This is a genomic window from Bradyrhizobium sp. USDA 4449, assembly GCF_054056275.1.
In genome coordinates, this window is sequence record NZ_JBSRYD010000001.1 from 1 (window position 1) to 56,002 (window position 56,002).

Annotated in this window: 58 protein-coding genes and 1 pseudogene (1 of these 59 cut by a window edge); 20 read left to right on the forward strand and 39 right to left on the reverse strand. The window is 60.5% G+C overall.

The features are described from left to right. Positions 1-395, reverse strand: a 395-nt coding sequence (locus ACVIIW_RS00005; protein WP_456698852.1) for an ACT domain-containing protein, incomplete at its 3' end; no start/stop codon positions are given. A 671-nt stretch (positions 396-1,066) separates the two neighbouring features. Between ACVIIW_RS00005 and ACVIIW_RS00010 the strand changes: the two genes are divergently transcribed. The 3 genes from ACVIIW_RS00010 (at position 1,067) to ACVIIW_RS00020 (ending at position 3,555) form a co-directional block, all read left to right on the forward strand. Then, positions 1,067-1,795: a helix-turn-helix transcriptional regulator gene (locus tag ACVIIW_RS00010; RefSeq protein WP_456705045.1), complete on the forward strand. Its 729-nt coding sequence runs from the start codon at positions 1,067-1,069 to the stop codon at positions 1,793-1,795. A gap of 84 nt (positions 1,796-1,879) precedes the next feature. Next, complete coding sequence (locus ACVIIW_RS00015; protein WP_456698853.1) at positions 1,880-2,512, forward strand: acyl-homoserine-lactone synthase; 633 nt, start codon at positions 1,880-1,882, stop codon at positions 2,510-2,512. An 83-nt stretch (positions 2,513-2,595) separates the two neighbouring features. After that, positions 2,596-3,555: a LysR family transcriptional regulator gene (locus tag ACVIIW_RS00020; RefSeq protein WP_456698854.1), complete on the forward strand. Its 960-nt coding sequence runs from the start codon at positions 2,596-2,598 to the stop codon at positions 3,553-3,555. Here the strand turns inward: ACVIIW_RS00020 and ACVIIW_RS00025 are convergent. From ACVIIW_RS00025 to ACVIIW_RS00135, 23 genes are all read right to left on the reverse strand, one after another. Then, positions 3,522-3,767, reverse strand: a complete 246-nt coding sequence (locus tag ACVIIW_RS00025) for a DUF2274 domain-containing protein (RefSeq protein WP_456698855.1) — start codon at positions 3,765-3,767, stop codon at positions 3,522-3,524. The genes ACVIIW_RS00020 and ACVIIW_RS00025 overlap by 34 nt on opposite strands. A gap of 4 nt (positions 3,768-3,771) precedes the next feature. Further along, positions 3,772-4,983: a TrbI/VirB10 family protein gene (locus ACVIIW_RS00030; protein ID WP_456698856.1), complete on the reverse strand. Its 1,212-nt coding sequence runs from the start codon at positions 4,981-4,983 to the stop codon at positions 3,772-3,774. Beyond that, positions 4,980-6,005: a P-type conjugative transfer protein TrbG gene (gene trbG / locus ACVIIW_RS00035; protein ID WP_456698857.1), complete on the reverse strand. Its 1,026-nt coding sequence runs from the start codon at positions 6,003-6,005 to the stop codon at positions 4,980-4,982. Before trbG ends, ACVIIW_RS00030 begins: the two co-directional genes overlap by 4 nt. After that, positions 6,002-6,685 carry a conjugal transfer protein TrbF gene (trbF, locus tag ACVIIW_RS00040; RefSeq protein ID WP_456698858.1) on the reverse strand — a complete coding sequence of 228 codons (684 nt, stop codon included), beginning with the start codon at positions 6,683-6,685 and terminating at the stop codon, positions 6,002-6,004. Before trbF ends, trbG begins: the two co-directional genes overlap by 4 nt. A 99-nt stretch (positions 6,686-6,784) precedes the next feature. Beyond that, positions 6,785-8,014: a P-type conjugative transfer protein TrbL gene (gene trbL / locus ACVIIW_RS00045; protein WP_456698859.1), complete on the reverse strand. Its 1,230-nt coding sequence runs from the start codon at positions 8,012-8,014 to the stop codon at positions 6,785-6,787. Beyond that, complete coding sequence (gene trbK-alt, locus ACVIIW_RS00050; RefSeq protein ID WP_456698860.1) at positions 8,011-8,379, reverse strand: putative entry exclusion protein TrbK-alt; 369 nt, start codon at positions 8,377-8,379, stop codon at positions 8,011-8,013. Before trbK-alt ends, trbL begins: the two co-directional genes overlap by 4 nt. Then, on the reverse strand, positions 8,379-9,107 hold the full coding sequence (trbJ, locus tag ACVIIW_RS00055; RefSeq protein WP_456698861.1) for a P-type conjugative transfer protein TrbJ: 729 nt from the start codon (positions 9,105-9,107) through the stop codon (positions 8,379-8,381). Before trbJ ends, trbK-alt begins: the two co-directional genes overlap by 1 nt. Next, entirely contained in the window at positions 9,104-11,545 is a 2,442-nt protein-coding gene (trbE, locus tag ACVIIW_RS00060) for a conjugal transfer protein TrbE (protein WP_456698862.1), read from the reverse strand. Before trbE ends, trbJ begins: the two co-directional genes overlap by 4 nt. A 10-nt stretch (positions 11,546-11,555) precedes the next feature. Beyond that, entirely contained in the window at positions 11,556-11,819 is a 264-nt protein-coding gene (locus tag ACVIIW_RS00065; protein ID WP_456698863.1) for a VirB3 family type IV secretion system protein, read from the reverse strand. Continuing rightward, positions 11,819-12,142: a TrbC/VirB2 family protein gene (locus ACVIIW_RS00070; RefSeq protein ID WP_456698864.1), complete on the reverse strand. Its 324-nt coding sequence runs from the start codon at positions 12,140-12,142 to the stop codon at positions 11,819-11,821. The genes ACVIIW_RS00065 and ACVIIW_RS00070 overlap by 1 nt, the downstream gene beginning before the upstream one ends. 1 nt (position 12,143) lies before the next feature. Next, positions 12,144-13,058 carry a P-type conjugative transfer ATPase TrbB gene (trbB, locus tag ACVIIW_RS00075; protein WP_456705046.1) on the reverse strand — a complete coding sequence of 305 codons (915 nt, stop codon included), beginning with the start codon at positions 13,056-13,058 and terminating at the stop codon, positions 12,144-12,146. Between the two features lie 229 nt (positions 13,059-13,287). After that, entirely contained in the window at positions 13,288-14,616 is a 1,329-nt protein-coding gene (locus ACVIIW_RS00080; RefSeq protein WP_456698865.1) for an MFS transporter, read from the reverse strand. Positions 14,617-14,747: 131 nt separating this feature from the next. After that, positions 14,748-15,173 carry a ribbon-helix-helix domain-containing protein gene (locus tag ACVIIW_RS00085; RefSeq protein WP_212426642.1) on the reverse strand — a complete coding sequence of 142 codons (426 nt, stop codon included), beginning with the start codon at positions 15,171-15,173 and terminating at the stop codon, positions 14,748-14,750. 6 nt (positions 15,174-15,179) lie between these two features. Then, positions 15,180-17,168, reverse strand: a complete 1,989-nt coding sequence (locus tag ACVIIW_RS00090) for a conjugal transfer protein TraG (RefSeq protein WP_456698866.1) — start codon at positions 17,166-17,168, stop codon at positions 15,180-15,182. Between the two features lie 36 nt (positions 17,169-17,204). After that, positions 17,205-18,968, reverse strand: a complete 1,764-nt coding sequence (locus ACVIIW_RS00095) for a relaxase/mobilization nuclease domain-containing protein (RefSeq protein ID WP_456698867.1) — start codon at positions 18,966-18,968, stop codon at positions 17,205-17,207. 418 nt (positions 18,969-19,386) lie between these two features. Next, positions 19,387-20,217 carry a lytic transglycosylase domain-containing protein gene (locus ACVIIW_RS00100; protein ID WP_456705047.1) on the reverse strand — a complete coding sequence of 277 codons (831 nt, stop codon included), beginning with the start codon at positions 20,215-20,217 and terminating at the stop codon, positions 19,387-19,389. 2 nt (positions 20,218-20,219) lie between these two features. After that, entirely contained in the window at positions 20,220-20,732 is a 513-nt protein-coding gene (locus tag ACVIIW_RS00105; RefSeq protein ID WP_456698868.1) for a S26 family signal peptidase, read from the reverse strand. Continuing rightward, a complete protein-coding gene (locus ACVIIW_RS00110) occupies positions 20,729-21,193 on the reverse strand; it encodes a DUF2840 domain-containing protein (RefSeq protein WP_456698869.1) in 465 nt (154 codons plus the stop codon). The genes ACVIIW_RS00105 and ACVIIW_RS00110 overlap by 4 nt, the downstream gene beginning before the upstream one ends. Positions 21,194-21,860: 667 nt before the next feature. After that, positions 21,861-22,742, reverse strand: a complete 882-nt coding sequence (locus ACVIIW_RS00115; protein WP_456698870.1) for a replication initiator protein A — start codon at positions 22,740-22,742, stop codon at positions 21,861-21,863. 22 nt (positions 22,743-22,764) lie between these two features. Beyond that, a complete protein-coding gene (locus tag ACVIIW_RS00120; RefSeq protein WP_456698871.1) occupies positions 22,765-23,046 on the reverse strand; it encodes a helix-turn-helix transcriptional regulator in 282 nt (93 codons plus the stop codon). 133 nt (positions 23,047-23,179) lie between these two features. Further along, entirely contained in the window at positions 23,180-23,677 is a 498-nt protein-coding gene (locus ACVIIW_RS00125; protein WP_456698872.1) for a DUF2285 domain-containing protein, read from the reverse strand. 79 nt (positions 23,678-23,756) lie between these two features. Beyond that, positions 23,757-23,951 (reverse strand): transcriptional regulator domain-containing protein, encoded by a 195-nt coding sequence (locus ACVIIW_RS00130; protein WP_456698873.1) that lies wholly within the window; start codon positions 23,949-23,951, stop codon positions 23,757-23,759. A 165-nt stretch (positions 23,952-24,116) separates the two neighbouring features. Next, on the reverse strand, positions 24,117-24,389 hold the full coding sequence (locus ACVIIW_RS00135; RefSeq protein ID WP_456698874.1) for a DUF2285 domain-containing protein: 273 nt from the start codon (positions 24,387-24,389) through the stop codon (positions 24,117-24,119). Positions 24,390-24,599: 210 nt separating this feature from the next. Between ACVIIW_RS00135 and ACVIIW_RS00140 the strand changes: the two genes are divergently transcribed. Then, positions 24,600-24,824 (forward strand): helix-turn-helix domain-containing protein, encoded by a 225-nt coding sequence (locus ACVIIW_RS00140; protein WP_456698875.1) that lies wholly within the window; start codon positions 24,600-24,602, stop codon positions 24,822-24,824. A 67-nt stretch (positions 24,825-24,891) separates the two neighbouring features. On the opposite strand, the gene ACVIIW_RS00145 is transcribed toward ACVIIW_RS00140, so the two are convergent. The 8 genes from ACVIIW_RS00145 to ACVIIW_RS00180 form a co-directional block, all read right to left on the reverse strand. Beyond that, the gene (locus tag ACVIIW_RS00145; RefSeq protein WP_456698876.1) at positions 24,892-25,212 is read right to left on the reverse strand and encodes a DUF736 domain-containing protein; all 321 of its coding nucleotides are present in this window, start codon (positions 25,210-25,212) and stop codon (positions 24,892-24,894) included. 569 nt (positions 25,213-25,781) lie between these two features. Beyond that, complete coding sequence (locus ACVIIW_RS00150) at positions 25,782-26,336, reverse strand: hypothetical protein (protein WP_456698877.1); 555 nt, start codon at positions 26,334-26,336, stop codon at positions 25,782-25,784. A 36-nt stretch (positions 26,337-26,372) separates the two neighbouring features. Then, positions 26,373-27,296 carry a DUF2493 domain-containing protein gene (locus tag ACVIIW_RS00155; RefSeq protein WP_456698878.1) on the reverse strand — a complete coding sequence of 308 codons (924 nt, stop codon included), beginning with the start codon at positions 27,294-27,296 and terminating at the stop codon, positions 26,373-26,375. A gap of 334 nt (positions 27,297-27,630) precedes the next feature. Further along, positions 27,631-28,692, reverse strand: coding sequence for a DUF7146 domain-containing protein (locus tag ACVIIW_RS00160; protein WP_456698879.1), 1,062 nt, complete (start codon positions 28,690-28,692; stop codon positions 27,631-27,633). Then, a complete protein-coding gene (locus ACVIIW_RS00165) occupies positions 28,692-33,011 on the reverse strand; it encodes a strawberry notch-like NTP hydrolase domain-containing protein (RefSeq protein WP_456698880.1) in 4,320 nt (1,439 codons plus the stop codon). The genes ACVIIW_RS00160 and ACVIIW_RS00165 overlap by 1 nt, the downstream gene beginning before the upstream one ends. A gap of 184 nt (positions 33,012-33,195) precedes the next feature. Continuing rightward, positions 33,196-35,313, reverse strand: a complete 2,118-nt coding sequence (locus ACVIIW_RS00170; RefSeq protein ID WP_456705048.1) for a ParB/RepB/Spo0J family partition protein — start codon at positions 35,311-35,313, stop codon at positions 33,196-33,198. A gap of 103 nt (positions 35,314-35,416) precedes the next feature. Next, entirely contained in the window at positions 35,417-36,379 is a 963-nt protein-coding gene (locus ACVIIW_RS00175) for an ArdC family protein (RefSeq protein ID WP_456698881.1), read from the reverse strand. Positions 36,380-37,029: 650 nt separating this feature from the next. Then, a complete protein-coding gene (locus ACVIIW_RS00180) occupies positions 37,030-38,070 on the reverse strand; it encodes an IS110 family RNA-guided transposase (protein WP_456698882.1) in 1,041 nt (346 codons plus the stop codon). A gap of 292 nt (positions 38,071-38,362) precedes the next feature. On the opposite strand from ACVIIW_RS00180, the gene ACVIIW_RS00185 reads away from it, so the two are divergent. Next, the gene (locus ACVIIW_RS00185; RefSeq protein ID WP_456698883.1) at positions 38,363-38,641 is read left to right on the forward strand and encodes a hypothetical protein; all 279 of its coding nucleotides are present in this window, start codon (positions 38,363-38,365) and stop codon (positions 38,639-38,641) included. 34 nt (positions 38,642-38,675) lie between these two features. On the opposite strand, the gene ku is transcribed toward ACVIIW_RS00185, so the two are convergent. After that, positions 38,676-39,608, reverse strand: a complete 933-nt coding sequence (ku, locus tag ACVIIW_RS00190) for a non-homologous end joining protein Ku (RefSeq protein WP_456698884.1) — start codon at positions 39,606-39,608, stop codon at positions 38,676-38,678. 147 nt (positions 39,609-39,755) lie between these two features. Between ku and ACVIIW_RS00195 the strand changes: the two genes are divergently transcribed. The 10 genes and pseudogenes from ACVIIW_RS00195 to ACVIIW_RS00240 all read left to right on the forward strand — a co-directional run bounded on the left by ACVIIW_RS00195 (position 39,756) and on the right by ACVIIW_RS00240 (position 48,394). Then, positions 39,756-40,151 carry a hypothetical protein gene (locus tag ACVIIW_RS00195; RefSeq protein ID WP_456698885.1) on the forward strand — a complete coding sequence of 132 codons (396 nt, stop codon included), beginning with the start codon at positions 39,756-39,758 and terminating at the stop codon, positions 40,149-40,151. Positions 40,152-40,160: 9 nt separating this feature from the next. Then, positions 40,161-40,346 (forward strand): annotated as a pseudogene (locus ACVIIW_RS00200) (hypothetical protein); the annotation flags it as partial. Between the two features lie 176 nt (positions 40,347-40,522). After that, positions 40,523-40,804 carry a His-Xaa-Ser repeat protein HxsA2 gene (gene hxsA2, locus ACVIIW_RS00205; protein WP_456698886.1) on the forward strand — a complete coding sequence of 94 codons (282 nt, stop codon included), beginning with the start codon at positions 40,523-40,525 and terminating at the stop codon, positions 40,802-40,804. Between the two features lie 25 nt (positions 40,805-40,829). Further along, positions 40,830-41,138: a hypothetical protein gene (locus tag ACVIIW_RS00210; protein ID WP_456698887.1), complete on the forward strand. Its 309-nt coding sequence runs from the start codon at positions 40,830-40,832 to the stop codon at positions 41,136-41,138. A gap of 15 nt (positions 41,139-41,153) precedes the next feature. After that, complete coding sequence (gene hxsB / locus ACVIIW_RS00215) at positions 41,154-42,602, forward strand: His-Xaa-Ser system radical SAM maturase HxsB (protein ID WP_456698888.1); 1,449 nt, start codon at positions 41,154-41,156, stop codon at positions 42,600-42,602. Next, positions 42,599-43,804, forward strand: coding sequence for a His-Xaa-Ser system radical SAM maturase HxsC (gene hxsC, locus ACVIIW_RS00220; RefSeq protein WP_456698889.1), 1,206 nt, complete (start codon positions 42,599-42,601; stop codon positions 43,802-43,804). The genes hxsB and hxsC overlap by 4 nt, the downstream gene beginning before the upstream one ends. Positions 43,805-43,821: 17 nt before the next feature. Further along, positions 43,822-44,829, forward strand: a complete 1,008-nt coding sequence (locus tag ACVIIW_RS00225; RefSeq protein WP_456698890.1) for a hypothetical protein — start codon at positions 43,822-43,824, stop codon at positions 44,827-44,829. A gap of 37 nt (positions 44,830-44,866) precedes the next feature. Next, the gene (locus ACVIIW_RS00230) at positions 44,867-45,211 is read left to right on the forward strand and encodes a KTSC domain-containing protein (RefSeq protein WP_456698891.1); all 345 of its coding nucleotides are present in this window, start codon (positions 44,867-44,869) and stop codon (positions 45,209-45,211) included. 52 nt (positions 45,212-45,263) lie between these two features. Then, a complete protein-coding gene (locus ACVIIW_RS00235; protein ID WP_456698892.1) occupies positions 45,264-46,307 on the forward strand; it encodes a hypothetical protein in 1,044 nt (347 codons plus the stop codon). A gap of 425 nt (positions 46,308-46,732) precedes the next feature. Continuing rightward, positions 46,733-48,394, forward strand: a complete 1,662-nt coding sequence (locus ACVIIW_RS00240; protein ID WP_456698893.1) for a recombinase family protein — start codon at positions 46,733-46,735, stop codon at positions 48,392-48,394. Positions 48,395-48,709: 315 nt separating this feature from the next. Here the strand turns inward: ACVIIW_RS00240 and ACVIIW_RS00245 are convergent, their stop codons facing one another. The 4 genes from ACVIIW_RS00245 to ACVIIW_RS00260 form a co-directional block, all read right to left on the reverse strand. Continuing rightward, entirely contained in the window at positions 48,710-49,369 is a 660-nt protein-coding gene (locus ACVIIW_RS00245; protein ID WP_456698894.1) for a hypothetical protein, read from the reverse strand. Continuing rightward, the gene (locus ACVIIW_RS00250) at positions 49,353-50,075 is read right to left on the reverse strand and encodes a hypothetical protein (RefSeq protein WP_456698895.1); all 723 of its coding nucleotides are present in this window, start codon (positions 50,073-50,075) and stop codon (positions 49,353-49,355) included. Before ACVIIW_RS00250 ends, ACVIIW_RS00245 begins: the two co-directional genes overlap by 17 nt. Positions 50,076-50,165: 90 nt before the next feature. Continuing rightward, positions 50,166-51,170 (reverse strand): nucleotidyl transferase AbiEii/AbiGii toxin family protein, encoded by a 1,005-nt coding sequence (locus tag ACVIIW_RS00255; protein WP_456698896.1) that lies wholly within the window; start codon positions 51,168-51,170, stop codon positions 50,166-50,168. Beyond that, positions 51,163-51,762: a DUF6088 family protein gene (locus ACVIIW_RS00260; protein ID WP_456698897.1), complete on the reverse strand. Its 600-nt coding sequence runs from the start codon at positions 51,760-51,762 to the stop codon at positions 51,163-51,165. The genes ACVIIW_RS00255 and ACVIIW_RS00260 overlap by 8 nt, the downstream gene beginning before the upstream one ends. Before the next feature lie 249 nt (positions 51,763-52,011). Here ACVIIW_RS00260 and ACVIIW_RS00265 point away from each other — a divergent pair, with 249 nt between their 5' ends. Next, positions 52,012-52,779: a S1 family peptidase gene (locus ACVIIW_RS00265; RefSeq protein ID WP_456698898.1), complete on the forward strand. Its 768-nt coding sequence runs from the start codon at positions 52,012-52,014 to the stop codon at positions 52,777-52,779. A gap of 103 nt (positions 52,780-52,882) precedes the next feature. Here ACVIIW_RS00265 and ACVIIW_RS00270 read toward each other — a convergent pair whose 3' ends face one another. Beyond that, positions 52,883-53,704 (reverse strand): ImmA/IrrE family metallo-endopeptidase, encoded by an 822-nt coding sequence (locus tag ACVIIW_RS00270; protein ID WP_456698899.1) that lies wholly within the window; start codon positions 53,702-53,704, stop codon positions 52,883-52,885. Then, positions 53,691-54,086 (reverse strand): helix-turn-helix domain-containing protein, encoded by a 396-nt coding sequence (locus tag ACVIIW_RS00275; RefSeq protein WP_456698900.1) that lies wholly within the window; start codon positions 54,084-54,086, stop codon positions 53,691-53,693. The genes ACVIIW_RS00270 and ACVIIW_RS00275 overlap by 14 nt, the downstream gene beginning before the upstream one ends. Before the next feature lie 162 nt (positions 54,087-54,248). Here ACVIIW_RS00275 and ACVIIW_RS00280 point away from each other — a divergent pair, with 162 nt between their 5' ends. The 4 genes in view from ACVIIW_RS00280 to ACVIIW_RS00295 are tightly spaced (each overlapping or abutting the next) and all read left to right on the forward strand, a layout consistent with a single transcriptional unit that may run on beyond the window. Continuing rightward, positions 54,249-54,959 carry a multiubiquitin domain-containing protein gene (locus tag ACVIIW_RS00280; protein ID WP_456698901.1) on the forward strand — a complete coding sequence of 237 codons (711 nt, stop codon included), beginning with the start codon at positions 54,249-54,251 and terminating at the stop codon, positions 54,957-54,959. Next, on the forward strand, positions 54,956-55,288 hold the full coding sequence (locus ACVIIW_RS00285; protein WP_456698902.1) for a hypothetical protein: 333 nt from the start codon (positions 54,956-54,958) through the stop codon (positions 55,286-55,288). The genes ACVIIW_RS00280 and ACVIIW_RS00285 overlap by 4 nt, the downstream gene beginning before the upstream one ends. Beyond that, positions 55,207-55,788: a hypothetical protein gene (locus tag ACVIIW_RS00290; protein ID WP_456698903.1), complete on the forward strand. Its 582-nt coding sequence runs from the start codon at positions 55,207-55,209 to the stop codon at positions 55,786-55,788. The genes ACVIIW_RS00285 and ACVIIW_RS00290 overlap by 82 nt, the downstream gene beginning before the upstream one ends. After that, a protein-coding gene (locus ACVIIW_RS00295) for a HesA/MoeB/ThiF family protein (RefSeq protein WP_456698904.1) crosses the window boundary here: on the forward strand, positions 55,785-56,002 show its start. It continues 640 nt past the right edge of the window; only the first 218 of its 858 coding nucleotides appear in the window; the start codon lies at positions 55,785-55,787; its stop codon lies beyond the right edge, outside the window. The genes ACVIIW_RS00290 and ACVIIW_RS00295 overlap by 4 nt, the downstream gene beginning before the upstream one ends.

Consider the following 56,002-nt stretch of genomic DNA (forward strand, 5'->3'; position numbering starts at 1 on the left):
AGGTGCGGGTAGACGTCGCGAGGATGGTTCGAAACAACCGCTGCAATATCCATTTCCAGTTCGCCGGTTCTCCACCGGTAGAGCAAGTCTTCGAGACAGTGATCAAAACGTGAAGCCATCAGCATCACGCGACGGCGATCAGCGATTGATCTCAAGTTCCACGTCATCTCGAATTTTGCTGCAATCCGCCCGAACTGCTCTCGCACCTCGCTTAGGGAGCAATTGTCCCTGATCGCATCGAACTCGATGCGAACGAAAAAGCGACTTGCTTCCTGATCGTCGAATTGTTGCGCGTCGAGGATATTATATCCTGACTCGAAGATCGCCGCGGAGATACCTGAAACAATACCCGGCCTGTCCGCGCAACTGGCGGTAAATACATATGAAGTAGTCATGCAAGCCACGCCTCTGCACCTATCTCAACCGCCATTGTGCGGATGTACTGCCGCCGAGACGGGACGAAGTACAGATTGCGCGTGACATACCAAATATCTTGAATTTCTATATCCGCCGCGAGGCGACTACGACGACAAGGAATCGCCACGGCACGAAAAGTGAGACCCGACGCATCCAGCTTGCGCGTTGCTGGGCCAAATACGGCGCTGACTCGATTGCACTGCCGTAATCACCTACTATCCGGAGTTCCTAATCAGGTGGCATCATCGGAGAGCGCCGAACAACGCGAGCTGGCAAAAACACGCCGCTCCCAATATTGGGAGCGGCCAGTTTGGGAGGAATTGACTGATCCAGTTTGCGCGAAATAATTGAACCTCTGAACCACACTGCTTGCGATAACAGACATATCGATCCGCAATATCCGACAAGCTAGTTTTCGCGTTACCCGAACACGACTAAGATGAGCTCCCAAATTTTGAAAAATGCTCTAACCTGACGGCGCCCGGACTGTTCAGCTTTCACGATTTGCAGAGTCGATCCGACGACCATCTCCAATATGAACCATGAATGAAAAGCGGTTTCAGTTGATAAACATACGCGGCCCTCACAGGCCGCTACACCGCAATCGTTCTTTGATTCCTCTACGATCAAGAAAATGAAGAACTCCGGCATGCACCGTGTTTTTCAGAGGTACGTTGATCTTCTCTCCAAAGCCGGAGGAGTTGAAGAATTCACGCAAGCGATGTCAACAACGGTGACAGCTCTTGATCTACCTTGCTTTGCATATATCGCTTTGGCGCATGGATCGGACACTCAACCGCTAGTAATTTCGACCTATCCTAGGAGTTGGGTTGCTCATTATTTGAAAAATCATTACGAGCGCATTGACCCGGTTGTCAAAAAAGCAGTTCGAGATCCGGCGCCATTTCGGTGGGGCGCTGATCTGTCAACCAACTCGGGTTCTTTGATCCAGCGGAGGCTGCTCGCTGAAGCGTCGGAATTTGGCATCCGATTTGGGTTTACTGTCCCGCTACATGCGGATCGCGAGCCGGTCGCAGCAATGACCTTCGTGGACGAACGAAAGGGCCCGCAGTTTGAACGTTACATCCAAAAACATGAGTGCGTGCTCCAACTTATGGCGATGTACTTCCATGCCCATATTAGACGCAGATTTGTGAGGGAACGTAAGGTTGCGGGGGTCACTTTATCACCGCGCGAGTTCGAATGCCTGGAATGGGCTTCACAAGGAAAAAGCGCGTGGGAGATTGGATGCATCCTCGGTATCTCGCGCAATACGGTCGCAGACTACCTGGATAACGCAAAGCAAAAGCTGGGCGTTCGGACGGTCATGCAAGCGGTGACGCGCTTGGCCGCTGCGAACAAAGAAGAGCGAAATTAGGGCGACAGCCCCCTGCAACTACAGGTGATGCACCAGACAAATTCCCGCTCCAAAGGGTGTGCATAAACACACTTTGGAGGAACCATGATTCAGATGATCACGCCATCCTCATATGGCGATTTTTCCAAGACGCTCATTGAAATGTACCGGATGCGCCACCGTGTTTTCAAACTCCGGATGGCTTGGGACGTTCAAACCAGCGGCGACATGGAGATCGATGATTTTGACGCACTGCATCCAATCTACCTGACGCAGGTTTCTGAAAGCGGGGTTGTGCGAGGCTCCGTTCGTCTTGTGCCTTCGATTGGGCCGACGATGCTTCGCGATACTTTTTCTGTGCTTCTTGAAGGCCATCCTGCTCCCTCAACGCCACTAGTTTGGGAAAGCAGCAGGTTCGCGATCGACGTTACTAGTGACGCTCCGAAGGGAGATCACGGCATAACTCGTGCCGCTTACGAACTGTTTGCTGGAATGGTCGAGTTCGGGCTGTCACGACAACTCACAGATATCGTCACTGTCACGGATGTTCGAATGGAAAGAATCCTTCGACGCGCGGGTTGGCCGCTGCGACGCATTGGCAATGCGTCCAGAATCGGCAGCACCTTGGCCGTGGCGGGTTACCTTGCGATTTCGAATGAGATTCTGGCTAACCTTCGTAAGGCCGGCGGTCTTTCGACACCAGTTCTTTGGACACCAGTTATCTTCGCAGCCGCCTAGAATGATTCATGCCAGCCAAATGAGAGACATGTCCCCGCCTAGCGTGGGGACACCCTGTCACACGGCTTCTACAGAGCCCCGAAATGACGGAAATTGAGATCAGGAACGATCGGAAGCACGCAGCGAGAGCCATCGATCTGCAACAGCTTCGATTAGCTGTTATTGCTTGCGACTACGGCAGCTTTCGACGCGCCGCAGAAGCACTTTCGATCAAGCATACCGTGTTCAGCCGGTCTATAGGTCAACTCGAGTATTTGGTTGGGGCCTCACTATTTGAGCGCTCAAGCGGGGGAATCAAACCTACGCTCGCTGGCCGAGCCGTTCTACGAATTGCACGGTTGATTCTAGAACAAGTCGACACACTTGTCGATGTAGGACAATCTGGCGGTCGCGGTGAATCGGGTCACCTCGCGATGGGCTTCTGCACATCTATTTCGACCGGGAATTTGCGAGCAACCCTTGGGGAGTTCAATAAGCGGCTTCCCCAGATCGAACTGGCAACGATGGAACGCTCTCGCGTTCGGCTGATGACGGCCCTTCGTATTGGAACAGTCGATGTGGTTGTTTCGCCGGGTCGCTTGGTATCGAAGGACGCCAAAGCATTGCCGCTTTGGAGTGAGCGGATCATGATCTCGTTGCCTCAGGGGCATAGCTTGGCGGCGCACGAAATCGTCTACTGGACCGATCTGCGCAACGAAACGATTCTCTTGAGTCAGTATGATCCTGGAAGAGAGCTTGAGGATCTCCTGATCTCGAAGTTCGCTTTGCCTGAAGACCGCCCCAAGATCGAGCGACACGATGTTAGTCGAGGCATCATCAAGAGCCTGATAAGTATGGGGATGGGGCTCAGTCTCGTGATGGAATCGGATATTGGTGCGAGCTTTGCTGGCTTGGTGTACCGAGAACTACAAGACGAGACGGGACCAAGCCGGTTGGACTTCTTCGCGCACTGGCGCGATGACAACGAGAATCCCGCTTTGAGGCGCTTCCTCAACCTCCTAGCGGAACGCTATCCTTCACCGCCGCCGGCTCTCGGGGTATGACCGGCTCGCCTTGCCTTTGCAAATCCTCGGTCCGTGGCCATAAAGCGCGTCAGCATCGGTGCGATCAGTTTCGTCGGATCGATGCGCTGCCCGCTTTCACGCGCCAAGGCCTCTGCGTAGGCGACGAGATCCCGATGCACTGATGCCGGAAGTTCAGCGGCGACCTTGACCGGCTTGTCGTCGGGCAGTGTTGCAATTTTCAGCTTGGGCATGCCGTTACCCTCTGTATGGCACGAGTACGAGATCGCGATTGACAATGACACGCACTGGGAAACCAGGTCGTACGGTGAGAGTAGGCTGGATGTTGAGACTGCGCCGAACCACCTGCTGTCCTGTTTGATTCAGAGAATCCGAGGCCCCGTGCCGCAATGCCTGGATGATGGCGCTGTCGTTGCCATTGGTGTCCGAGCCAGCCCCTAGCTCGGTCCCGACCGCCAGAAACGTCGACAGCGCAGCAGCCTTGAACAGTTCGCCCCAGTGATTGTCGACCTGATCTTCGAGACCTGCATATCCCGCGGTGTCGGCGCCAGGCTGCCGCTCGAGAACGATTGAACGTCCATTCGGCATGATCAGCCGGGTCCAAACGAGCAGAACACGGGACTGGCCGAAAGTGACCTGGCTATCGTAGATACCGATCAGGCGCGCACCCTGAGGCACAAGCAGAAAGCGGCCGGTCGGTGTGTCGAAAACATTCTCGGTGATCTGCGCGGTAATTTGGCCTGGCAGGTCCGATCGGATCCCAGTGATCAGCGCACCCGGAATCACCGTCCCAGCCTGCACGATGTAGGGTGAGGCGGGTCTGGTCACACGGTCGGGGCTTACCGTGCGGCGGTCCACAGAGGCGTTGACAAAGGCAAGCTTGCGGTCCTGGCCGTTCTGCGCAGATCCATCATCACCCGTGCTCGTTGCGCTCGCCGGCACGACGCGGTCACTTCCAACCGCCGCAGCGACGGACGGACGCATTTCTTGCCCATTTGTCGATGCGAACAGATGACTGATGCGGGCTGCTTCGGTCTCTTGATCCTGGCGCTGCTTGTCGGGATCAGCGCCACTTGTCGGCGACAAACCTTGAGCGGCAAGGATCGGTCGACCGAGATCGCCGGGAAGCGGCGGACCTAGTTGCGGAACTACCTGGCGCGGAACGCCAGCATAGTCCTTCGGCAGTATCGTAATGCCATCGGCAACATTGTGATGGTCGGTACTGTAAAGCTCGTCGGCCGCCTGATTGCGGGAGCGATTGTTTTGCAACGACCATAGCACCGCGCTGCCGATGACGAGCAAAGCAACCGCGCTCCCGCCGGCCAGGATCTTTCGCGACAACCGTGTCACAGGCGGATGCTCTGCTCTCAAGCGAAAGCTCCCTGACTGTTCCGTTTGCGTTTGCGGCGGAGCGACTTGAACCTGATCGTTCTCGTTCGGCGGATTCATGATGACGGCCTCCCATCGGTCCTGACGATCCTGACCTTCTGCTGGTGCTCACCGCCGAGCCGGAGTTCGGCGGCCGCGAAGAGCCGATCCACGATCAGAACGTTGCCGTAGGCGCGGTAATTGACGAGTTCGGTTTTGCCGTCAGGGCCAATCACAAAGAGCGGAGGCATCTCTCCCTGCACAATGCCCTGCGGGAACTCGACGTAGACCTTGCGGCCATCGTCATATGCGGCGAGCGGCCGCCAAGGAGGACTGTCCCCTTCGAAGGCATAGCGAGAGATGCGCTGCGCCGGGTCCGGAAGAACGGGCTTCAGAGCGAGCGAACGAGATCGTTCGCGGACCGCTTCCGGATAGTACCAAGCAACGGATGGCATATATGGCCGCTCGCGGGAGCGGAGCTCGATCAAATAGGTGCGCCGATCGGTATTGACGACCAGGTTGGTCTCGATTGACGCGCGGGTCGGCTTGACCAGGATGTGGACGCGTCGCGTGTCGCCGTTCCCGCTCTCGGTATCTCCTACGACCCAGCGTACGGTATCTCCGGCCGCGATTGGCCCAGATCCCGTCAACTGTTCTCCCTCTTCGAGCGCGATATCCGTGATCTGCCCCGGCGCGGCGTAAATCTGATAGAGCGCCCCGGGACTGTAGGCGTAGATTTGCGCCGCGTTGAAATACCCCCGCTTGCGCGGTTCGACGCGGGCGGCGCTATTTGCCGTCTCAACCCGGCTCACCGGTTCAGCGTCTTCTTTTCCTCCCGACTTGCCGCCGAGAACCGGCTTCCAGAGCGGTGGAACGTGAAGCGGTCGCAATCTGTCGTCGAGAGGCGCGGGAGCTGCCGGCAACGGAGGCACTTCCGCATCGTAGCTGATCTCCGGGGGAATGTAGGTCGCGCACCCACCGAGCGCCGAGGAACCGACCAGGAGCGCAAACAGAATTGCTCGTTTCGCGGCCACGAGTTCCGGCAGTGCCGAATTGTGCGGGATGGGGCGGTTCGAACGAACGTCATGCGGCGTCTTGGTCACTGACTCAACTCCTTTGACCAGTTGATGGCGCGGACATAGACGCCAAGGGGGTTTTTGCGCAGGCGCTCGGCATCGCGCGGCGTCTCGATCACGATCGAGAGAATTGCAGTCCAGCGCTCAGTCGAACTCAACGAGCCGTTGTCGTAGACGCGCTGGGTCCACGCGACGCGAAAGCTCTCCGACGACGCGCGAATGACGCTCGAGACCTCGACGGAGACCTGGGCCTTGCCCAACTTGGCAAAGGGGTCATTGGTGCGCGCATAGTCGTTTAGCGCGGCGGCGCCACGATCGGTCGTAAAATCATAGGCCCGGAGCCAGTTTTGGCGCAGAACGATGCCGTCGGCCGGTAGGCCTCTGACGTCCTCGATAAAGCGCGCCAGATGGTAGGCGATCTGAGCGTCGTTGGGTTGATAGTCGATGTTGGCCGGCGCAACCCTTTGAGCTTGGCCGAGATGGTCGACTTCGACCACCCAAGGCGTGATCGAGCCTTGGCTCGATTGCCAAACAAGGCTACCTGCGAGACCGGCTGATAACATCAAGCAGCCGAACGCCATCAAGCGCCAGTTCTTGGCCTGCACGCGGGCAGATCCAATGCGCTCGTCCCAAACCTGCGCTGCCTTTTGGTACGGCGTGATCGGCTCGGGCATGCGCCCGTAGTGAACGGAAGGTCGTTTGAACATCGATGGTTGCCCCTGAGATCAAGTAATCGGTTTCGAGTGGTGTGGTGTATGCGTTTCAGTCACCCGCGCAGCGAGTCGCGAAGGCGCAGTGACTGAGTGTCAGCGCTCTCCTTCAGACAAATCGACGGAAGAGCCGCCGCCACCATGGTCACCTGAGCGGACTGCGTGGCTGACTGCCGACGCACCGTGCCGAACAGTCTCGGCACGCTTCATGCGCCGCGCCCAATCGGGCTGCCCTTCGGCCGAAGTGCTCGCGCCCTGCGCGCCGGTTTCTCCACCTCCACCCAGCGCAGCCGCTGCACGACGCAACGGGCTCATTGCAGCGGAAGCGCCTGCCTCCGTAACGCCAGCAAGGCCGCCGCTTCGAAAAGCCGCGGATGCTCCGCTGAAGACAGCGCCGCCACCGCGCGCGGCGCTTGCAATCGCTCCGCCGGCGAGACCAGCACCGCCGGCGGCAAGACCCGTGCCCGCCGCAACAATGCCGCCGGCAGCAAGGCCTGTTCCAATTGCGGCGCCGCCGCCGAGTTGCGGTCCGCCTGACACAAGGCCGTTTGCGATACCCGGACCAAAGATGCCAAGCCCTAGTAAGGAGAGCGCCGCCAGCACCAGCGTCATCGCGTCTTCAATGGTCGGCTGACCGCCACCAAAGCCAGCGGTGAACTGCGAGAATAGGGTCGAGCCAATGCCAACGATGACAGCCAGGACCAGGACCTTGACGCCGGATGATATGACGTTGCCCAGGACCCGCTCGGCCGCGAAAGCAGTCTTGCCGAACAAGCCGAAGGGAATGAGTACGAAGCCGGCCAGCGTCGTGAGCTTGAACTCGATCAGGGTGACAAAGAGCTGGATCGCCAGAATGAAGAAGGCGAGCAACACCACGACCCAGGCGAACAGAAGAACGACGATCTGGACGAAATTCTCGAAGAAGCTGATGTAGCCCATCAGGTTGGAGATCGAGTCGAGCAATGGTCGGCCGGCGTCGAGTCCGACTTGAGCGATCTTTCCCGGTCGCAGGAAATCTGAAGCGGAGAGGCTTGTGCCCGATGCTTTCAGTCCAAGACTCGCAAAGCTCTCGAAAACGATGCGTGCCAGCGTGTTCCAATTGCCGATGAGATAGGCAAAGACGCCTACAAAGAGCGTCTTCTTGACGAGGCGCGCGATGATGTCTTCGTCCGGCCCCCAACTCCAGAACAAAGCTGCAAGTGTGATGTCGATCGCGGCAAGGGTCGCTGCGAGATACCCGACGTCGCTACCGAGCAACCCGAAGCCGTTGTCGATATAGCGCGTGAACGTTTCCAGGAATTGGTCGATGATTCCCGTACCAGTCATGGCTTGTTCGCCTCGGGTGTCGCCAGGTTCGGACATCCCTGCGGGATCCGGCTTTGATCCTTTTGGGCAGGTATCGAGCTGGTTGGGTCATCGTGGCCGGGAGCTACGCCGCCGTCTTTCCTGCCAAGGAAGCGGCGGCGGTTTTCGGCCCAGATCTGTTGGCAGTGGCGATAGTCTGCCGTCTCCTCCGGAGTGACGCCGCGGCAGTGTACGAGGTCGGCGTTGGCTGCATCGGTCCTCTGTTCAGCCTTCGGCGCCGATCCAGCTTCGTCTCGGCCACGCAGCTGAATCGTGCAGGCCGCGACGGCCACCAGGCCGATTGTCGTAAGCAGCGACAGCGCCTTGAATGCTCTTACGTCGGTCATCAGTGGAACATCTGCACATTGGAGGATTGATAGCCCTGTCCTGGTGTCAGGAAACGCCTGAGCTGCTCTCGCCCCTGATCCTGCGCCGAGGCGCGCTGAGCCGCTTCGAGGCTCTGCGCCCTGCCCTGCGCCGCCGCGGCCGCTGTGAGATCGGCAAGTTGTTGCGCTTGAAGCGCGAGGATCTGGTTGCCCGCCTGAGTAGCCTGCAACGCGCCACTGGCACTCTGGCTCGAAGTTACGAGGGCAGACGTCTGGATGCGATTGGTGTCGAGGTTGCCAACGATGCCGGCCTGGACACGAAGTGCGTCTTGTGTCGCGGCATAGGAATTTTGCCATCGCGATTGAGCGTTGGAGATCAGCAACTGGTTCGACTGGCTGCTGGTCGCCGGCGCGTAGCTCGTCGAGAAGGCATGATCGATCTGCTGCACGTCGTAGGCAATGCGCTGGGCCTGGGACAGTAATTGCTGGGTACGCTGGATCGATGATTGCAGTTGCTGCAGCGACGAATACGGCAGGCTTGCCAGATTCCTGGCCTGATTGATCAGCATCTGTGCCTCGTTCTGCAACGAGGTGATCTGATTATTGATCTGCTGGAGCTCCCGCGCGGCCGTCAGGACATTCTGGACGTAGTTGGTGGGATCGAAGACGATCAGCGCCCGTGCGGGCAGCGTAACGCCAAGCAGCAGCGCGAGGGCGGCCGTGGCCGCCAATAGGCCAAGAGGTCTCACAGTGATTTCTCCAGATTGACGAGATTGGGGATCAGGTCTGTCGCCCAGGCGACGCCACGATGCTGGAGCCAGGCAGGCACGAAGCCGTCGGGTCCATGTTCGGCGATGAGTTGCGAGATAGCGGCTTGGTCTGTTTTGGAAGAAGCTGCGGTGAATGCGAGCGCAACCTCACCAAGGCCAAGTTCGAACATCCGGCTGCCGCGACGAGACTGGCAATAGTAGTCGCGCTTTGGCGTTGCCCGGCTCAGAAGTTCGATCTGGCGGTCATTGAGGCCGAAGCGGCGGTAGATGGCAGTGATCTGCGGTTCGATCGCCCGTTCGTTCGGCAGCAACAATCGCGTTGGGCAGCTTTCGATGATAGCCGGTGCAATCGCGGAGCCATCAATGTCCGAAAGCGACTGTGTGGCGAAAATGACGGACGCGTTCTTCTTCCGAAGCGTCTTCAACCATTCCCGGAGCTGCCCTGCAAAATCCTCGTCATCAAGGGCAAGCCAACCTTCATCGACAATCAGGAGTGTGGGCCGGCCATCGAGATGATCACCAATACGATGGAAGAGGTACGCCAGCACGGCCGGCGCAGCACCCGTTCCGGTCAAGCCTTCGGTCTCAAAGGCCTGGACCGACGCCTCGCCGAGACGCTCGAATTCAGCATCGAGCAAGCGCCCGGAAGGTCCGCCCAGGCAGTATGGTTGCAGGGCGCGCTTCAGGGAGTTCAATTGAAGCAGGACGGACAGGCCCGTGAGGGTCCGTTCCTCCCTCGGCGCCGAAGCGAGAGATGTCAGCGCCGACCACAGATGATCCTTGACCTCCGGGGTGATCTCGACCTTTTCCCGAGCAAGGATTGCGCAGATCCATTCCGTAGCCCATCCGCGTTCGGAAGGATCATCGATCCAGGCCAGCGGCTGCAGGGCGACGGGTTGTTCACCTCCGTCGGACAATGCGCCACCGAGATCATGCCAGTCACCGCCCATGGCAAGGGCGGCCGCCCGAATCGAGCCACCGAAGTCAAACGCAAAGACCTGAGAGTTCGGATAACGCCTGAACTGTAGCGCCATCAGCGCGAGCAGCACTGACTTGCCAGCGCCTGTCGGTCCCACCACAAGGGTATGGCCGACGTCACCGACGTGGAGCGAGAATCGGAACGGCGTTGATCCCTCGGTCTTGCCGAACAGAAGCGGCGGCCCCTTAAAGTGGAGGTCCCTCGCCTCACCGGCCCAAACGGCCGACATCGGAATCATATGGGCAAGGTTGAGGGTCGATACCGGTGGCTGCCGCACGTTCGCATAGACATGCCCCGGCAGGCTGCCAAGCCAGGCCTCGACGGCGTTCACCGTCTCGATCATGCAGGTGAAATCGCGACCCTGAATGACCTTCTCGACCAGCCTCAGCTTTTCATCGGCTGCATTGGGATCGCGATCCCAGACGGTAATGGTTGCCGTGACAAAGGCCTGTCCGATCTGATCAGACCCCAGTTCCTGCAACGCCGCGTCGGCATCAAGCGCCTTGTTGTGGGCGTCGGTATCGAGCAGCGTCGACGCCTCGTTCGTCATGACCTCTTTCAGGATGGCGCCGATGGATTTTCGCTTGGCAAACCACTGCCGACGAATCTTGGTCAGCAGCTTGGTGGCATCGGTCTTGTCGAGCATGATCGCTCGGGTCGACCAACGATAAGAGAATGGCAGGCGATTCAGATCATCCAGAATTCCCGGGGTCGTCGCGCCCGGAAAGCCGATAATGGTCAGGACCCGAAGATTGGCAGAACCCAGCATCGGCTCAAGCCCGCCGGTCAGCGGCTGGTCGGCCAACAGCGCATCGATGTACATAGGAATCTCGGGCACGCGAACCCGATGACGCTTGGTCGAGATCGTCGAGTGCAGATAAGTCAGCGTGTCCTGATCATCGAGCCAGGCACATTCGGGCATGAACCCTTCAACGAGCTGCAGCACGCGGTTGGTCTGATCGACAAACCCGCGCAGCACCTCGCGCGCGTCCGCTCCAACTGTCCGATCGCGTCCCTCGTAGAGCAGTCGCTCTGCTTGGGCAGCCCCCTCTTCCGGGGGCAAATAGAGCAAGGTCAGGAAATAGCTGGACTCATAATGGGCCCCCGCCTCTTCGAATTGAGCTCGGCGCTCGGCGTCGACCAGTGCAGACGCGACATCCGGAAAGGTGTTCGGAGGATAAGCTCCAGCAAAATGACGCTGCGCCTCAACAAATACGGCCCAACCAGATCCCAGACGGCGCAGGGCGTTGTTCAGGCGACCGGCGGCGCCGACAAGCTCGGCCGATACCGCGCTGTCGAGGTCAGGCCCCCGGAATTTCGCCGTCCGTTGGAACGAGCCGTCCTTGTTGAGGATAATTCCCTCGTCGATGAGGGCCGCCCAGGGCAGGAAGTCGGCAAGGCGCGCGTTGGAATGGCGATATTCGGCAAGATTCATCATGACAGAGGGCTCAGGTGTTGAGATGTGCGGGAATGCGCAGATGTCGGCGCACCACATCGACAAAGGCGGGATCGCGCTTGGCGGCCCAGACAGCGGCCATGTGCCCGATGAACCAGAGGACAAGACCCGCAATCCAGAGCCGAAGTCCGAGCCCCAGGGCTGCCGCGAGCGTGCCGTTAACGATCGCAACTGACCGCGGCGCGCCGCCCATCAGGATTGGCTCAGTCAGCGCGCGGTGAACGGGCACGACAAAGCCTGTGACCTGCTCATCCATCAGATCACCACGCCGCCGCCGAAGGAGAAGAACGACAGGAAGAAGCTCGAGGCGGCAAACGCGATTGACAGACCGAACACGATCTGGATCAGCCTGCGGAAGCCACCTGACGAGTCCCCAAACGCGAGCGTGAGCCCGGTCACGACGATGATGATGACGGCTATGATCTTGGCGACCGGACCTTCAACCGACTGCAAGATCTGATTGAGTGGCTGCTCCCACGGCATGTTCGAGCCAGCCGCCCACGCCGGCGCCGACGCCAAAAGCACCGCGCCGAAGGCGGCCAACGATGCACCTCGAAGAAAGCGAAATTGGTGACGCATGTCAGTCTCCTGTTGATGAAAGGTTGTAGTCACCGGCGGCCCCGAGCCCGGTGACGATGGCGAGTTCAGCGAGGCGACGGTCACCGCCGCGCCCCGCAAGCACAGCAACGAGGTTGATGGTCTCCGCGATCAGGGCGCGCGGAACCGTGATGACGGCTTCCTGGATGAGTTGCTCGAGCCGCCGCAGCGCGCCGAGCGCACTGCCCGCATGGATAGTCCCGATGCCACCGGGATGACCGGTGCCCCAGGCCTTAAGCAGGTCGAGCGCTTCGGCACCGCGAACCTCGCCAACCGGAATGCGATCCGGACGCAATCGCAGCGATGAGCGAACCAGGTCGGAAAGCGTGGCGACGCCGTCTTTGGTCCGCAAAGCTACAAGATTGGGCGCCTTGCACTGAAGTTCGCGCGTATCTTCGATCAGCACGACCCGATCGGAGCTCTTTGCCACCTCGGCCAGGAGCGCATTCGTCAATGTTGTCTTGCCGGTCGATGTCCCGCCGGCGACCAGAATGTTCTTCCGTGCGGCGACCGCCTTCTGCAGGATCTTGGCCTGCTCCGAGGTCATGATCCCCCTGCGGACGTAGTCGGCGAGCGTAAACACGGCGACAGCGGGCTTGCGGATCGCAAAGGCTGGTGCCGCAACGACTGGAGGCAACAGACCTTCGAAGCGCTCGCCGGTTCCAGGCAATTCGGCCGAGACCCGCGGCGAGCCGGCATGCACCTCCGCACCTACGTGGTGCGCTACCAGACGAACAATGCGCTCGCCGTCCGCCGCCGAAAGGGTTTCGCCTGTGTCGATCAGGCCATTCGACAACCGGTCGATCCACAGCCGCCCATCTGGGTTGAGCATCACCTCGATGACCGCTTCGTCCTCAAGGTAGCCGGCAATCGCGGAACCAAGCGCACTGCGCAGCATTCGCGCGCCGCGCGAACTCGCTTCCGATTGAATGGAATGGATTGCCACTATTCGTCCCCACCGAATGAGGACGTCCAACGAGCGTCCTCATATGGGGATGATTAGAAAAGGCACCTACAGACTTGGCGCAACAAGCGGCTTCAGTGATCGTAGACTGGCGTAGAAAAAGAAAGACCGAGAACTGATGTTTGAGGCCTGCTCAATCGCATCGTGCTCTGCGATCTACCGCTCACCACTCAGCATCGTCATCCGCGGGTACCAGTATGACCGAGTTCACGTACACGCCGACGGGTTCGAGAGCGTCGGAATCACTGGCCGGCTTGAAGAAGAGGATTGAACTCATCCACGAAGCGACGGATTGGCACCAAGGTAGCGCGAACCAGACCAACGTCGCGATTTGCAGCGCTATGTTGAGACCAAACGCGACTTGATAGGCTTGGACAGGCTTATGGCCATCACTCGCGGACCATTGCTCCAGGATAAGACCTGTCAAGTATTGCGCCAGAAATGCCCAACCGAAATGCAAAACGTTCAAGGCACCATTGGCACGGCCGGCGAGCTCCGGCGGGAAGTAATCCGCTATTGCCGCGAAGCTGACCACTGTCGCCGTTCCGACAATTGCGACAATAGACCAAGGCAGGATAGACGGCAAAGACGCTCGCAGGATCAGGGATAACTCAGCCGCGATAAACAGCACCGCAACCATCGTTAATACCGTCTCCGCGCCGATTCCCTTTCGTTTGAAGTGATGGACTGTCATGCCGAACAACCAGGCACCGCCGCTAAGCATAATCGACATTATGAACAGCTGTCTGACGAGACTTGCGCGATCAAGCCCCTCCACGTCGGTCAACCACGGTGACGCCCACAATCCCTGCAGGGACCAGGCTGATCCGACGCACGTCGCCGACAACGGGGCCATTCGCCAGAAGCGCCGATCGCCGAAAACGGAGCTAAGGGTAGCGCGCGCTGCTGATGGGACAATGCCTCGCTCAGGCACGACGGCATAGATGAGAATGGCCGCCGCACCGGTAGCGGCCGCCAGGACCTCAAAAAGTTGCCGCCAGCCCATCCAGTCAAGCAGGTATTCAACGGGGACCGTAGCAGTCACCGCTCCTAGCGATCCCAGCATGACCATGTAGCCGTTAAGCAAGGCGACACGCTCCCTGGGGAACCAGAGGACGATCGACTTCAGTCCTGCGGTCAACGCCGCCGCCACGCCAAGCCCGATCATTGCACGCGCGATCAAAAGCGACAGGAAGTCTGTCGATATCGCGAATAGGCCGGTGCCTGCTGCGGCAAGCAAGAGCAGAACACTCTGGACGCGACGCGGACCAAAGCGATCCAACAATATACCGATGGGGATCTGAGCGGCCGCGAAAACAAGAAAATAGACCGACGTAAGCAACCCGAGGTCGGCAGTCCCAACCCCGGTATCCGAGCTGAGATGGTTGGCGATCAGAGCATTGATCGTTCGAAACAGATAGGAGAGATAGTACCCAGCTACAAAAGGGAGAAAAACGCGCGCGATTCGACGCCATGCTGTTGAGATTTGCATGCTGGCCCCTTTGCTCTCAGCTCGCCGAGCCGATAGCGCGTCCAGCTTTTGTCAGTTCGGCAAAATCGCTGCTGTCGTAGACTGGCGCAGAAAAAGAAGGACCGGCGAATTGGTCTTTCTGCAGAGTTCAATCAGGTTTCTTCGGCCGGTTCCTGACGGCGGATATCTTCTGGTATCTCGCGCAGAAAGCTTTGCCCCTTCTGCAACCGGCGCCCGAGCGCCTCGACAAATCCTTCAAATCGTTCTCGGCCCTTTGCCTGCGCGGCAGCCTGCGCATCGTTCGGTAACGGTGGCGTAATCGTCAGCCAGAAACGGATGAAGAGGGCCAGAGTCTCGGCCGTCAGACCAACGTCACGCTCCAGTCGATGCATCTGACGCGATAGCCGATCGAGGCGACGGGTAAACGCTGCCTCCCGCCTGTCCGCTCCGTCCGGTGATAGAAACGAAGCGACAGCCGCCTCCACGATCGCAGACCGAGAAAGCTTCTTGCGATCGGCGAGTTCCGAGATCTGCTTCAAAAGCTCTGGCGGGAAATAAACGTTCATCCGGTCGCGCATATTGCCTCAGAGCTCCATGCCGTCATTCGGGTCCAGGGCGACTTGACGAGCGACACCGCGCATCTGTTGGCGTATGAGCCGGGACTGACGGACCGCATCCTCGTCATCATCGAGAACGGCAGCAAATTCTTCTGCCGGCGTCGGTTCGGTCGTCTCCTTGGCGATCGCGACGTGATCGGGGAGTTCGGGCTCACGACGGAGCCCGCTGTTCGCCGTGTCTTCCTCGGCCTCCACGGCTTTGTCAGTTGGACTTCCCGTCCGCACCGGCGTTGCGAGCGCCGACCATCCGTCCGATCGCGATGATCGGCCGGCCTTCGCCGGATCGGGCGGTGGCAGAACCCGCTCGGTGAACCGTCGATCCTCGTAGTAGCGGGCCTTCTTCGCCCGGATCGGCGGCGTGCCCGCCACCATGACGATCTCGTCCATGGGCGGAAGCTGCATGACCTCGCCGGGGGTCAGCAGTGGCCTCGCCGTCTCCTGCCGCGAGACCATCAGGTGCCCCAACCACGGGTTCAATCTATGACCGGCATAGTTCTTCATCGCGCGCATCTCGGTCGCCGTGCCCAGCGCGTCAGATACCCGCTTCGCGGTCCGCTCATCGTTGGTCGCAAAGCTGACGCGGACGTGGCAGTTGTCGAGGATCGCGTTGTTGGGCCCGTAGGCCTTCTCGATTTGATTGAGCGACTGCGCGATCAAGAAACTTTTGATGCCATAGCCCGCCATGAAGGCGAGTGCGGACTCGAAAAAATCAAGCCGCCCAAGTGCGGGGAACTCGTCGAGCATCATCAGGACTCGATGCCGACGATTGCTGGCGTGCAGATCCTCGGTCAGACGCCGGCCGATCTGGTTCAACACCAGACGGATCAGCGGCTTGGTCCGAGAAATATCGGACGGTGGCACCACGAGGTAAAGCGTCGTCGGCCGGCTATCTGCGATCAGATCGGCAATCCGCCAGTCGCAGCGACAGGTCACCTGGGCCACAACAGGATCGCGGTAGAGCCCGAGGAACGACATCGCGGTGGACAGGACGCCAGAACGTTCATTCTCGGATTTGTTGAGGAGTTCGCGCGCGGTCGAGGCGACCACGGGATGAGCCCCCTGCCCGCCAAGATGTGCGGTGGTCATCATCGCCTTCAACGTTGCCTCGATCGGCCGCTTCGGATCGGATAGGAAAGCTGCGACACCGGCCAAGGTCTTGTCTGCCTCGGCATAGAGAACGTGGAGGATGGCGCCGACCAGGAGCGAATGACTGGTCTTCTCCCAGTGGTTCCGCTTGTCGAGGGAGCCCTCGGGGTCGACCAGAACGTCGGCCACGTTCTGGACGTCGCGAACCTCCCATTCCCCGCGCCGGACTTCGAGGAGCGGATTGTAGGTTGAGGACTTTGGATTGGTAGGGTCGAACAACAGGACGCGGCCATGCCGCGAGCGGAAGCCCGCGGTCAGTTGCCAGTTCTCTCCCTTGATGTCGTGCACGATGGCCGAGCCGGGCCAAGCCAGCAGTGAAGGAACGACAAGGCCGACGCCCTTGCCCGAGCGGGTGGGTGCAAAACACAAGACGTGCTCCGGTCCGTCATGGCGAAGGTAATCGCGGTCGAGCTTGCCCAGCACCACACCGTCCGGCCCGAGAAGTCCCGCTGCTCGGACTTCTTCCGCACTAGCCCAGCGCGCCGAACCATAGGTCGCGACATTCTTGGCTTCGCGCGCCCGCCACACCGACATGCCGATCGCCACCGCGATCGAAATGAAGGTCCCCGACGCCGCGATGAGCGCCCCCTCGACAAAGACTTGTGGCGCATAGGCGTCGTAGACGAACCACCACCAGAAGAAGACGGGCGGGTAATAGATCTTGAAGCCCATCATTTCGAACCAGGGCCGCCCGAGCTCTGGCTGGTAGGCGAGCCGCCAAGCCGTCCACTCGGTTGCTCCCCAGATGGCGAGCAGAACGATTAGGCCGACAACGATTATCTGTCCCCACAGGATTTTGGTTCCGGACATCCCGAACGTCCTTCCACAACTGGTTTGGTGAGATTGCTAGAGACCGAGGCCGCGCTTCCGACCAAAGCCCCATTCGATGCCACCACCGTCCTTCACGACGCCGGTGACGTTTTGGCCGAGCCTCCTTTCGAGTTCGCGTGACCAGGGCACGAGTTGGAAGCCGAGCCCATTGTCGATCATGGCGAAGCGCCCCGAGGCGAGCGTCAGACGCTGGCGATATGTCCCCGCCACATACTCCCCGGAGTCAGACTTCACGTAAGGGAGGCTGGTGTCGGCCGAGATTTTTGCGGCCACCTGGTCCAGTTCACGCTGGCGCAACGTGTTCAGGAGATCGCGCTGCAAGATGATGCGTTGGCCCTGCCGCCGCGCCAAGCCCTCCTGGATCAGATGCTCGGTACGGGCTTCCATGGCGTCGCGGGTCTCGCGACCGAATCCGCCCATGGCGAGCGGCATGGGGTCGCGCTCGACCAGCCTGTGGTCGAGCCAGGTCGCGCCCTTCGCGGTGAGTTGCTCGGCAAGATCGAGATCGGAGCGGATCGCCAGCACCACAGTCGGCCGTGGATCGCCGGCTTGACCGAAGCGTCGGACTTCGACGATGCCGCCGATCGGCGGTGCGTGCTCGAAGGCCTCGATACCCAGGAAGCGTACGTGATGGGCGCGTCCATCGGTTCCGTCGATCAAGGCGTAGGCCTCGCCAGTTAGTTCGTCATGCAATCCGCGGTCGACCAGTCGTCCGATAATCTGAGACGTCGGCGGTCCACCTTCGATGACGAAGTCGGCAACGCCGCGCGCTTCCCCACGCTCGGTAAAGGCGCGGTGCATGGTCTTGATGATATCGCCGCGCATGCCGAGGTCGCGCAAGCTGCGCTCGGCTTCGAGCCCGACCATCCATTCCCCAGGTAGCTCGGATGCGGCGAGCCCCATCTTCTCCAGGTGTTGAAGGCGACCGACCATCAGGCGCCGGATCTCGGGATCGGACTTGCCGGAATTCTCTGGGCGGAGATCGATCGAGCCGGTCTCATCAGCCGCCAGCCGGATCTCCCGGTCGAGTCGCGTCCATCGTTCCGCTGTGACTTCCCTCTCCAGCGAAGTGCAGATCTCTTGCTCTGGCTTTGGACCGAGTTCGATGGCGACCAGTTCCTCAGCGCGTGAACGGAGGCCCTGGCTGATGTAGTCGCGGGAGATCACGAGGTCCGCCCCTTCCTGATCTACTCCCCGAACGAGAAGATGGACGTGAGGGTTGTCGGTATTCCAATGATCGACGGCCACCCAATCGAGTCGCGTTCCAAAGTCGGTCTCCATCTGCTTGGCGAGGTCGCGGGTGAAGTCCTTCAGGTCGGTCATGTCGCCGGCGTCTTCCGGCGAGACAATGAACCTGAAATGATGCCGGTCGTCCTTGCAACGTTCTGCGAAAGCCGCGCTATCGGCGCCGTCGCCGCCGGCATCAAACATCTCGGCCCGCTCACCACTCCGGGTCACGCCGTCGCGCTTCAGGTAAGAAAGATGGGCGGTCAGTGGTGCTGAGCGGAAGGCTCGCCCTTTGTGACGAACCACGCGCGCCTTCACCACAACGCGCCGTGTCGGGCTGAACAATCTGGCGCGGCTAAAGGCGAGGCGCCCGCGGCCAAACGTCGAGCGCCCATAGGCCGCCGAACGCCTGCCGGACAGGGTCTGTCCCGAGGTGTGTCCTGCCTTCTTTGCTGCCCGCAGCACCTGGTTGATGAAGCTCTTCTGCTTCGGCGCGTGTGTACTGCGGATACGCCCGGGCCGAATACGCAGATCGCTGTCGCCCACGCTCACGGCAGGGCCTCCCAACGATCAAAAACACGCACGGTGCCGAAAACGCCTTTGATTGCATTCCTAAAAATGCAAGGCGCGGCACGCGCCCCGACCGATCGGCACGCCAGAACCCAAGCCATGCCAATGGCTTGCGGTTCGACCGGCGAGCCCCTTTTATCTCGCCGTCCTGCCGTCGTGGTCTCCCAGTCGCCGGATCCCGAAAGAGTCGCCGCAACCTCGCAGCTGACTTGCGAAGCCCCCACTGCTTCCGAGCGCTTGCGATAGCGATCGTTACCCGAAGGGCCGAGACACCCACAGGGTGGCTCGGTGAGGAGCGAAGCGACGAGTAGAGCGCGGGCCGAAGGCATCGCCCGTACGTCCTCAGCACGCGCCACTTGCTTGGTGAAGCACACCAAGCTCTGCGAACTCGCACACTTGGTCATTGTGATACTCCGGAACCCGATCGAGGGACGAACACACCGATAGACCGGGGGATCATGGGCGAAACATCGCCCGCCGGGATTGCAGTCGTGACACCGCTCGACGGCAAAAGCACCAGCAACCGATCGTGCGTTTCCGTGAGATCGGATCGCGTGACGAATAGCGTGGCAGCCGCTGATGATTGTCCACTGGACGTCCATCCCGGCGGCAGTTCGATGGCAAGCAGATTTGCAAGCCTTACGACGTATGCGCGCGTCTCGTCTGGCAGAGAGCCGCCTGCGAGATGCTCTTCATAGCGAGATGGTCCCGCGTTGTACGCGGCAAACACGCCAGGCGAGCCATACCGATCGAGCAGTTCGCGCAAGTAAGCCGTTCCGGCCAGAATGTTGTCGTGCGGGTCGTAGGGGTCGCTCCCGAGATTGTAGCGCTCGCGAAGCTTCGCCCAAGTCGCCGGCATGATCTGCATCAGACCCATTGCGCCCTTTGGCGATCTGGCGTGCACATCACCAGCACTCTCGATGCGTTGGACTGATCGGATCCAGTTCGGCGCAATCGCAAAGCGTTGCGAGGCTTCATTGATGAAGCCGGCCAATGAGTGTGCGGTCTGATCGATCGCCGGCGGCGCGGCTGATCCGCTCTCGGCCAAAGCAGCGCTGTCGAACGCGGTCAGAAGAAGCAGCAGGAGCACGACAGCACGACCGTGCGTATCCACCCGACCCAGGCACGCGGCCGGTCTCGCGCCAGCCTTGCCGACATCGATCGAGACGGAGGAATGATCCCGCAATCGATCGAACAAGGGAATGGCGAGCAGAACACGTCGAATACGCACGATCACTCCTCCCACGTCCACACCGGCATCGCGCGGCCGATCACGCTAGATGCCGGAAGAAACCCAAAATACCGGCCATCAAGAGAGTCGTCCGACTGCCAGTTCATCAGAAACAGCTCGCCGTCGCCGATGACGCGGCAGCCCTGCCATTTCGGCAGCGGCCTGCCGCGTCCGTCGCGGTCCCGCGCCTCGCCCATTGCAATGTCGTCGACCGAAATCGTGAGGCCGGTTCTGCAAACACTCTGCCCCGGAAGGGCGAGCACGCGCTTCAGCATGGGCACGCCGATGGGCAAATAGCCGTTAAGGTCGAGGAAGGTCGCGAGCGGCTCCGGCGGCTGCACGGCGACCAATTCGGTGACTTGGAATTGGTCCGCCGGTCGGAGACGGTAGAGACCGATCGGCACGCTCGCGGATGCGTTCCAGATGTAAAGCGGAAGCGGCTCCAGGACGATCGTCGCGATGAGCGCAGCAACAGTTCCAAACATCGCGATGAGTATCTTCAGGGAGCCATTCATCGCATCACCCTCTGCCGATGAAGCCAGGCCTGATGGCGCGCTTTCGTATACGGGCGCGGGCTTTCGTTGACGGACAAGCGGTTATGGACGTGATGCCAATGATCAGGCGCTACATCAGCTGGATCGATGCCGAGCGCCTCAACGGCATCGATCATCTGCAGCACCCGCTCGACCTTCGGCCAGCCGGACAGACGCAGCAAAATCTCTCCGCCGGGTGTCACATAAGGAACAGTCGAGCAGCGCTGTCCCGGCACGACCGCGCGCAAGATGTCGATCCGCGAAATGATCGTGCCAAAGTCGTTGGAGGTCCAACGGACGAAGGCAAAGATGCTGCCCGGTGCAAATGACAGGACGCGCCGATGGGGATCCAGCTTCCGTTCCTTGACAACACGACCGAACCGAACGCGGTTTTCGATGCGCTTATCGAGCCACAACACTTCCACTTCCGTGAGAATGCTCATGCCACCGTTCCTTGACGCCGAAGCGAGGAGCCGTGAGGTTTGGGGCGGTGAAGTACCGGCTTCCGCGTCATTTGGCGCGGCCCTGCAGATTGTGAACTGACTGCGATCTCGGCGCGTAAATTCAGCTTGCCCAAAGCAAATGCATTGCCGCCAATAACGTGGCGCGCTAGATTTGAAGCTGAGGTCGATAGTGATGGGACGGTAGCGCTAGCTTCTGTTGAGGTTGCCCGATGGACCACCGAACCAAACACGCCACTTGGAAGATCACGCATACTTCGGACGAACTTGGGTTCGTCGAGGAAGTCGTTCCCGTTGCGCAGCTGGACGCTCGTCTCTCGGAGCTGCGCAGGACGTTGACGACCCGCCGTGTCATGGCGGCACCGGTATCTGCAGACATCCAATAGCAGCGTCACTTGGTACGTGGAGCGAGGGAAGCGATACATTGCTTCACCGGTTCGTGGATCCAGGTCACGAATCCTCGCGAACCGACAACCGCGGCTTTCGGCCCGCTCCGTTAGAAGAAATCCGAAGGATTTCTGGTTAGTAAAGTTAGAGCGACTGGAAAGCGCGGAGAAACAAGCTCTTAAGCCCGATTCCGGTCCCCGATAGCACGAGGATCGGGTCCCCGATAGCACGAGGGTTGCGGTCCCCGATAGCACGAGCTGATTCACAGATTGTCCTCCGAATTTGGAATGAGACCGCGCCGGCGCAGGCGTGCTGTTAGGGGATCAACAGTCCTTGGCGTGAAGTTCAGCCGCTCGATGCCGTTCGGATCGCGCGTGAGCACGAGCTGATAGCCAGGCAATGCCTGGCGCTGAACGATCTGACGTACGTCGTAAGCAAAGTGCTTGAGCGGCGAGAGGATCCCGGACTTGGCATGGAGGTGCACAAGGTCGAAACTCCAACCGCCGTGCTGGCGCCCACCATGCTTGCGCACGAGACGATAGAGCCACCGCTCAAGTCCGCCCGTCAGCTCGAAATAGGCGCGGTCGATCGTCAGCACGAGCGCGTCGTCGATGACGCCGGCATAGAACCAATCGGGCAGAATCAATTCGATTCCGAATGGGCGACCATTTGCATCAGCCGTCTCCTTCCACTCGTTGATCCAGGAGAAGCGGTGCCGTCGCCGTTCTGTCGCTTGGCGGATCGACGTCAGCACGGTCGTCGACTGAAGTCTGTCAAGACCAGCCTTCAACCGGTCATAGTCACGTGCGCTGGTGCCACGGCCCACGAACGTCAAAATCTCGTAAGGCGTTGCAGCCATCAGGCGCGACGTCTTCAAGCCGGCGTCACGGGCTTCGACGATCTGAGACGCGGCCCAGATCAGAACGTCTGCATCCCAGATGGTCGCCATGCCGTGTTCCGGCACAGGCTCGACACGAATTACGATCGCGCCCGCACGGAAATCGATCGGCACAATGCGCTTGGTCTTTGCCAGGGAAAAGAACGGATAAGCCATCAGATCCTGCGCGTCGCGGGGCGCGAGATCGCCGGGTAGCGCCCGAAAGAGCTCAAGCTGCTCGCGCTCGGAATGGTGTTTGCGCTGCATGGTCACTGCTCTCACACGGCAATCAGCGACGTTCCTGGCCCGCATACGGGCGCAGCGCGGGATGCTTCTTCGCCGGCAGCACCGTTCCGTTGCCGGGATCGGACGTCGATGTCTTGGCGCCCCGGTCGGCCCACGCTTTCAGGTCATCGACGGCGTAGACAACACGTCCGCCGATCTTCCGATACGTGGGCCCAGTACCGTACGTGCGGTGCTTTTCGAGTGTGCGGCCTGACAGGCCAAGATAGCGCGCGGCCTCAGGTGTGCGCAGGAAGCGCGGGGGAAGACCGGCCATCGGATCGGGCATTTGAGGACTCCAGGAGGACAGCGCACTACGCCTGGCTAGGCCGGCGTGCGTGCGGTCATCATGGAGGAGCAGGTTCTCGGAGGGGGATGCCGAATATGGAGGGAGCGATTTTCGGCACCCCTTGGGGACTGCGCTACTCGTCCTTGCGTCCGTGCTGCAGGAGTTTGCGGTAACCACCGCGCATCAATGCGAGGCCGCCTTGCACCAAGCGGATTGTTCGATTGCGCAGATCATGCGTCTTCCAGGCGCGATCGGGGATGCGCTCTCTGCCGAACATTGCCTCGGCGATCGTGCGATAGCTACCGCCGGCGCTATGCGCATCGAGCGCGCGGATCGCGGCGCTCAGGCGCTCGCGCTTCTGTTTGGATAGCGTGTGAAATGCAGGACCTGGCGCGCGTCCATTCATCGCGCGCCACAGCCGGCGGGCTGCATATGCACGTGCGCCGAAATCATCATCAAACGGCAGTTCGGCTGCGTATGACGCGCCAAGCACCGGCGGCTCTTTGGACCAGACGCGGTGATCTGCCGCACCGATGCGCAGCACGGCGTGCCAGCCGTCGACAGCGCGGCGCACCTCACCTGCTGTAAGGTCGAGCAGTGGCTGATACGACGCCCCGCCGTCGTCGGCCACTGCGACCTTGACCGGAACGACCGCCGCTAGAACTTCCGGCGCCCAATAGATCGTCTGCTCGTCGAAGGACCTCTGCGGGTCATGGGCGAAAGCAGATACCCCATTTCCTCCTGAATTCATCAGTCACTTCGCCGTTCGGACTGTCGGCAATCATCGCCTCGTACTCACGCCGATAGTCGGCGTTGCGGCGGAGACATTCCCAGGCGATGTCGGTGACTTCCGCGTCTTGTAGGCTCTTGTAGGATTCCGGCGACCGCCAGTCGAACTCAGGCATTGCTTCCGTCCCATTGCACCCTGCTAACAACGATTGCGCCGCAATAGGTATGAACGAAGCGGTTGTAGGAAGCCCCTAGTTTGGCACCACGTGGTGCACCGGAATGACCACCCGTTAGCAAAAGAAAATAGTTCTGCCTGCAAGTCAGCAGCCGGCCATTCTCTTCTACTTGGAGCCCGTGCCACGTAATAGGCGACCCTGCTCGGTTACCCATTTGGCACGCGCAAGGTGGCTCTGATATGCGCTCCGCGCACGCTCCGGCTCTCGCTCGGGGTCCATATGCAAGACCAATCGAGCAACTTCGCGCCAGTCCGCTCCCTCACCTTCGGCTTGCAGAACGCGAACGTACGTGACGACATGCTGTTCGTCATAGGCCGTGAGCGTCGGCTCGTTCGGCGCACTGTCCGCTACGTCTGGATCTAGGGATGGCTTCTGCATCATACCCGCTTTTAGAACGCCTATAAGCTACGCCATGGTTTGGTCGCAATCCAGACCTCCGTTGCCCGTTGGAATCCTGGATATTCGTTCGGTAGATCGGCGGCCGAGTTCGGTCGCGCACGCAGCGTCGCCACAGCGGATAGCATGTTCGGACACGAATAGGAACGATCGTTCCTAGAACGATCGTTCCGGCTCAGTTCCCATATCGCCATGGATCTCAAAGAGATCATGGCTGTGAACCTGCGTCGGAAACGCCACGATCTACAAATGACGCAGGAGGAGCTGGCCGAGCGCGCGGGCTTAAGCGCCCGATACGTCGGCGCCATCGAGCGCGGCGATGTATCAGCAAGCGTCACTGTGCTCGGACAAATTGCTGAAGCCTTAGGGGTCGAACCGGGGGACCTGCTCAAAAAGGCTGCGCGGCTTAGCAAATAGTAAGCCGCCCCGGGCCAGCCGCGAAGCGCCCCGCCCGGCGGACCGGACGGGGCTTGGTGGGGCGCTCTTACTCGCCGGTCTTGCGCGGCCGCGACCACAGGAGGGTGTAGCCTTCACCACCCTCGTCATCGAACAGGTTCGCGTAGATCGGAGCGTTGAAGGAAGGATCGTCGAGCTTGAGCGAGAGGTAGTCGCGGCCCTCTTCAGAACGCTTCGACCAGGCTGCCCCGATCTCGGCTCGGCCCACGTAGATGCGGTGGCTCGGAGCGTTGTCGTTGGAGCGGTTGGTCTCGGTGACGATACGGACGCCCTTGGCTTGCAGGCTCAGGGTGACGATCTCGCCCTGGAAATCGTTGCCGACCTTCTTGAAAGAACCGATGTTAGCCATGTCACTTCTCCTGTTGTGTTTCGAGCCCGCGACCACCGCGGCCTCGATGGCGATCTAGGGCCGACGACGATCGGCGACGCACCCGCTCGGGCCGGAGCGCAGCGGAGGACGCCGTTGTGGCGACTTTCTTGTCTCGCGAGGAATGGGCGAAGCCCAGGGGAAGAAAGTCGCATCAACGGCGTTGCGGCTCAGGCGATCGAGGCGAAGCCGGTCTTCGGCCAGATCAAGCCATCAACGAGGCCACGTGCGTCCGCGTGCTGAACCACAATCTCTGGAGAAGCGTGGCTATCTCGGTTTCGACGAACAAGAGGTCGAAACGATTCAGCGCGGAAAGAGAAACAATCTCCTGCAAAGGGCGGCTTCGTCTCCCAAGAACCGATCGAGGTAACATCGCTCTGCCGCGGCTGCGTGGGCCAGACCGAATGCCGGCAAGCTTTATCGAGGAGTTCCGAGGAGGACTGCCTCTCCCGCGCTCAGGCTTCGATCATCCCCCGTTCAACCGCGCCGACCTGCACCTGATGAAGGCGGAAAAGATCACCCCCTCGGGCCACGCGGCCGCAAGAAACTGGTTATGACGGGTTCTCGACCACCCCGCCCGGCTCGAACGGGCCGGTCTTCGCCAAAACCATCAAGCGCGTCCATGACGTAACGCCAATGCAAACTGCGCCGAGGCAAGCGAAGACCTCACGCCAAGTCAGCGAAGGCACCCCGATCTGGGACAGGGCGAACACCACGTGATAGCCGGCGGCGGCGGCCGGAACAGCGAATGCCGTCGTGATCGCAATGCGCAAGGCCAAGGACCGGGTAATAGCGACGGCGACCTGGCCGAGGACGAGCGTCAACGCGCCGCCCGCCGTTCCGAGAAGCAGCGCGCCGATGAGGCTGGCACCGCTCTGAAACGCCGTCATCCCGAGACTCAGCGCGACGAAAAACGGCAGGGCATACACTGCGAGCGCGAAAATCGCCCAGCAGAATAGGCCGATGCCGAGTGTGTTGAGAACAAGCCCAATAGCGAGCATGGTGGTGGCTCCATGTGCATAGATGTACCAGTTGCGCCTTCCACCACCACCACGGCGCAATTCTGGATATGAGACCGAAAGGAGGCGGAGTTGCGGCGTGAGCAATTCCGCCTCGGAGGCTTGGAGTCGAGAAGACGGCGCTCACGCGCCGCCGAACCTCCAGACGGGGATGCCGAGCCGCTTCGCCTTGTCGGCAAGGTTGTCCTGGATGCCCGTGCCCGGGAAGTGCATAACGCCAATCGGCAGCAGTTCGAGCATGGCATCGTTGCGCTTGAAAGGTGCTGCCTTGGCATGTTTCGTCCAATCAGGCTTGAAGGCGATCTGAGGCACTTTGCGGATCGTCGCCCATTTGGATGCGATCAGTTCGGCACCCTTCGGGGAGCCGCCATGGAGCAGGACCATGTCGGGATGCTTGGCATGAACCTTGTCGAGACGATCCCAGATAAGGTGGTGGTCGTTGAAGTCGAGCCCGCCGGTGAGTGCGATCTTCGGCCCTGGCGGCAGCATGACCTCGGTCTCCGCGCGGCGCTTGGCCGCGATAAAATCGCGGGAGTCGATCATCGCTGCGGTCAGCGTGCGATGGTTCACCAGTGATCCCGATCGAGGGCGCCATAATGAGCCGGTCTGGGTCTCGAAGCGCTCGATGGCCTGATCACGGAAGAGCTCCAGGCAGTTGCGGCGCTCGATCAGCGAGATGCCTTCCGCCGTCACGCGCTCGAGTTCGACCGATCGAATTTCGGAGCCATCCTGGTCGCGCTGACTTTTCTGTTGCGCCTGTTCGTTGTCGTCGAGTTGGCGACCGATGCGGTCGACGGCACGATGGAACAGGTTGACAGTCGACCAGAGCAAGTCGTCAAGGTCCGGCTCGAGCCGAGTATCACTCAACGTCGCGATCAGGGCATCGAAGATGTCAGCGACGGCACCGGTAATGATCCTGCCCTCGGGAAGCGGCCGTGGATCGGGCTGGTCGTCGAAGGGGCGGTAACCGAAGAGCTGCAATTCGGTAAGAACGTGTTCGGTCGCAGATGCGGCGTGCGGCGGTTCGATGTCATTGTGGTCGGTCATGGAGGCGATCCTTTGCCCGATCGGCCGCGACCATCGCGGCCTTCGTGGCGATCACTCAGGCGGCAGGCGGAACGGGCCAGAACCCGGAGCAGAGCGGAGGGCCGAAGCGCAGCGGAGGATGGCGGAGGCCGGCTATTTTGCTTCGCGATGCAAAGCGCGCTCACCAAATGGCTAATGTGTCTTCTCATCGCCGGCGCGCGGCGGAAAATAGCCGGACGCAGCCATTGCCGGCCCGAGCCGCTTGCCGTCCGATCGCCCTCTAGAAGGCCGTGGTCGCGTCCTCTTCCGGCAGTGGCCCGCGACCGACCTGTCGACGCCCATCGAATTGCCGGGGCTATTCCGCGGTTGCCATCGACGAATGCAGGAAACGGACGACGTCCTCCGGCACGAGTTGCAGTAGCAACGCTGCTCGGAGGGCCTCGAGGCCGAAGATGTGCAGATCTTCGTTGAAGTCGCCCAGCCGGGGCGACAATACGATCGCTTCAATGCCGGCGGCTTCTGCGCGCTGGGTGAGAATAGCCTGTACGGCATCTCCGGCGGCATCTGCGTCACGGGCGATATAGAGCCGACGCAGGCCAGACGGCAGCAACATAGCTGAGAGGTGATTGGCCGAGAGAGCAGCGGTCATGGGCAAGGTCGGCAGCACATAACGCAGCGACAGCATGGTCTCGATCCCCTCGCCCGCAGCGAGCACGTCGTCCACCACGCCGAAGCGAACGGCGTTACCAAGCAGGTCGCCCTTGGCCCGTCGTGGCGTGTCGATCGGGGCCTTGCCGAGCCGCACGCGATCAAAGCCGTATGGATCTAGCCAGGTGCGATGCACGCCGGTGATCCGTCCCTCGAGGTCCGTGACAGAGCCTATCATCGCCGGCCAGGTTTCAGTCGGTAAATGCTCATCCGGTCGGTAGTAGCAACGTGGGTGGAAGCGGAGGCTGCCACCATGGTGGATGTGGCCTATTCCGCGACGCTGCAAGTACGTTTCGGCCGCCGTCCCCTCGATCGGACTGGATATCGCGAAAAGCCGACGAGCGGCTTCCTGCGATCCGGCCGGCACGACTGGACGAATAAGTTTCTGAGCTGGTTGCTGTTCAGAACGGGGTAGTTTCAGAAAACGCCTCGCCTCCTCGGCGACCTCGCGGAAATCTCGCAAGGCGAGGCTTCCGCGGATGATGTCGAGGAGATCACCATGCTCCCCGGTCGCGGCATCGGTCCACTTGCCGGCGGGGCCCTTCGGCGATTCCTGGAGCCGCACGAACAATGAGCGGCCCGGGGTGTTGTGGACGTCGCCGACTACCCAGTACCGTCCCGCCCGCTTGCCATTGGAGAGATAGTGTCGGCACACCGCCTCGGCCTCGCGCGCGAGGCGGCGTACCAGTTCGGAGACATCGCCGGACATCACGCGGCTTCCCGATCACTGATGCGCGCAACCGGATAGGTGTCGAGCACCTTCGACAGGATCTCGACACCGCTCGCGTCCGTGGGCACGAACATGCGCAGCTTCCAGGAGATGATCTCCCCAAAGAGGCCGTAAGCACGGAGGCGATCGCGTATCGTGTCGTTGAATCCCGACAGCTCGATGCGATGTGCACCCATCACCCGGACGCGGCGAAGCTGAAGTCCCTCCGTTAGATCGAGGACGGTCCGTCCTTCCATCAGTGCGGCAAAGGCAGCGACCGGCGTCAGCGAAGGCGCGTCCGTTGCAAGGACGTTTGCGACCCACGCGGCCGAAACCTTGCGTCCGATGATGCGTTCGCCCGCATCAGTCTGAATGCGGTAGACACGCGTCGATTCGTTCGGCAGCCGCTTCCAGATGGGGAGCAACAAGCCCGCGACGACGTGGATCGTGCTTTCCGTGAACTCGGGCACCTCGGCAAGCTCCGCCAGCCAGGCCGCAGCGAAGCGCTCACGGTCCGCTTCGATCCAGTGGCTCTCCGCCATCATGCTCAAGGGGACCGTGTGCTGCTCCATCGATCGGACCAGGCGGACGCGCCGTTCGATCTCGCCGTCGTCGAGCATCACGCTCGCCGCCGGGACCTGCACAACGGCTCGGCCCGAGCGCTCATTGATCAGCAGGACGGCATGGCGATCGGAGAGACGAGCAAGAGCGTCATCCAGACTCACGGGGCGATTGCGCTGACGCTGAGTGATCGTGAGCAGCCGCGTCTCGGCGCCGGTCCCCGGATGGTCATAGATCGTCCGCCGGTCGGTGACGACAAAGCTTTCGGCACGGAGCGTTTCCAGCCCGACGTCGTAGGTACCCGACGCGACCGCGCCCTCGATCCGAGCGGTCAGGAGCTGCTCGAAGGCGGTGAACAGCACATTCTGTAGGTCGATCGTGAGCGCCAATAACCTGTTCAGAAAGGTCGTGATCGGCGGCAGGTCATCCCTGAGCCCGTTGGCATCCATGAGCTTCAGGCCGGTCGCATCCTCGAACCTTTCGAGCGAGCAGCCGTCGACCTTCCCTCGCGCGAGCAAGATGTAGAGTTGGCGCAACGCATCGCGCCCGTACTGGCTTTCGAGGTTGTCCTCGGGCCGGAACAGGCCCTGCCCTCCGGTCTGGCGCTGACCGCGCGTAATGGCGCCCAACGTGTCGAGCCGGCGGGCAATAGTGCTGAGAAAGCGCTTTTCGGCCTTCACATCGGTCGCGATGGGACGAAACACCGGAGGCTGCGCCTGGTTGGTCCGATTGGTCCGGCCGAGGCCCTGGATCGCGGCATCGGCCTTCCAGCCGGGCTCGAGCAGGTAGTGGACCCGCAAACGGCGATTCCGGGCCGACAGTTCGGCATGGTAGCTCCTCCCCGTACCGCCCGCGTCGGAGAACACGAGGATGCGCTTGACGTCGTCCATGAAAGCCGAGGTCTCGGCGAGGTTGGCTGAACCGGCTCGATTTTCGACCACCAGCCGATCGCCCTTGCGAAGGATGCGGCGCGAACGACCGGTCACTTCGGCGACCAGTTCGGTGCCGAAGCGCTGGATGACCTGATCCAGTGCCCCAGGTACCGGCGGTAGTGATGCAAGCTTCTCGATGAGGCGGTCGCGTCGTGCGACGGCTTCCCGGCTCTCGACCGGCTGGCCGTCGCGATAGACAGGCCGGGAGCAGAGGTTGCCCTCCGAGTCGGTGAAGGGCTCGTAGAGCTGGACCGGAAAGGAGTGGGCGAGATAGTCGAGAACATACTCGCGCGGCGTGATGTCGACCTGGACGTCGCCCCACTCTTCAGTCGGGATCTCGGCGAGCCGGCGCTCCATCAGCGCTTCGCCCGTCGACACGATCTGGATAACAGCGGCGTGGCCAGCATCAAGGTCGCGCTCGATCGATCGGACCAGCGACGGGGTCTTCATCGAAGTCAGGAGGTGGCCGAAGAAGCGCTGCTTCGCGCTTTCGAAAGCGGAGCGTGCCGCAGACTTGGCTTGCCCGTTCAGCGTTCCGGCTGCGCCCGTGATGTTGGCGGCCCGCATCGCCGCATCGAGGTTGTTATGGATGACGCTGAACGCACCGGCATAGGCATCGTAGATGCGAACCTGCTCCGGCGTCAGTTGGTGGTCAACGAGATCGTACTCGACGCCCTCGTACGAGAGCGAGCGGGCTGCGTAGAGACCGAGCGCCTTGAGGTCGCGCGCCAGCACCTCCATGGCCGCGACCCCACCTTCCTCGATCGCTTCGACAAACTCGGCACGGGTGGCGAACGGGAAGTCAGCGCCGCCCCAAAGGCCGAGGCGTTGGGCATAAGCCAGGTTGTGGACCGTGGTGGCGCCCGTCGCCGACACATAAACCACGCGGGCATTCGGCAGCGCGTGCTGGAGCCGCAGGCCCGCACGGCCCTGCTGAGATGCAGCCTGTTCACCGCGCTCGCCCTTGCCCCCGACCGCATTCTGCATGGCGTGGCTCTCGTCGAAGACAATCACTCCGTCGAAGTCCGAACCCAACCATTCGACGATCTGCCTGACACGCGAAAGCTTTTCGCCGCGCTCGTCGGTCCGTAGCGTGGCGTAGGTGGTAAAAAGGATGCCTTCCGAGAGTCGGATCGGGGTGCCCTGCCGAAATCGAGACAGCGACGTAACAAGCAGCCGCTCCATTCCGAGCGCGGACCAGTCTCGCTGCGCATCCTCGATCAGCTTGTCGGACTTGCTGATCCAGATCGCGCGGCGGCGGCCTTTGAGCCAGTTGTCGAGCAGGATGCCGGCGACCTGCCGTCCCTTGCCCGCGCCGGTGCCATCGCCCAAGAACCAGCCGCGGCGAAAGCGGACGGCATTCGATGCGTCGTCGCGCGCGGCGGCCACAACATCAAAGGTCGTGTCGACCGTCCAAGAGCCTGCCAGGAATTTGGAATGCGCCTCGCCGGCATAGATGACGCTCTCGAGCTGAGCATCCGACAGAACTCCGTCGGCCATGACATTGGCCGGCAGGTGCGGACGATAGGATGGCTTCGGTGGCGCAACGGACGCCATCGCGGCAGACTGCACGAGCTTGGTCGGATGTGCGCATGATCCTGCAATACGGATCGACTGCATTCCGTATTCTTCATAGAGCGCATCGGTGAGCCGGACGCCTTCCCGCGGCGACCATTCGACCGTCTCGTACGCTAGTTCGATGCCTTTTGGCGCTGCGCTTATCGAAGAGAGCGATGAACGCGGTGCAATGGCGCCGACCGATCGCGACATCGCTGGCCGGCCGATAGCAACGATTTCCGACGGCGATGCGACGGGCAGCCGTGGAGGCACATGCTGGTTCACCCAGCCAAGCAAGGTTGCGACGTTGGCCGCTGCGCCTGGCGAGGCGGGAAAAGCTGTCGGATCGGCAGCGGGCAGCTTGTCGATCACAAGCAGCCTAGTATCCGTCTGAGTGCCGTGCTTGGCGTAAACGGTCCCGTCAATGGCGGCAGAAAACACCACGCGCCCGCGTTCCTGGAGGCGAACAAAGGCATCTCGCCATGTCGGGTTATCCGGCGCGAAGCTTTCACCAGCGATGGCGACGAGGCGTCCACCGTCGCAGAGACGCGCCAGCGCCGAAGCGATGTGGCGGAGAGCCGCATCCCCCATCCGTCGATCGACATTCGCTACCGCGGAGAACGGCGGGTTCATCAGGACGACGCTAGGTGTGACACTCGCATCGAGGTGATCATCGATTTGCGCGGCATCGAACCGCGTGACCTTAACGCCCGCGAATAGATGATCGAGGAGCCCCGCCCGGGTCTCGGCCAACTCGTTCAATAGCAAGACGCCGCCGTCAAGCTCGGCAAAGACGGCAAGCAAACCAGTCCCCGCGGAGGGCTCCAGAACGCGATCGGGCTGTGTAATGCCGGCTGCGGTGCATGCGGCCAGCCCCAGCGGGATCGGTGTCGAGAACTGCTGAAGCGCCTGACTATCTTCGGAACGTCGCGTGTGGGTCGGGAGAAGACCAGTCACTCGCGCAAGCATCGGCAGCATGGCTACGGTCGAGCCGGCCTTGGCGCGCATGGCCGGACCGAACTTGCGAAGGAACAGAACGGTTGCCGCCTCGCAGACGTCATAGGCAGTCTTCCAGTTCCAAACGCCGGCCGTGTCCGAGGCGCCGAAGGCAGACTCCATAGCGCTACGCAGAACAGCGGCATCGATGCGGCGGCCGCGTTCGAGTTCGGTCAGGACCTGTCGCGCGGCCCTGACAGCGGCGGAGGTGAGATTTGCAGCGGCACGCATGGAGAGCGGCGTGGCGGCACCGCCGGCAAGAGATTCGGTCATGGCAGGATTTCTCTCGGAGAGCAGGAACGGGTCGAACCATCAGGCGCTCTCCTCTGACCCAACGGCTCAAACCCTTCCCGGCCTGGCTCTCCCTCTGAGCCCTCGCCCATAAGAATGGGGACCAGCGCTGCGCACCGGTCCCCAAGCAAGCGCAGGACGGCCGGAGCCGTCCCGCTCTGTGATGTCACTCAGCCGCGTCGAGCTGTTGCGGATCTTCGTCGCCGACGGTCTCCTGATCCTCCTCGTCGGCGAGGAATTCGGGCAGCGGGCCCGCTTCGCCCTCCTGTCCCACTGGCGCCGCATCGGGATCGACGAGACGCAGCGGCTCCGGCAACCAGCCCGAGCCATCCAGAAGGCGCTCGGCCTCCTTCGCCATCTCGGCCTTCTTCAGATGGTCGATCAGTTGCGCCGACGACTCGCCCTTGGCTTCCCGCACCGCCTCCAGAATGCGCGGCTTGGTGACCCGGCCGAGATAGTTGTCGACGGTCGGTCGCCAGCCAGCCTGCACCATGTCGAGCCCGACCGCGCGCGCCAGCACATCAGCTTGGTCTAGACGCGTGCGAACACCCTGAGCGGAGACACGGCCCTGATGATAGCGGTTGGCCGGCTCATAGACGGCGTTGGCCGCAAATGATGCACAGTGGGCGAACAGCGATGCCTGTGCACCACCATCGAGAGCCGTCAGCGCATCCCAGAGATCGTTCTCGCTCTTCGGCAACCGCGCCTTCCAGACCTCATGCCGCGCCTCGACTGCTTTGGCCGAGACGCTTTCCCTCAGCCCCGGAGCTTGGGCGGGAAAATTCGGCGTGCGAAGGCTGACCTCAAGGCAGCTTCCCGACGACGCGAACCGATAAAAGGCCGTCAGCACGAAGTTATGCAGCACTGCCTGGAACGCAACGGCTGGATTTTCGGCCAGCGCATCGCGTAGTGCCAGCGTGCGGTGCGCCGTCAGCTCGATGATCAGCCGATCCGGCAGAGGCCTGGTCGCGTCCTCATCGTCTTCTTCAGCATCAGGAGCACTACCTGCGATCGCGATCACCGTGCGCTGGACAGGAGTGCTAGCTTCTTGCCCTTCGATCACCGACGGTTCGGCGCCCTGCGCAACATCAGGATCAGTTGCCAGTACCTCGTCCTCTGGCCGGACGTAGCCCCGATCCACGGAGAGGCGTCCTTCGGAATCGATGCTGATGAAGACACCTGCTCGGGCGATCTCCATTGGTTCGTAGAGCATCGGCCGGTCTTCGAATGCCGCCAGTGCCACCTCGATTTCGCCGAGACGCCGATCGACCTCGTCCGGCAACTCGTCGGCATCCTGGTAATCCGATTCAAGCTTGGCCTGCTCGGCGTTCAGGGCGTCGATGGTGGCCTGCTCCTCAGGCGAGAGATCGACAGGTTTGCCTTCGATTTCTCGTAGGCCTTGAGTGTGACCGTAGGAGAACTCTACGGCGACCGAGATCCACTTCCAGCCTTCGGCCGCCATCGTCTCAGCTTCGGCTTTGAGCTTTTCGGTCACGAGCCGGTCGAGCAACACGATGTCCTGGAGCCAGCCGCCGTCGTCGTGCTCGAACAGATCCCGCAGAACGCCGCCACCCGCGTGCTGATAAGCATCGAGGCCCACGAATTGGGCTCGGCGATCGGATCCGCGTACGGTGTTCTCGGTGAGCAGCCGGCGGATCTGGTAAGGCTCGTCATAACCGGAACGGCTAACGTTCTCCCAGACTTGCTCCTGGCGGGCGTGATCGGCAGTGACTGAGAACGCCATGAGCTGCTCGAGCGTCATGCCGTCTTCAGCATAGACCTCATGCAGCCTTGGCGATACCGACGCCAGCCGCAGCCGCTGCTTCACGATCGCCGGATTCACGAAGTGCCGGGCGGCGATGTCTTCCTCGCTCATGCCGAGATCGCGGAGCGTCTGGAAGGCCCGAAACTGATCGAGCGGATGCAGACCGACCCGCTCATCGTTCTCTGCCACCGAATCGTCCGCAGCAATGCCCCCTTCACGAACAACGCACGGCACCGCCTGCGTCTTTGACATGCGCTTCTGTTTCACCAGGAGTTCGAGAGCGCGATAGCGCCTGCCGCCCGCTGGCACCTCGAACATGCCGGTCTCGTTGCCATCTGCATCAACGACGGCCCGGACGCTCAGACTTTGCAGAAGCGTACGCTGCGCGATGCTCTCGGCCAGCTGCTCGATCGAGACACCGGCCTTGACGCGGCGAACGTTCGACTGGCTGAGAACGAGCTTGTTGAAGGGAATGTCCCGGGAAGGCGACAGCGTGATCTTTTGTACGGCTTTCGTCATTTTGGCTCTCCACGACGGGCGGCCGTGAGACTCTCTCTCGGCTTCCAACCCGTCGCAAACAGCCTCCCCTCCTCTCACTCTCGCGCGGCCACGAGGCCAAGCATCACGCCGCCTCGTGATCGGCGACAACCGAATCCAGCGACGCGGGCTCAATTGACCCGGGAACGAAGCCGAGCAAATAGTCCGCGGCCTTGCTCGCTTGCGAGGCGGCTCGCACAATGGCCCGATTATCTTCCCGCAGGACTTCAAGCCATGACCCGATATAGTCGGCATGGCGCACGGTCGGGACGATCCCGAGCGATGCGCAGCTGAACGCGGAACTCAACTCGGCGACCAGTTCTTCGAAGGCATATTTCTTCGTACCGTAGGATCCGCTCTGGTCGCGATTGAGGCGGGAGGGATGCCCGGTCGCATGACCGAGTTCATGCAGCGCTGTGCGGTGCCAGTTGATGGGTTCAAAATAGGCCTGCGGCGGCGGGACCTGAACGAAGTCTTCGGCTGTTGCATAGAATGCGCGATCCCCACCGATCCGAAATGGAATTCCGCTGGCCTCGATCAGGGCGTCGACGGTGGGTTCGATGAGGCCAGCCGGCGGTGGCGGCGCAGCGGTGGCAATACCATCGGGCAGATCTTCGCACTGATCGATGTTGAAAACGGTAAATCGTTTGAGGAATGGAATTGCCTGCGCGTCTTCGCCGGTCTCAGCTGCGCGTCGCTTTTCGTCATTCGGCACGAAACGATCCGCGTAGACGACTGTGGTGCCGCGCTCTCCCTTGCGAACATGGCCACCGAGCGAGAGGGCCTGACGGAAGGTGAGCCAACTTTGACCTGTAAATCCGCGTTCGATCACGGCTCCCCAGAGGATGAGGATGTTCACCCCACTGTATTGCCGGTTGGTCGACGCGTTTTTCGGCATCGCGAGCGGCGCTTTCGCCGCGGCCGTACCCCAGGGCTGAACCCAGGGAACGCGTCCGGCCTCAAGCTCGGCGATGATCTTGTCGGTGATTTCGCTATAGAGGTTCGCGCGGTCCTGGCCGGCGCGCGCACGAGCAGTAGGGTTTGACATCGCGGGTCTCCGCGACGGGCACCGCGAGCCTCTCTCGCAGCTTGTAACCCGTCACGGAAAAACCCAGCCTGCACTCTTACTCTCAGCCTCTTCGCAATCTGCCTCAGGGCCGCAGGCCCTGATCAGGCGTGCGCCAGGGCGCATCGCCTTCGAGAAATGGCACCCGGAGAGCGTGAGCATAGCGACCCGAAGGGGCACGCGGGTCCGAGTGCAGCGACGAGACCGGTTCAATAGCGGCACCCGGGAACGGGGCAGTGATAGCGATCGCCGCAGGCGAGCCCCTTTTCCGAGTGCCCCCGGCGAGGAGCACCAAAGCTCTGGCGCGAGGGATCGAAGCCGCAAGGCCGAGACGCTGCGCGGCTCGGTTCATATGTGGACGGCCCCCGACTTGCAAGAAATGGCTCTGGCAGCATGCTCGGATCGCTTGCGCTCATATGTCCGGCCTGTTTTCGGGTCTTGCGACCACCGGCCAAGATGGGCTTCGCGGACAGTGAGATCCAAACACGAGAGCGGCATTTTCTGCCGGTAAACCGAGCGGAGCATTTCACTGACCGGCTTGCGCCGAACGTACCACCTCTTCCTGTCCTGCAAGTTCCGCCCCCAGCGTCAAACCTGCCGGTCTGGCGCCAAGCTCTGCATTTCGTTCAAGTCTATGTCGGCATCGGCATGACGCTGCTTGCAGGCCGGTACCGCTCGCCGCTGACCATCAGTTTCCAGGCGATCCGCGCCAGCTTGTTTGCCAACGCTATGGCCACCAGTTTCGGCGGTTTGCGCGCGATGATGTCTTTCAGCCAAGGCCAGGAGCGAGTTTCCCGGCGACGCATATCTGCGATCACAGCCGTCGCCCCAGCCACCAAAACGGTTCGCAACATGCCGTCGCCGGCGCGGGTAATGACGCCAAGCCTGTTCTTTCCAGCCGTCGAATGATTCTTTGGGGTCAGGCCGAGCCAGGCGGCAAAGTTTCTCGCCGACTTGAACCCTCGAGCATCCACGACTTTGATTGACAGCAGCGTCGCACCGATCGGACCGACGCCCGGGATAGCCGCCAGCCGTCGGCTCATCTCGTTGCTCCGGTGGAGTTGCATGAGCTTCTTATCGAGCTTGGCGATCTGGTCGTCGACGCGCGCCAGCTCAACTGCCAAGGCGTCCAACAACTCTTTAGCCAGGTCGGGGACTGTTGCATCGGCCTGAATGTCGATCAGCAATTGTTGAAGACGCGAAAGCCCCTTGGGCGCGGTAAAGCCGAATTCCGCGGCGTAGCCGCGGATCGAATTGGCAAGTTGGGTACGCCTGCCTATGAACTGGTTGCGCACACGCGCGAGCATCTGTGCACCCTGCTGCTCAGGGCTCTTGATAGGCACAAAGTTCTTGCGCAGTTTCGGCCGACTTGCCGCTTCGCAAATTGCCTCGGCATCCGCAGCGTCGGATTTCCCGCGCGGCACGTACGGTTTGACATATTGAGGCGGAATCATCGCCACGTCGTGCCCGCGCGATTGCAGCTCCCGCGCCCAATAGTGCGACGCCCCGCAAGCCTCCATCGCGACAAATGTGGGCGGCAAACGACTAAAGAACTCCAAAACCTGCCCCCGTCTCAACTTACGCCGCAGAACCGGCTGCTCGGTCTCGTCAACGCCATGCAGCTGAAACACACTCTTCGACGTATCCAGACCGATGCGAACAATCGTTTCCACGGGCGGCTCCTTCGTTTGAGGTCAGCGACGACCTCTTTTTGCCACGCACTGTGGCGGAAGGGGGCCGTCCACCCCAACACGAGAGCCCGGTGCGGCTCTGGCCGCACGCGCACAGCAGTGAAAGACCTGAGCGAAGGAATGCAGGCAATCCTGCGAGAACCGCCTGACATTTCCGCAGTGGCCTCAGAACGCGGGAAAACCTCGTCCTCTGCTGACAGGGAATCCCAGCCTTGTGCTAGCAGCCGGAACAAACGGCGGGTCACAGGATTCGTCGTATTCGGAGTCTATTGCAATGCTGATGATCAGTGAACGAAGGCCGACAACACGGACGCTGCGGGGATGGGCGATCCACGTTCTCCAGGAAGTAGGCGCCATCCGCGAGTGCGAGGAGCACGGTTGGATGCAGGATCGCGCCGATCCGCATGCGCGAGAGCGGGCCTTCGATATCGCTCGTCGAGACCCGCCAGCAGACGTATCCCCTCAGGCGGCGGAAGCCGCGGTTCGCGACGTGCTCGACTCGATTGGCGATACCTGTCCAGAATGCTCCGCTGACGAGGAGGACCGGCGCTAAGCATTGAGGCTAACCCGTTTCCGACCTTGGGGGCCTAAGCCGACTTTCGCTGCGACCTTGCGGCGGGCTTTTTCGCCGCCCCCTCCTTCGCCGCCTTTTTGCCGGTGATCGGCATCAGCATTTCCTTCTGCCCAACCGCCGCCTTGCGCGGCTTCTTGGCCGTCTTCTTCGGCGCCTCTGTCGGGCCCGTCGCGTCTCGTCCGAGGCTCTTGCGCAGCGCGTCCATCAGGTCGACGACGTTCTCACCTCGAGGACGCGCATTCGCGGTGATGGGTTTGCCCGCGCGCTTCTGATTGATGAGATCGATGAGGGCGGTTTCGTACTGATCTTCGAATTTATCCGGCTCGAAATGGCCCGCCTTCTGATTGACGATGTGTTTGGCGAGATCGAGCATGTCCTTGGTCACTTTGACATCCTGGATCTCATCGAAATACTCGTCCGCGGAACGCACTTCGTAAGGATAGCGCAGCAGCGTCCCCATCAGCCCCTTGTCCAGAGGCTCAAGCGCAATGATGTGCTCGCGGTTCGTCAGCACGACGCGTCCGATGGCGACCTTGTTCATCTCGCGGATGGTTTCGCGGATGACTGCGAAGGCATCGTGCCCAACCTTGCCATCCGGGCACAGATAGTAGGGGCGGATCAGATACCGTGGGTCGATCTCGCTCCGGTCTACGAACTCGTCGATTTCGATCGTTCGCGTTGATTCCAGCGCGACGTTCTCAAGCTCTTCCTTCGTCACCTCGATGAAGGTGTCCGTGTCGACCTTGTAGCCTTTGACGATGTCCTCGTTGTCGACCTCCTCGCCGGTGTCGGCATCCACCTTGGCGTACTTGATCCGATGGCCGGTCTTTCGGTTCAGCTGGTTGAACGAGACTTTTTCGGATTCCGAGGTGGCCGGATAGAGCGCGACCGGACAGGTGACGAGGGAAAGACGCAGGAAGCCTTTCCAGTTAGCGCGGGGGGCCATGCCGGGGGAACTCCGATACTGATACCGGATTCAAGACGATCCACCAGCCTTGGTTCCGACATCACATCCTTCCCGCCAGGATGATTTTTTCTCAGTGGCTGGCCGGAGCGGACTCGACATTTGTTCTTGTTATGTTCTAATTCGGGCATGACCGATCGACCCGCGAGCTGGCGCATGCCGACCCCGAAGCAGATGGAAAAGCTGGCCGCCGAGGCCGCCCGCAGGCGGGCACCTTTCGCTGCGGCTCCGGATGCACCGCTTCCGGCCGAATACTGGGACTCGGTGCTCAAAGATCCTCGCGCCGGCACGACCGCAACCGAGATCCGGCAACGACGTCTTTCCGACATTCAGCGCCACGTCCTCCGCGTGACCTGCCGCCGCTGCGAGCGAATAGTCGAAATCCAGACGGCCGATGCAGTCCGATTGTATGGCCGCAACGCCGCCTGGAAGGACGTCGCGCAGCGGCTGCTCGACAACACCTGCCAGCAGCGCACCGGCAGGCATGAAGAAGACGGGTGCTGGCCGGCGTTCGAGACGCCGTAGTCGCTCAGGATTTGCCGATCCGATCTCTTTGCGCCTGGATGTCCGGCCCCGAAGTATCACCCTACGCCCCTGTCGGGCGGCGATCGCAAGGGTCTGGCAAAAGAGCTCGGCAAGGCACGCGCGATGGCCAACATCCTGGCTACCCAATCGGCGGAGATGCGGGCCAAAGGCGAGGCGATGATCCAGCAAGCCGACAGCTGCGGATCTCTACGCGGTCACGATTGCATTGCGTTCTATCTCGCGATGCCTACGAAATTACCTTTGCGATTTCCCCGGATTGCGACCAATTTCGACAATAGAACTATGGACGTCTCGCGCCCAGGAGTTGTAGCCTTCAGCATTATTTGAAAAAATTGACATCGGGGGGTCATATGACTGACAGGTCAAAAGTCGTGCTATCGCTTGGCGCTGCGCTCGCATCGCTCACCGGAATGACCGTTCAAGACGCTGCGGCAAAGGTAGCCGTCGCCGAAGATACGGCGGGCGTAACGGCCGAAGAGAACCTCACCAACCTCACGCCAAACGCCCACTATCAAGTGGGCGCAGATCTCCTTGGTTTCGTTATGACGAAGCAGGAGGACGGCACCGTTGTCGCCCAGCATGCCTCTCACGCATCGCATGCTTCTCACGCGTCTCATGCCTCCAGCCGCTAGACCGTCCGCGACGCCTCAGATCGAGGTGACTGTTGATTTCGATTCGAGCATCCAAAGCCTCGAGGCTTTGGATGCGGCAGCTTATCGTCTGATCGGAACAGCAACCTGCCAGATGGATCGCGCCGGCGACCGCTATCTTTGCCGCCTGATTTCTTCCGCCAGTCCCCGAAAGGGAGCCGTGCTCGGCCCGGACGAATTGAGGGAACGGTTCCTCAATTTGGTCGCGGACGAAAACTTGCGGATACGTCTTGCTGGCAAAACCGAGGGCGTTCGAAACGTCATCCTTGCACTCGCCTTCGGTGCCCTCGCCTCTCACCCAAAAGATGCCGGATAGACTTCCCGGAGTGCCATGGCACGGTTTTTACCCCCTGAGACCTTCGGCGCGGCGACCGAGGATATCGCGCTGCTACCGTTCAACTTTGAGCGCACCGGCGGCAATAAGTATCTCGTCGCCAACCTGGTCGGCGATTTCGTTCGTCTAACCGAAGATGAATTGCACAGGTTGGTCGACCTTCAGGTCCGGCCCGGCGACGGCCTTTACGAAAAGGCCTATTCCGCCCATCTGCTCGCGGGAACAAACCAGAAAGCACAACGGCAGCTTTTGGCGGCTCGGCTGAGAAGCCGGATGTCGTTTCTGCAGCACACGACCCCACTCCATATTTTCGTGGTGACGCTGCGGTGCGAGCACTCCTGTCCCTATTGCCAGGTCTCGCGTCAGAGCACCGACCGCTCACGCTTCGATATGAGCGAGCAAACGGCGATGCGCGCGCTCGATATTGCGTTCGCGAGCCCATCGGCCCGGATCAAGATCGAGTTTCAGGGTGGAGAGCCGCTGCTTAATTTCCCACTCATCAAGACGATTGTCGCGGCTGCAAAGAAACGATCCGGAAAGAAGCTCGATTTCGTCATCGCCTCAAACCTGGCCTTGCTGCATAACAGCGTTCTCGCCTTTTGCAAAGAGAACGACGTCCAGCTCTCAACGTCCCTCGACGGTCCGGCCGACCTGCACAACAAGAACCGCCCTCGCCCGGGATCGAACAGTCATGAGCTGGCTGTGGCCGGTATTCGGCGCGCGAGAGAGTATCTGGGCCCCGACAAGATTGGCGCGTTGATGACGACGACCGAGGCTAGCCTCGATCGGGTCGACGCGATCATTGAGGAATATCTCCGATTGGGACTGGATGGCATCTTTCTGCGCCCGCTTTCCCCGTTTGGCTTTGCGGTCAAGACAAAGCAGTTTGCAAAGTACGACACCCGGAGGTGGTTGGCTTTTTACGAGCGCGGTTTGCGCCGGGTCCTGCAGATCAACCGCGAGGGCACACCGTTCCGTGAGTTTTACGCGGCGCTACTCCTGACGCGAATGCTTTCGGATCGTCCAATCGGTTACGTTGATCTGCGCAGCCCGGCCGGCGCTGGCCTTGGCGCGCTGGTCTATAACTATGATGGTAGCGTGTTCGCATCGGACGAAGGCCGGATGCTGGCCGAGACCGGGGACGATGCGTTCCGGCTGGGGCACGTCGAACGGGACAGCTACAGTTCTCTCATTTTTTCGGACAAGCTGATTGGAGCGATCTCAAAGTCACTGACTCAGTGCGCGCCCGAATGCTCGAGCTGTGTCTATGAAAGTCACTGCGGGGCAGACCCCGTCTACCATCACGCAACGCAAGGTGATGCGCTCGGAATTAAGCCTCTGTCAGCATTCTGCGCCCGCCAGAAAGGCATCATGGGACTGCTGCTGGATATTCTGGAGAATGCGCCGGAAGATGCGGCCATTTTGCGACGGTGGGCCGCGACATGACGCTTCCGCTTTATGGCACAGCCTTGCAAAGCGAAGGGTTCTCCTCGGATAGAAGCCGATCGGCGCTGAGGCTTCGAGCGGTTGACACTTCCGCCGATCGGCATGAGGCAGATTTTGCGCTCGTCCGAACGTCGGACGAAGTGCAGCAAGCCATCGAAACCGGCTGGCCGTCAATCATCGCAATCTGCGACCAACCCGTCGACTTGCCCGACACGTTCAACGGGCGAGCGATCGCTGTCTCCGAGAAATACGACTATCTCGCGGATGGCGACGTTCTGGGCTTCGATCATGTATCGCGCAGATTCCGTACGCTCTATCGTCGGAATTCCGCGCACAACTCGCTCCTCGTGACAGAACGGTGCAACAATTACTGCCTGATGTGCTCGCAGCCGCCGAAAGACGTCGACGACCGGTGGATTCTCGGCGAAATCCGAGAGAGCCTGCCACTCATAGACCCGGCAACCGCCGCCCTGACATTCACCGGCGGCGAGACTTTGTCGGACTGGAAAGAGTTCTGCAGCCTTCTTGAGGCCTGCCGAGATCGTCTTCCCACGACCGCGATCCAGGTGCTGACCAACGGCCGGGCGTTTGCCGACTCCCGGATTGTGGATGCATGGAAAGCAATCGATCATCCCCGTTTGATGGCGGCGATCCCGGTTTATGCTGCGGTCGACCACATTCACGATCATGTGGTGCAGGCGAAAGGAGCCTTCGATGAGACCATCTTGGGCATTCTCAAACTAAAGGACCGCGGTCAGCGCGTCGAGATCCGCATCGTTCTGCATGCCTTGACCGCGCCAATCATCGAGGACACGGCGCGCTGGATCGCGCGCAATCTGCCGTTCGTCGATCATGTCGCTCTGATGGGTCTTGAGAACACGGGTTTTGCCATCGCCAACGATCGCATGCTTTGGATGGATCCGGTGGACTATAGCGCCGGGCTCGCCCGAGCCGTCGATCATCTGAGTGCCGCGGGCGTCAATGTATCGATCTACAATCTTCCGAAATGTGTGCTGCCAAAATCCATCTGGCCCCACGCGCTGCAGTCCATCTCGGACTGGAAGAACGGCTTTGCCGATGAATGCCATCGATGCAGCGAAAAAGACACGTGCAGCGGCTTCTTTACGACCGGACGACCGCGGTTCAGCCGTGGCGTGCGCGCGATCCCGTCGCAACAGGAATTAGCTCACATAGCCGGCTAACAAGAAAGAACAGGGGAATGAGCATGAAAATCGCCAAGGGTCTCCTCATCGCCGCTGCGGCAATGGTCAGCCTCATCGCATCTCCGGCCCTTGCAAAAACGGCAAAGGAATGCACCGCCGAGTGGCGCGCGGACAAGGCCGGCATGCAGGCCCGGGGCGTGACCGAAAAGGCCTATGTCGAGCAATGCAAGGTTGGTGCAGCTTCCCCGGCAGCCGCTGCGCCGGCCTCCTCTGCGCCAGCGGCGCGGCCGGCCGCGCCGGCACCAATGGAGCCAAGGCAAGCAACAGCCACAGGTTCCAAAACCGCGAAGGAGTGCACAGCCGAGTGGCGTGCTGACAAAGCCGGCATGCAGGCACGCGGCGTAACCGAGAGAGCCTACGTCGAGCAGTGCAAGGCGGGCACGCAAGCAGCGCCTGCCGCTCCATCGCCCAAGCCGGCGGTCGCGGCACCGCCGCCCGCCGCCGCGCCCTCAGCGGTCCCGTCGTTGGCACCGGCATCTTCACCAGCCAGCTCATCCTCGCAGAAGACCGCGAAGGAATGCACCGCCGAATGGCGCGCTGACAAAGCGGGTGTGCAGGCGCGTGGCGTCACCGAGAAGGCATATGTTGAGCAATGCAAGGCCGGTGGTGCCATGCCAACGGCAACCGCACCCGAGCCTAAGCCGGCTCCCGCCGCGCCGCCGTCGAGCCGGACTGCACCTAGCCCGGCCCAGGCAGCGCCTGCACCTGCACCTGCATCTGCGCCGCAGAGGCCAGCCCCCACAACAACGGCGGCCCCGGCACCGGCTCAGCAACCGTCTGCACCGAAGGACAATGCAACGCTGGAAGCGGGTCAGTTCGCGGATGAGGGTTCAGCAAAAGCCCGCTGCCCGTCCGACACGGTGGTGTGGGTCAATATTCCCTCGAAGGTCTATCACTTCACCGGCACCCGAAGCTACGGCACGACAAAGCACGGCGCCTATATGTGCGAGAAGGATGCAATTGCGGCTGAAGACCGTGCGTCGAAAACCGAAAAGCACCCCTGACGCGAACCGCTCGGCTCCGTCGTAAGGAGAAGGCTGCATGTTTCGATTTGCCACGCTCATCACCGCTTTGATCGCCGGCACGAGCTGGGCGGCTGCCGAAACCATCGACGTCAAATATTACGGCCGGCTCGATCTGGCGCCCTTCAGCTGCACCGATATCACGCGGAGCAGCTTCATCAACCGCGCGTGCTACGACAAGTCTGAACAGTTCATGGTCGTGCAGCTAAGATCAGTCTACTACCCTTACTGTGAAATGCCCGTCGCGACGTTCGATGCCTTTCTGGCGGCGCCGTCAATGGGGCAATACTACAACGCCAACATCAAGGGATCGGGCTCGGATGGTCCTTACGACTGTCGCACGCATCGGGTCCCCAAATACTAGGTTGTTTGCAGAAGCGGCTAAGTCCTTCGATACGCAATAAGAGGCACGGCTTATGGCTGCTATCGCAATCGTGGCCCTCATTGCAGCCTTCTTGCCGTTCATCGCCTCCTTGTCGGGGCGCGGCGGCATATGGAAATTTCTTTCGTTTCTTTTTTGCTGCTTTTCGATCGGCGGCGCCGCATCGGTGGTCGGTATTGGCGGTGGGGTTTTGGCGTGGATCATTGCGTGGGTGTTTACGGCACTTGCGACAAGTGCGCGCCGAAGCGAAGACCGGTTCGCGCGGCTCGAGCGTCGCATGCTCGCCAAACAGGCGGCGGAAGTTCTGGCCTCACCGGTTGAGAGGTTGATTGTTGAGCAGGAGGCGAAGCAGCGCTTCATAACACCGATACAGGTGTTGGCTCTTGTTCTTGTATTTGGCGTAGCTGCCGCTCTCCTCGTCTTTAGCCTCAATTCCGATCAACAACCAACTTCCGCCCGTCAAGACGCTGCGACAGAGGGCTCGAGCGGCTTCACCGATGTCTCCGTCAAGTCCGAATCCACGGCACCCAACGCAAATGCACCAAAGAAAGCAAGCAAGCCGCTTGAAGCCGTCATCGTGGCACGAGCTGATGGCACTACGTCCCCGTCAATCGTCGGCGTGACCAATTTGCCGGACGATACGAAGCTCTTGATTGGTCTGCGGCGAAAGGAAGCCAACTATTTTGCGCAAGCCAATGCGGTTGTGCACGGCGGTCAGTTCCGATCTGAAAAATTCGGATCCTTCGGAAAGCCGCTACCGACTGGCAATTACAGACTCGAGATAACGATGCCCCTTGCAGCTGTGCAGCCGCCTTCCGTGCAGGACGTTATCGGCAAGGATGGCGAGCGCTTGACCGGCAAGCTGGTCGAACGCTCTTCACTTGGTCTGATCCTGACCAGCGTGAGCACGATCAATATCGGTGGCGCGCCTTCGCGAGCGGCCGACGACGCGGTACGGCGGGAGAATGATGCCGCGATGGAGAAATGGCGACGCGATACGTGCCAACAGATCGCGCAAATTTCGCCGGGCGGCGCAACAGCCGCTGAATGCGTCGCCAGACTAAGCCAGAACAAATAGCCTCACGAATGATCGACCCAGTAAACACTGGATGCCTGGCTTGCCTACGTCGCAATTATAAGCCGATGGAGGAAGGACGCGACCAAGAGGGTGCTTTATCCGCTCGCTTTTCTAGGACTCGTTACGCTAGCCACTGAAACACCGGCACCATTTCAATGCAGCACGAATGATGTGACTTAATCCCAATCGCGGCGGCCTGCGCTCAGCGCATCGCCCAGGCGAATTGGCACCCGGGCCACGTGAGCATGGCGACGGCGAAGCCGGCACGCGGGACGAGCGCAGTGACGAGACCGGTTATCCGCAGCGTGGTGTGCACGCGCCACCTGGAGTTCTGGGGCGCCGCTCAAATGCTGCCGACCATCTTGCAATGCTGCTAGTTTAGCTGTGTAATTCCCGGCGCGGTACTGCTCAAAGGCGGGCGGGTCATGGCCAACGCATTGGTCGTGCGCAAGGGGACGAATCTAGCAAGGCGCCTGCGGACGCTGCGTGCCGCGCAATATGTCCGGATGTCGAGAGAGCTTCAGCGCTACTCGATCAAGAACCAGCTCGCAGCAATTGCCGCTTATGCGGAGCTGCACGGCCTGACGATCGTCCGGACCTATGCCGATGAAGGCCGCAGCGGCCTTCGGATCAAAGGCCGGCCGGGTCTTATCGAACTTATCGAAGATGTCCAATCGGGCCAGGCCGACTTCGATCAGATCCTCGTCTATGACGTTAGCCGGTGGGGACGCTTCCAGAATACCGACGAGAGCGCCTACTACGAGTTCTTGTGCAAGATGAACGGCGTCCATGTCGAATACTGTGCCGAGATCTTCAAGAATGACGGCAGCTTTCTGTCCGGCATGGCCAAGTACATGAAGCGGGGTATGGCCGCTGAATGGAGTCGAGAACTCGGGGTCAAGGTGCACACCGGACATTGCCGGATCGCGAGCCTCGGTTACCGCGTGGGCGGACCCGTCGGCTATGGCCTGCGCCGGGTGATGGTCGATGAGAGCGAGCACCCGAAGGGGCAGCTCGAGAAGGGCCAGTACAAGGCTCTGCAATCGGATCGCGTTCGATTGCGGCCGGGCTCAGCCGAAGAGACCGCGGTCATTCGGTGCATCTTCGATCAATTCGTCAATGCGAGACAATCTTACAGCGAGATTCGGCGCGCGCTCAACGACGCCAACATCGCCAACCATAACAACCGGCCATGGACCGATGGGATGATCCCAATCATCCTCGGCAACGAAAACTATATAGGCAAGACCGTCTATAATCGAACCTCGCGACGCTTGGGCGAGAGACTCGTTAAAAATCCTGTCCATGCCTGGGTCCACGGCGAAGCTGCGATTGAACCCATCATTGATCCCGATATATTCGTGCGCGCTCAAAAACTGCTCGCCGAGCGGCGCGTCGAGATTCCGGAAGATGAGATGCTGATGCGCCTCCGCGTCGTGCTCCGTCGCCGAGGAAAGCTGAACTCTCGTATCATCAACACGACGCTCGGCCTCAATCACGTTTCGTCTTACGTCAAGCATTTTGGATCGCTGCGAAAGGCGTATTCCTTGATCGGATACGTCTCGCCGCGAGATTGTGACTGGCTGGACACGTACGATCACTGGGCCAGCGAGCAGGCAAGGCACGCGAACGAACTAGCAGAAGTCCTGAGAGCCGATCTTGGTCTTCAGCCCGTGCTTACTCAGGACAACATAGCTCTTGATGTTGGCGGCGCGCGCCTGGTGTCGTTTCTTGTTGCGCGGCAGCTCGCCACGCGAGGACCGGATCACGCGCCGCAATGGAAAGCCTACCGTAGGCAAATCTGCTCTGGCCTGCTCGCAGTGATGAGGCTGGATGCAACGAACAAAACGATCAGGGACTACGTGCTGTTGCCCTCCAAATTGCGGGCAAGTCGATACGTCTGGCTTTCATCTGGCTCCCTCGCCCGGCATCAGGGGGTTCACTGCCTGGGGATGAGTGAGTTGATCAAAGCAATCAAGGCCAGGTTGGCGGCGTCCATCCATGCCGCACCAGCCACGTCAGCCCCGCAGAACAAACCAGCGAAACGAGGCCGCTCCAAAGCCAGGAGCGGCCGCGGGCGGCGCTGATGGATCGCAAGTACAAATAGGCGCCGAGCAACTTGCCGTAGTTTCTTCTAAAATCGCCGTTCAGCCTGGCGATCTTCGACAACTCAGACGTACCAATTTCATTCGACATGGACTGGTTTCCGCGTTGAACCAGCACCCTATGAACCACTGTTTTGCCTGTCGGCACAAGTGACATTTCGGCAAATCATAATCTTTTGCCCGTCCTGCCAGAGTGCCCATCCCTTTTCCGGGTATCCCGGGGCAGGAGCCCATCAGATCTTCGCACGAGGAAACCGGGCTCTCGGGCCCGATCAGTAAGCCCATCGCCGTCGTACATCACTCTGTGACGGCGCGAGGGAGGGGAAATCGGCAGGCGGCGCTCGCTTTCGAAAACAAGGTCCCGTCCGCCTTATTGGAGATGATATTCCAGAACGGCTCAACCAGCTCGGTGCGGAATTGTGCCCTGTCCGAGATGGCGGAAAGAGGCACAGCAAAAAGCCAAGCGCTTTTTCTCCAGTCGTGAGGATCTTGTTCGGCTGGATCGAGATACTGGAGCAGCTTACCATCCTCGTGTGCGACGAACATGTCCGCCCAGAGGGGCCAACCGTCCGTGCTGTATTGCAAGCTTTCCACGTCGTATGTTTTGTCGGTGATTGATCCCCCGGCAATGAAGACGCAGGTAAGGAGGCTCTCTGTCGCGTGAGGCAGAATAGGCCTGGTGGCCGCCGGCGGCGTCTGGCGAAACAGATCCATGCAGATAAGTAAGCGGCCAATAGGTTTGTTCTTCTTCGGTCCGGCAGCAAACACGGTGGCGCCTATCGCGGCCCAAATGCATATCCAATCGCGTTCAGCCCAGGCCTCATGCGGTGTCCAATTGAATGAGGACAGTGCGAAGCCGTCGGGTGCACGGAACAACTCGCGCGCCGTTTGTTGCAGGGACGATAGCTCGCTCGTAACTTTTACGACATTCAGGAACGAATTATAGATGTTGGACATCATCAGCCTCATGAGCCCGGAATGAAAGAATGGCCGGGGTGACATCGATCAGACCGAGAAGCGAAAATTCTTTGCTCGGAGAAAGATCCAGGGTTTCGATTGTCACCGCCGACAAGGCCAGGTGTTCAAATCCTGCGAAGATGCCAACCCCAAGCTTCTCCAGAAACGCGATAGCGTCCCGGCACCACAGGAGGCTCGCCCCACGGGCCTCCTTGGAGTGAAGCACTTCACCAAGGCAACGGAGCAGCTCGTTCCATTGGATGACCGTCGTTTTGGAAGACTCGAACACGGCAAATTCGGCTGATTTGATCAGAGAGATGTGCAGGTTTGTTGCGTTGTCTCTCGCGCAGAACCGCACCTGATCCTCGACCTGCTGAAGAAGCAGGACAGCATCCCACTTCACCTCGATGATCCAACGGAACAACGCGTCACTTATGCGGCCGTCGATGACCAAGTCCGGCTCAATCGTGTGTTCGTTGGCCGACCTCTCGTCCACCCGAAAACGTCGCCAGAACTGAATGCTCTCGACGTCCACGCTTTTGTGCTGAGGTCCGCTGATCCAGGACAGAATAATTCCGGCCTGCTCTGGGGCCATGAATTTCAGCGGGCTGAACAGAGTGGATGTGATGACATCCTCAATGACCCTGCGGCCATCGCTGGCTTCGGTTGGCAACCGGGCGCTCTTCCTCACATAAGCATCAAGCATTGGTCATCTCAGGAAAGCGCCATGGTGCTCTTGATTTTTCGGGGAGTGAGAGTCGGGGCTGGATCCAGGGTGCAAGATGCCTCGCCGGCCTTACTTGCTGTTTGCGCGCTGCTGAAGAGCCTCGCAACGCTTCATGAGCTCTTCGAACGGTTCGGGTTCGCCAAGGAATAGTCCAGCGTCGACCATTTTCTGATAGTCGGCTTCAAGGTCCTTGCGCATGTTTTCGTCAGGAATCAACTGAAGTTTGCCGGATACCGCAGCGTGATAGTCGATGACGTTGCCCGCGTGATCTTTCTCGCGAAAGAACTTGCTCTTCCAATCGGCTACTTCACCCGCTAGCGCCTTGTCATCGAGGGCGGCCTGTGCATAGCCGTTATCATCAAGCTTCACGAGGTCGTACCAATGGCGGCACACACGATCGCCCGCGATACCCTGCGCACATAGAACGTGGACGGCTGTTGCTTTTTCCCAGAAGGTACGTTTGGGGAGCATGATCTTCGGGGCAGCGACGGGAAATTCGAGTTCGGGCAGGGATTGTGCCGCGTCGCACGTAACCTCTCTCGTCTCGGACGGCTCGCCGGTCGAACGCGCACCAAATTCGAGCTTGATCCAGGGCGGCACATAATCTGAGTCGGTGGTCAGCCGGTCATAATCGACAAAGATGACATCGTTTTCGACACGGAACATGACATCGACGCCCGTAGCGGCTGCGTGTTTCTGTAGGACGGGGAGCGCTTTGTCTTTGACCCACGCGGTGAGCCGCTCGCGCGCAAGCTTTGTCCACTTGTCGGCCTGGCTTCGCGTAGTAGGTATCGGAGGGTCCCCCGTGGCAAGTTCAGGAATGATCTGGCGGACATCGTAGGTGAGATCGATATCTTCCGAAAATCGCTCGATAACGTCATAGCCTTTGGAGAGCGACGTGCCTCCCTTGAAGACGAGGTGCTCACCCAATTCGGATTCAAACAACCCCTGCAGCGCCCATACGACCCAGATGTCCTTCTCCAACAGATGGACCGGGCGGCCTGAGGCGGTGGCGGCGACGCCAAGCGCCTCAAGCCTCTCGTCGCGAGAGAGCGTCAGGTAGGATTCAGCCATGATTTAGAAGAGACTGGCTGACGGATTTCGACATCCACGGTGGCATCGCACGGCGCAGCGTGACGAGATCCCGCAATGTGTCCTCGGGCAGCTTGCGCTTCAACACCTTGAGGGCCTCGCCTGCCTCTCGCTCGCCGAGCCAGGCAAGAGCCCGGATGGCCTGTCCGACAATCGAGTCTGCCGGCAGAAGCATCCAGTGAGGAGCATGCCGCATCTCCACCGTCTGCGCTCCCAGACGAAACTGACGATCTGGACCGGACGTCAGATAGACGAGCTTGGTCGGCACTTGCGTTGTGAGACCAAGTTTATTCGCGGCCGCGGCACCGTGTGGAACGATCGTTTCCGCACGCGTCAAAGCAAGCGCTTCGATGACCTTTTCGGCCGCCGGCGCGCGCATGCCGAAACGTGTCTTCACGGGCAGGGCGTAGAGCCCGTGAGCAAGACGCATCAGTTCGTTGCGTTCGGAGAGACGCTTCAGAGCCTGATCGACCGCAGCGCGGCTCCCCAAATGCAAGACTTCCTTAGCACCTATCAAAGTGCCTTCTGGAAGTGCTTGGGCATAACTCAAAATACGCTCGGCAACGGTCTGCATGGTCTCCTCCAAGTGTCAGAAATATAGGCTCATTTCTGACAGCATGCAAGGTTTATCAAGCGTCGATCAAGCTAGCTAAGCAAAAACAGCAGCTTAGTGGACATGTTTGATATTCTTAGCACTTTCAGAATGAGCTATTTACGCGGTCCGAGAACCCGACGAAATTCGGGCTTTCCAAAGCCAGTCGCTTGCTAACGCAACGCGATGGAAGCTTTATTGTGGGGCGCCCATCGAGCAGCAGAGGCCCGAATGACCCGAATAGATCGCTACTCTCTGGCAACCGTGCCAATCCAACAGCTCTTCAACGAAAAGAGTCTGGGCAACGGCACGGGCTTCATCTGGAAGCGTGACGATCGGTTTTACCTCGTGACGAATTGGCACGTGATGACATGCCGCCGCTTTCCGACCGGCGAAAACCTGCACGATCATGGAGCACGACCGAACAAGCTTCGCGTTCTGTTCAACGTGGGCTTTCAACAATTTGGAAAACAAGAGCACCTGATCTCAATACGGGATGACGACAACAGGCCGCATTGGTTTGTACATAGCAGCCGACGGGCCGACGTTGCCGTGCTCCCGCTCCCCTATGACGGCAGCGACCCAGTATTTGCGTTAAACCCTATAAACGGTACTGAAGATCCGGACCTCTTCGTGGGAGTCGGGATGGATTGCTTTATACTGGGATATCCATTTGGCATTGAGCCTCCGGGATATCCCATCTGGAAGCGGGGAAGTATCGCCAGCGAGCCGGATCTCATCCGGATGTCGGGCGACTACATGCTAATCGATACAGCGTCGCGGCCCGGCATGTCCGGCGCGCCGGTCATCGTCCGCTCCTGGGGCTACCATCTTTTCGATGATGGCCGAACGGAGGTCGATGAATATGCGCGCAGCAAATTCGTCGGCATATATTCCGGGCGTCTGGCCGCCCAATCCTTTGAAGCCCAAATTGGAATGGTCTGGGGTGATTATCTGATCGACGAAATTATCGCAGGCCGCCTTCGTGATGAAGACTAACGATTTTGCACGGCTTGTTTAGGCGAAGGCGTCTGTGAGCTCCTTAACAGGATAAACCAGAAGCAACACATTGAAGGTGGTGTCAAAGGCTTCGGCCAAGCATTCATGCGCCTGACCGTTCAGGTCTGTCATCGAAATCGGAGTTGCCTTCGTCATTTTCCGCCCTATCGGAAGCACGCGACCGAGGGAATGCCGCCGCGTGATGACCGTATCCATCGGCACCCCCGAACCGTTGCGCGAACGACGGCGAGACCTCAATGCGCCGCACTTCGGCCTGCGATCCCGTCTCCGGATGATAGGCGATCGGCTCCAACACGTAGACCGCGCAGGCGCGATGATTGGTGCGCGCAAACTCACGGCATGAAGCATAGACGGATGCACCGAATGTGCTGGCGAGCTTCAGCGGCGTTCTGATAGTGAGTGCGTGGCCAGCGGCCATGTCGCGATATGCATCGCCCTGGAACATCACATAGCGGGCGAAATTGTTCGCCTCGCGCTCGAACAGATCCGAAGTATCGGGATCCAGCATTCTTTCGCAGTCTTGGAAGATGCGGAAAATCTTACGGTGGCTTGGAAGCTCGAGGTGGCCGGCCTCATGAAGCTTGAGGAAATTTTGCTTCGACTCGCGAACGGTGTGATCGATGTGGATGATGCCTTCGTCGGCATCGCAAATACCGAACACCTTGGAGATGGCTGACTTAACAACGGCAGCGGTGCGCTCCGCCTTACCAATCAGAAATTCCATGATGCGGCGCGGGTCGAAGGCGCTCGCCGGCGCGATCTTTATGTCCGCGGCATCAAGAATGTCGCCGATAGGTGTCGGAAAAACGCCCCATCCTGAGGCGCGGTCGAGAGCGCGCCGTGCCGCAAGCTGCACGGCGCGCAACTCGTGGGGGTCGAGACTACTATCGTCAGCTTGAACCACCAGGCTTCTTCCTGCTCCTTAGATAACCGAGAAATTCGATCAGCTTGGCTTCTTCCTCAGCGGTCAGATTGTGCTCGGCGAACGTCGCGACGCGGCCGTGGCGCTCCTGCGGGCCTCGACGCGCGCGCGTCGGCACTACGAAACCGGCTCGCTCCATCAAGTCCTCGTACGAAACGGCGTAAAGTTCGGCGAGGGCATTCAGAATATTCGGACTGGGGCGCTTGATCTGATCGTTCTCGATCTGGCTCAGATACGCGTTGGACACCACCTTGTCTGTCGCCCTCTCGACCTCGCGCTGCGAGAACCCGCGGTCGTTACGAATTGAGGCCAGATATTGACCGAGCGTGAGCTTGACCTCTGGCTCCTCGCCGTCGTCTGCCATCACTCCCTCCTGAAAGTCATTGATTCATCGAATGATTTAGACGCAACCGCTAGGAAAGTCAAGCATGCTTGGAAAATGCTTGATATTCTTAGCATGCCACCTTATCTTATCGACAGTCACCCGGCATGGTGTCGGACGCAAGAACCTACGGAAGGTAAACTCATGGAAAATGTAACGAGCGGCGGCGAAGGCCGCGATCACGGCGGCCAGGGCCAGGACGCGCGGGCTCCCGGGACGGATGGCCAGTTCTTCACCAGCGTCAACGGCGTGACGGTGAAGTTCAGCGATCCCGCCCCGAAAGGCGAGCACATCCTGAACAAGGCGGACCTCAAGCCGGCCGGCGACTACGCCCTGATCCAGTTGATGGGTCACAGCAGCCGCTCGATCGGGCTGGATGATACCCTCGATCTGCGCTTGCCGGGCACTGAGGAGTTCCGCGCCTTCAAGACTGACCGCATCTTCCGCTACACGCTCAACGGCCACGGCTATGAGTGGGGCACGGAGAAGGTGACAGAGCCGGAGCTGCGCGCGATTGGCCACGTGCACGACGGCGAGGTGCTGGTGCTCGATCGTGACGGTGCGGAGATCGATCTCAGCCCGATGGACGTGCTCGATCTCGGTCATGGTGGCACCGAACACCTGCACACCGAGAAGCGGCTGATCACGGTGTTCTTCGAGAACGAGCCGCGTGAGATCCCGCGCGGCACCTACACCACCGAGGAGCTGAAGAAGCTGTTCGGCGTGCAGGACGGCTACGTGCTCGAATACATCAGCCACGAAGGTCAGCTCACACCGTTGAAACCGGGCGAGAAACTCAAGGTGAAGGCGGGCATGAAGTTCTTCGAACAGGTGCCCTGCGGAGCTTCCTCGTGAGCGACAAGGCCAAGGAGTTCGCGGGTCTCAAGGCTATGCACGACAGCGCCGTCCTCCTCCCGGAGGGCGGCCAGCCGGTGGTCATGCTGCCCTCCTTCAGTTTCACCTCAGGGGGACAGAGCCAGACCATGGATCTGCTCCTCGTCCCCTTCGAGCATTCCGGCTACATCACGCGGCTCTTCTTCGAACGACAGATCGCCGGGCGTGGCGCAAACTGGAAGCAGTTTCGTGTGGTCGAGCGCAACTGGTGGGCGCCGTCCTGGAACCACGTGCCCGCGTCGATGAAATGGACGCAGATGCTGCTCGCACATTTGAGGGCTGTCGAATGAACATCCGTTTCAAGATCACGACCGCGCTGCTGGGCGCCATCCGAGACGACCTGCGCCGGCCGCACGAGTTTGCGCATGAGCGCGTTGGCTTTATCTCCGCCGGGCTTGCCGCGGCACATGATGAACTGCTGATCCTCGCGGGCAGCTACGAGCCTCTGCGCGACGACGAATATCTGCGTGCCGAAGGCGTCGGCGCCATGATGAGCGAGCAGGCGATCCGCCGCGCGCGGCAGCAGGCGATGGATAGCGGCACCGCGATCTTCCATGTGCACACCCATGGTCGCCGCGGCATTCCAGGCTTTAGCGGCGTCGACAACCGCGAGAACGCCAAATTCGTTCCGAACTTCGTGTCGGTGGTGCCGCAGTGCGTACACGGCGCCATTGTCCTGAGCGACACCGCTGCTTTCGGCCAAGTTTGGGTCGGCCGCGCCGGGCCGCGCCCCTTCATCACGCATTTCACCGAGGTCGGCATGCCGATCCGCGATTGGAGGGCCGCATGAGCCGCCTTGATCGCCAGAGTTTCCTTGGGGCTAACAGCGACGCCGTGCTGGAGGCTGCCACCATCGGCATCGTTGGCCTTGGTGGCGGTGGCTCGCATGTGGTGCAGCAGACCGCACATATGGGCGTTGGCGGCTACGTCCCCGCCGATCCGCAATCGATCGAGGACACCAACACCAACCGCCTCATTGGCGGAACGCTGGCCGATGTGGCCGC

What these genes read in the sequence shown, in the direction of transcription:
- ACVIIW_RS00155 (WP_456698878.1), bottom strand. Translation starts at nt 27,296, where the DNA reads ATGACCGACCACAATGACATCGAACCGCCGCACGCCGCATCTGCGACC.
- ACVIIW_RS00280 (WP_456698901.1), top strand. Translation starts at nt 54,249, where the DNA reads ATGGAAAATGTAACGAGCGGCGGCGAAGGCCGCGATCACGGCGGCCAG.
- ACVIIW_RS00230 (WP_456698891.1), top strand. Translation starts at nt 44,867, where the DNA reads ATGTTTCGATTTGCCACGCTCATCACCGCTTTGATCGCCGGCACGAGC.
- ACVIIW_RS00240 (WP_456698893.1), top strand. Translation starts at nt 46,733, where the DNA reads ATGGCCAACGCATTGGTCGTGCGCAAGGGGACGAATCTAGCAAGGCGC.
- ku (WP_456698884.1), bottom strand. Translation starts at nt 39,608, where the DNA reads ATGGCCCCCCGCGCTAACTGGAAAGGCTTCCTGCGTCTTTCCCTCGTC.
- ACVIIW_RS00110 (WP_456698869.1), bottom strand. Translation starts at nt 21,193, where the DNA reads ATGAGCATTCTCACGGAAGTGGAAGTGTTGTGGCTCGATAAGCGCATC.
- ACVIIW_RS00080 (WP_456698865.1), bottom strand. Translation starts at nt 14,616, where the DNA reads ATGCAAATCTCAACAGCATGGCGTCGAATCGCGCGCGTTTTTCTCCCT.
- trbK-alt (WP_456698860.1), bottom strand. Translation starts at nt 8,379, where the DNA reads ATGACCGACGTAAGAGCATTCAAGGCGCTGTCGCTGCTTACGACAATC.
- ACVIIW_RS00065 (WP_456698863.1), bottom strand. Translation starts at nt 11,819, where the DNA reads ATGGATGAGCAGGTCACAGGCTTTGTCGTGCCCGTTCACCGCGCGCTG.
- trbF (WP_456698858.1), bottom strand. Translation starts at nt 6,685, where the DNA reads ATGTTCAAACGACCTTCCGTTCACTACGGGCGCATGCCCGAGCCGATC.
- trbE (WP_456698862.1), bottom strand. Translation starts at nt 11,545, where the DNA reads ATGATGAATCTTGCCGAATATCGCCATTCCAACGCGCGCCTTGCCGAC.
- ACVIIW_RS00160 (WP_456698879.1), bottom strand. Translation starts at nt 28,692, where the DNA reads ATGTCCGGCGATGTCTCCGAACTGGTACGCCGCCTCGCGCGCGAGGCC.
- ACVIIW_RS00235 (WP_456698892.1), top strand. Translation starts at nt 45,264, where the DNA reads ATGGCTGCTATCGCAATCGTGGCCCTCATTGCAGCCTTCTTGCCGTTC.
- ACVIIW_RS00250 (WP_456698895.1), bottom strand. Translation starts at nt 50,075, where the DNA reads ATGCTTGATGCTTATGTGAGGAAGAGCGCCCGGTTGCCAACCGAAGCC.
- ACVIIW_RS00030 (WP_456698856.1), bottom strand. Translation starts at nt 4,983, where the DNA reads ATGAATCCGCCGAACGAGAACGATCAGGTTCAAGTCGCTCCGCCGCAA.
- ACVIIW_RS00130 (WP_456698873.1), bottom strand. Translation starts at nt 23,951, where the DNA reads ATGCCTGAGTTCGACTGGCGGTCGCCGGAATCCTACAAGAGCCTACAA.
- ACVIIW_RS00120 (WP_456698871.1), bottom strand. Translation starts at nt 23,046, where the DNA reads ATGCCCGATCCGATGGCCGGTCTTCCCCCGCGCTTCCTGCGCACACCT.
- ACVIIW_RS00255 (WP_456698896.1), bottom strand. Translation starts at nt 51,170, where the DNA reads ATGGCTGAATCCTACCTGACGCTCTCTCGCGACGAGAGGCTTGAGGCG.
- ACVIIW_RS00070 (WP_456698864.1), bottom strand. Translation starts at nt 12,142, where the DNA reads ATGCGTCACCAATTTCGCTTTCTTCGAGGTGCATCGTTGGCCGCCTTC.
- ACVIIW_RS00260 (WP_456698897.1), bottom strand. Translation starts at nt 51,762, where the DNA reads ATGCAGACCGTTGCCGAGCGTATTTTGAGTTATGCCCAAGCACTTCCA.
- hxsC (WP_456698889.1), top strand. Translation starts at nt 42,599, where the DNA reads ATGACGCTTCCGCTTTATGGCACAGCCTTGCAAAGCGAAGGGTTCTCC.
- ACVIIW_RS00265 (WP_456698898.1), top strand. Translation starts at nt 52,012, where the DNA reads ATGACCCGAATAGATCGCTACTCTCTGGCAACCGTGCCAATCCAACAG.
- ACVIIW_RS00170 (WP_456705048.1), bottom strand. Translation starts at nt 35,313, where the DNA reads ATGACGAAAGCCGTACAAAAGATCACGCTGTCGCCTTCCCGGGACATT.
- ACVIIW_RS00020 (WP_456698854.1), top strand. Translation starts at nt 2,596, where the DNA reads ATGACGGAAATTGAGATCAGGAACGATCGGAAGCACGCAGCGAGAGCC.
- ACVIIW_RS00140 (WP_456698875.1), top strand. Translation starts at nt 24,600, where the DNA reads ATGGATCTCAAAGAGATCATGGCTGTGAACCTGCGTCGGAAACGCCAC.
- ACVIIW_RS00195 (WP_456698885.1), top strand. Translation starts at nt 39,756, where the DNA reads ATGACCGATCGACCCGCGAGCTGGCGCATGCCGACCCCGAAGCAGATG.
- hxsA2 (WP_456698886.1), top strand. Translation starts at nt 40,523, where the DNA reads ATGACTGACAGGTCAAAAGTCGTGCTATCGCTTGGCGCTGCGCTCGCA.
- ACVIIW_RS00105 (WP_456698868.1), bottom strand. Translation starts at nt 20,732, where the DNA reads ATGAATGGCTCCCTGAAGATACTCATCGCGATGTTTGGAACTGTTGCT.
- ACVIIW_RS00115 (WP_456698870.1), bottom strand. Translation starts at nt 22,742, where the DNA reads ATGCAGCGCAAACACCATTCCGAGCGCGAGCAGCTTGAGCTCTTTCGG.
- ACVIIW_RS00090 (WP_456698866.1), bottom strand. Translation starts at nt 17,168, where the DNA reads ATGTCCGGAACCAAAATCCTGTGGGGACAGATAATCGTTGTCGGCCTA.
- ACVIIW_RS00025 (WP_456698855.1), bottom strand. Translation starts at nt 3,767, where the DNA reads ATGCCCAAGCTGAAAATTGCAACACTGCCCGACGACAAGCCGGTCAAG.
- ACVIIW_RS00165 (WP_456698880.1), bottom strand. Translation starts at nt 33,011, where the DNA reads ATGACCGAATCTCTTGCCGGCGGTGCCGCCACGCCGCTCTCCATGCGT.
- ACVIIW_RS00175 (WP_456698881.1), bottom strand. Translation starts at nt 36,379, where the DNA reads ATGTCAAACCCTACTGCTCGTGCGCGCGCCGGCCAGGACCGCGCGAAC.
- ACVIIW_RS00245 (WP_456698894.1), bottom strand. Translation starts at nt 49,369, where the DNA reads ATGTCCAACATCTATAATTCGTTCCTGAATGTCGTAAAAGTTACGAGC.
- ACVIIW_RS00225 (WP_456698890.1), top strand. Translation starts at nt 43,822, where the DNA reads ATGAGCATGAAAATCGCCAAGGGTCTCCTCATCGCCGCTGCGGCAATG.
- ACVIIW_RS00135 (WP_456698874.1), bottom strand. Translation starts at nt 24,389, where the DNA reads ATGCAGAAGCCATCCCTAGATCCAGACGTAGCGGACAGTGCGCCGAAC.
- ACVIIW_RS00015 (WP_456698853.1), top strand. Translation starts at nt 1,880, where the DNA reads ATGATTCAGATGATCACGCCATCCTCATATGGCGATTTTTCCAAGACG.
- ACVIIW_RS00185 (WP_456698883.1), top strand. Translation starts at nt 38,363, where the DNA reads ATGCTGATGATCAGTGAACGAAGGCCGACAACACGGACGCTGCGGGGA.
- trbB (WP_456705046.1), bottom strand. Translation starts at nt 13,058, where the DNA reads ATGCTGCGCAGTGCGCTTGGTTCCGCGATTGCCGGCTACCTTGAGGAC.
- ACVIIW_RS00275 (WP_456698900.1), bottom strand. Translation starts at nt 54,086, where the DNA reads ATGGCAGACGACGGCGAGGAGCCAGAGGTCAAGCTCACGCTCGGTCAA.
- hxsB (WP_456698888.1), top strand. Translation starts at nt 41,154, where the DNA reads ATGGCACGGTTTTTACCCCCTGAGACCTTCGGCGCGGCGACCGAGGAT.
- ACVIIW_RS00145 (WP_456698876.1), bottom strand. Translation starts at nt 25,212, where the DNA reads ATGGCTAACATCGGTTCTTTCAAGAAGGTCGGCAACGATTTCCAGGGC.
- ACVIIW_RS00010 (WP_456705045.1), top strand. Translation starts at nt 1,067, where the DNA reads ATGCACCGTGTTTTTCAGAGGTACGTTGATCTTCTCTCCAAAGCCGGA.
- ACVIIW_RS00085 (WP_212426642.1), bottom strand. Translation starts at nt 15,173, where the DNA reads ATGCGCGACCGGATGAACGTTTATTTCCCGCCAGAGCTTTTGAAGCAG.
- trbL (WP_456698859.1), bottom strand. Translation starts at nt 8,014, where the DNA reads ATGACTGGTACGGGAATCATCGACCAATTCCTGGAAACGTTCACGCGC.